At 60.4% G+C, this 46,310-nt stretch carries 40 protein-coding genes, 6 tRNA genes, 1 rRNA gene and 1 riboswitch (1 of these 48 cut by a window edge); of the genes, 20 read left to right on the top strand and 27 right to left on the bottom strand.

What is annotated here, in order from left to right; translation table 11 throughout:
• Positions 1 to 178: 178 nt before the first annotated feature.
• Positions 179 to 293, top strand: a 5S ribosomal RNA gene (gene rrf, locus AB5Y84_RS18495).
• 609 nt (positions 294 to 902) lie between these two features.
• On the opposite strand, the gene AB5Y84_RS18490 is transcribed toward rrf, so the two are convergent.
• A tRNA-Ser gene (locus tag AB5Y84_RS18490) sits at positions 903 to 990 on the bottom strand.
• A 197-nt stretch (positions 991 to 1,187) separates the two neighbouring features.
• Between AB5Y84_RS18490 and AB5Y84_RS18485 the strand changes: the two genes are divergently transcribed.
• Both AB5Y84_RS18485 and AB5Y84_RS18480 read left to right on the top strand, forming a co-directional pair.
• Positions 1,188 to 1,937: a DsbA family protein gene (locus AB5Y84_RS18485; protein WP_368177536.1), complete on the top strand. Its 750-nt coding sequence runs from the start codon at positions 1,188 to 1,190 to the stop codon at positions 1,935 to 1,937.
• Positions 1,938 to 2,233: 296 nt separating this feature from the next.
• Complete coding sequence (locus tag AB5Y84_RS18480; protein ID WP_064338862.1) at positions 2,234 to 3,136, top strand: sulfite exporter TauE/SafE family protein; 903 nt, start codon at positions 2,234 to 2,236, stop codon at positions 3,134 to 3,136.
• On the opposite strand, the gene AB5Y84_RS18475 is transcribed toward AB5Y84_RS18480, so the two are convergent.
• Together AB5Y84_RS18475 and hemL are read right to left on the bottom strand one after the other, a co-directional pair.
• Positions 3,051 to 3,866 (bottom strand): hypothetical protein, encoded by an 816-nt coding sequence (locus AB5Y84_RS18475; protein WP_236376594.1) that lies wholly within the window; start codon positions 3,864 to 3,866, stop codon positions 3,051 to 3,053. The two genes, AB5Y84_RS18480 and AB5Y84_RS18475, sit on opposite strands and share 86 nt — an antisense overlap.
• 218 nt (positions 3,867 to 4,084) lie before the next feature.
• Entirely contained in the window at positions 4,085 to 5,371 is a 1,287-nt protein-coding gene (hemL, locus tag AB5Y84_RS18470) for a glutamate-1-semialdehyde 2,1-aminomutase (protein ID WP_368177535.1), read from the bottom strand.
• Positions 5,372 to 5,615: 244 nt separating this feature from the next.
• Between hemL and clcA the strand changes: the two genes are divergently transcribed.
• The 3 genes from clcA (at position 5,616) to erpA (ending at position 8,229) form a co-directional block, all read left to right on the top strand.
• A complete protein-coding gene (gene clcA, locus AB5Y84_RS18465; RefSeq protein WP_033136489.1) occupies positions 5,616 to 7,004 on the top strand; it encodes a H(+)/Cl(-) exchange transporter ClcA in 1,389 nt (462 codons plus the stop codon).
• A 91-nt stretch (positions 7,005 to 7,095) separates the two neighbouring features.
• Complete coding sequence (locus AB5Y84_RS18460; RefSeq protein WP_368177534.1) at positions 7,096 to 7,791, top strand: DUF6776 family protein; 696 nt, start codon at positions 7,096 to 7,098, stop codon at positions 7,789 to 7,791.
• Between the two features lie 87 nt (positions 7,792 to 7,878).
• Entirely contained in the window at positions 7,879 to 8,229 is a 351-nt protein-coding gene (erpA, locus tag AB5Y84_RS18455; protein ID WP_005340225.1) for an iron-sulfur cluster insertion protein ErpA, read from the top strand.
• 137 nt (positions 8,230 to 8,366) lie between these two features.
• Here erpA and nhaC read toward each other — a convergent pair whose 3' ends face one another.
• Positions 8,367 to 9,776: a Na+/H+ antiporter NhaC gene (gene nhaC, locus AB5Y84_RS18450; protein ID WP_005357819.1), complete on the bottom strand. Its 1,410-nt coding sequence runs from the start codon at positions 9,774 to 9,776 to the stop codon at positions 8,367 to 8,369.
• A gap of 301 nt (positions 9,777 to 10,077) precedes the next feature.
• Between nhaC and AB5Y84_RS18445 the strand changes: the two genes are divergently transcribed.
• A complete protein-coding gene (locus tag AB5Y84_RS18445) occupies positions 10,078 to 10,287 on the top strand; it encodes a hypothetical protein (RefSeq protein WP_005343034.1) in 210 nt (69 codons plus the stop codon).
• Here the strand turns inward: AB5Y84_RS18445 and AB5Y84_RS18440 are convergent.
• From AB5Y84_RS18440 to rsmC, 9 genes are all read right to left on the bottom strand, one after another.
• The gene (locus AB5Y84_RS18440; RefSeq protein ID WP_005343036.1) at positions 10,282 to 10,554 is read right to left on the bottom strand and encodes a late competence development ComFB family protein; all 273 of its coding nucleotides are present in this window, start codon (positions 10,552 to 10,554) and stop codon (positions 10,282 to 10,284) included. The genes AB5Y84_RS18445 and AB5Y84_RS18440 overlap by 6 nt on opposite strands.
• A 109-nt stretch (positions 10,555 to 10,663) precedes the next feature.
• Positions 10,664 to 10,749 (bottom strand) — tRNA-Leu (locus AB5Y84_RS18435).
• Between the two features lie 71 nt (positions 10,750 to 10,820).
• Positions 10,821 to 10,906 (bottom strand) — tRNA-Leu (locus AB5Y84_RS18430).
• Positions 10,907 to 10,952: 46 nt separating this feature from the next.
• A tRNA-Leu gene (locus AB5Y84_RS18425) sits at positions 10,953 to 11,038 on the bottom strand.
• Positions 11,039 to 11,082: 44 nt separating this feature from the next.
• Positions 11,083 to 11,168, bottom strand: a tRNA-Leu gene (locus AB5Y84_RS18420).
• A gap of 53 nt (positions 11,169 to 11,221) precedes the next feature.
• Positions 11,222 to 11,307: transfer RNA gene (locus tag AB5Y84_RS18415), tRNA-Leu, on the bottom strand.
• A 128-nt stretch (positions 11,308 to 11,435) separates the two neighbouring features.
• A complete protein-coding gene (glgA, locus tag AB5Y84_RS18410; RefSeq protein ID WP_368177533.1) occupies positions 11,436 to 12,896 on the bottom strand; it encodes a glycogen synthase GlgA in 1,461 nt (486 codons plus the stop codon).
• Positions 12,886 to 14,103, bottom strand: a complete 1,218-nt coding sequence (gene glgC / locus AB5Y84_RS18405) for a glucose-1-phosphate adenylyltransferase (protein WP_005340236.1) — start codon at positions 14,101 to 14,103, stop codon at positions 12,886 to 12,888. Before glgC ends, glgA begins: the two co-directional genes overlap by 11 nt.
• A gap of 151 nt (positions 14,104 to 14,254) precedes the next feature.
• The gene (gene rsmC / locus AB5Y84_RS18400; RefSeq protein ID WP_368177532.1) at positions 14,255 to 15,283 is read right to left on the bottom strand and encodes a 16S rRNA (guanine(1207)-N(2))-methyltransferase RsmC; all 1,029 of its coding nucleotides are present in this window, start codon (positions 15,281 to 15,283) and stop codon (positions 14,255 to 14,257) included.
• A gap of 280 nt (positions 15,284 to 15,563) precedes the next feature.
• Here rsmC and dapA point away from each other — a divergent pair, with 280 nt between their 5' ends.
• Positions 15,564 to 16,436: a 4-hydroxy-tetrahydrodipicolinate synthase gene (gene dapA / locus AB5Y84_RS18395; RefSeq protein WP_043820620.1), complete on the top strand. Its 873-nt coding sequence runs from the start codon at positions 15,564 to 15,566 to the stop codon at positions 16,434 to 16,436.
• Between the two features lie 80 nt (positions 16,437 to 16,516).
• On the opposite strand, the gene AB5Y84_RS18390 is transcribed toward dapA, so the two are convergent.
• A complete protein-coding gene (locus AB5Y84_RS18390; protein WP_368177531.1) occupies positions 16,517 to 17,485 on the bottom strand; it encodes an inorganic triphosphatase in 969 nt (322 codons plus the stop codon).
• 169 nt (positions 17,486 to 17,654) lie between these two features.
• Here AB5Y84_RS18390 and AB5Y84_RS18385 point away from each other — a divergent pair, with 169 nt between their 5' ends.
• Positions 17,655 to 18,335, top strand: a complete 681-nt coding sequence (locus tag AB5Y84_RS18385; RefSeq protein ID WP_005340244.1) for a TIGR00153 family protein — start codon at positions 17,655 to 17,657, stop codon at positions 18,333 to 18,335.
• A 25-nt stretch (positions 18,336 to 18,360) separates the two neighbouring features.
• Positions 18,361 to 19,626 carry an inorganic phosphate transporter gene (locus tag AB5Y84_RS18380; protein WP_005343043.1) on the top strand — a complete coding sequence of 422 codons (1,266 nt, stop codon included), beginning with the start codon at positions 18,361 to 18,363 and terminating at the stop codon, positions 19,624 to 19,626.
• A gap of 91 nt (positions 19,627 to 19,717) precedes the next feature.
• Here the strand turns inward: AB5Y84_RS18380 and AB5Y84_RS18375 are convergent, their stop codons facing one another.
• Both AB5Y84_RS18375 and metB read right to left on the bottom strand, forming a co-directional pair.
• Positions 19,718 to 22,174, bottom strand: a complete 2,457-nt coding sequence (locus AB5Y84_RS18375) for a bifunctional aspartate kinase/homoserine dehydrogenase II (RefSeq protein ID WP_199428089.1) — start codon at positions 22,172 to 22,174, stop codon at positions 19,718 to 19,720.
• Entirely contained in the window at positions 22,174 to 23,346 is a 1,173-nt protein-coding gene (gene metB, locus AB5Y84_RS18370; protein WP_368177530.1) for a cystathionine gamma-synthase, read from the bottom strand. The genes AB5Y84_RS18375 and metB overlap by 1 nt, the downstream gene beginning before the upstream one ends.
• A gap of 205 nt (positions 23,347 to 23,551) precedes the next feature.
• Here metB and metJ point away from each other — a divergent pair, with 205 nt between their 5' ends.
• The 3 genes from metJ to AB5Y84_RS18355 all read left to right on the top strand — a co-directional run bounded on the left by metJ (position 23,552) and on the right by AB5Y84_RS18355 (position 25,062).
• Positions 23,552 to 23,875 carry a met regulon transcriptional regulator MetJ gene (gene metJ, locus AB5Y84_RS18365; protein ID WP_005340251.1) on the top strand — a complete coding sequence of 108 codons (324 nt, stop codon included), beginning with the start codon at positions 23,552 to 23,554 and terminating at the stop codon, positions 23,873 to 23,875.
• A gap of 41 nt (positions 23,876 to 23,916) precedes the next feature.
• Positions 23,917 to 24,651 carry an AraC family transcriptional regulator gene (locus AB5Y84_RS18360; protein ID WP_042053270.1) on the top strand — a complete coding sequence of 245 codons (735 nt, stop codon included), beginning with the start codon at positions 23,917 to 23,919 and terminating at the stop codon, positions 24,649 to 24,651.
• Positions 24,652 to 24,723: 72 nt separating this feature from the next.
• Positions 24,724 to 25,062, top strand: coding sequence for a tRNA-binding protein (locus AB5Y84_RS18355; protein ID WP_005343050.1), 339 nt, complete (start codon positions 24,724 to 24,726; stop codon positions 25,060 to 25,062).
• Positions 25,063 to 25,132: 70 nt separating this feature from the next.
• On the opposite strand, the gene AB5Y84_RS18350 is transcribed toward AB5Y84_RS18355, so the two are convergent.
• The 3 genes from AB5Y84_RS18350 to nudE all read right to left on the bottom strand — a co-directional run bounded on the left by AB5Y84_RS18350 (position 25,133) and on the right by nudE (position 28,300).
• Entirely contained in the window at positions 25,133 to 26,404 is a 1,272-nt protein-coding gene (locus AB5Y84_RS18350) for an aromatic amino acid transport family protein (protein ID WP_071913476.1), read from the bottom strand.
• Positions 26,405 to 26,841: 437 nt separating this feature from the next.
• Complete coding sequence (gene cysQ, locus AB5Y84_RS18345; protein WP_005357849.1) at positions 26,842 to 27,654, bottom strand: 3'(2'),5'-bisphosphate nucleotidase CysQ; 813 nt, start codon at positions 27,652 to 27,654, stop codon at positions 26,842 to 26,844.
• Between the two features lie 37 nt (positions 27,655 to 27,691).
• Positions 27,692 to 28,300, bottom strand: coding sequence for an ADP compounds hydrolase NudE (gene nudE, locus AB5Y84_RS18340; protein WP_168176965.1), 609 nt, complete (start codon positions 28,298 to 28,300; stop codon positions 27,692 to 27,694).
• A gap of 144 nt (positions 28,301 to 28,444) precedes the next feature.
• Here nudE and yrfG point away from each other — a divergent pair, with 144 nt between their 5' ends.
• On the top strand, positions 28,445 to 29,125 hold the full coding sequence (gene yrfG, locus AB5Y84_RS18335) for a GMP/IMP nucleotidase (RefSeq protein WP_368177529.1): 681 nt from the start codon (positions 28,445 to 28,447) through the stop codon (positions 29,123 to 29,125).
• A gap of 68 nt (positions 29,126 to 29,193) precedes the next feature.
• Here the strand turns inward: yrfG and AB5Y84_RS18330 are convergent, their stop codons facing one another.
• From AB5Y84_RS18330 to AB5Y84_RS18305, 6 genes are all read right to left on the bottom strand, one after another.
• Positions 29,194 to 29,406 carry a hypothetical protein gene (locus tag AB5Y84_RS18330; RefSeq protein WP_005340264.1) on the bottom strand — a complete coding sequence of 71 codons (213 nt, stop codon included), beginning with the start codon at positions 29,404 to 29,406 and terminating at the stop codon, positions 29,194 to 29,196.
• Positions 29,407 to 29,570: 164 nt separating this feature from the next.
• Entirely contained in the window at positions 29,571 to 29,909 is a 339-nt protein-coding gene (locus AB5Y84_RS18325; RefSeq protein WP_368177528.1) for a DUF1294 domain-containing protein, read from the bottom strand.
• Positions 29,906 to 30,496, bottom strand: a complete 591-nt coding sequence (locus AB5Y84_RS18320) for a sugar O-acetyltransferase (RefSeq protein WP_368177527.1) — start codon at positions 30,494 to 30,496, stop codon at positions 29,906 to 29,908. Before AB5Y84_RS18320 ends, AB5Y84_RS18325 begins: the two co-directional genes overlap by 4 nt.
• An 86-nt stretch (positions 30,497 to 30,582) precedes the next feature.
• The gene (locus tag AB5Y84_RS18315; protein WP_368177526.1) at positions 30,583 to 31,845 is read right to left on the bottom strand and encodes an MgtC/SapB family protein; all 1,263 of its coding nucleotides are present in this window, start codon (positions 31,843 to 31,845) and stop codon (positions 30,583 to 30,585) included.
• Positions 31,846 to 32,127: 282 nt separating this feature from the next.
• Positions 32,128 to 33,549 carry an N-acetylglucosamine-binding protein GbpA gene (gene gbpA / locus AB5Y84_RS18310; protein WP_368177525.1) on the bottom strand — a complete coding sequence of 474 codons (1,422 nt, stop codon included), beginning with the start codon at positions 33,547 to 33,549 and terminating at the stop codon, positions 32,128 to 32,130.
• Positions 33,550 to 33,614: 65 nt separating this feature from the next.
• Positions 33,615 to 33,700, bottom strand: a riboswitch (cyclic di-GMP riboswitch).
• Positions 33,701 to 33,965: 265 nt separating this feature from the next.
• Positions 33,966 to 35,648, bottom strand: coding sequence for a methyl-accepting chemotaxis protein (locus tag AB5Y84_RS18305; RefSeq protein ID WP_368177524.1), 1,683 nt, complete (start codon positions 35,646 to 35,648; stop codon positions 33,966 to 33,968).
• 276 nt (positions 35,649 to 35,924) lie between these two features.
• Here AB5Y84_RS18305 and AB5Y84_RS18300 point away from each other — a divergent pair, with 276 nt between their 5' ends.
• The 5 genes from AB5Y84_RS18300 (at position 35,925) to AB5Y84_RS18280 (ending at position 44,229) form a co-directional block, all read left to right on the top strand.
• Entirely contained in the window at positions 35,925 to 37,769 is a 1,845-nt protein-coding gene (locus AB5Y84_RS18300; protein WP_368177523.1) for a M3 family metallopeptidase, read from the top strand.
• A gap of 569 nt (positions 37,770 to 38,338) precedes the next feature.
• Entirely contained in the window at positions 38,339 to 40,723 is a 2,385-nt protein-coding gene (gene pgaA / locus AB5Y84_RS18295; protein WP_368177522.1) for a poly-beta-1,6 N-acetyl-D-glucosamine export porin PgaA, read from the top strand.
• A complete protein-coding gene (pgaB, locus tag AB5Y84_RS18290; RefSeq protein ID WP_368177521.1) occupies positions 40,723 to 42,681 on the top strand; it encodes a poly-beta-1,6-N-acetyl-D-glucosamine N-deacetylase PgaB in 1,959 nt (652 codons plus the stop codon). Before pgaA ends, pgaB begins: the two co-directional genes overlap by 1 nt.
• A complete protein-coding gene (gene pgaC / locus AB5Y84_RS18285; RefSeq protein WP_368177520.1) occupies positions 42,678 to 43,928 on the top strand; it encodes a poly-beta-1,6-N-acetyl-D-glucosamine synthase in 1,251 nt (416 codons plus the stop codon). Before pgaB ends, pgaC begins: the two co-directional genes overlap by 4 nt.
• On the top strand, positions 43,915 to 44,229 hold the full coding sequence (locus AB5Y84_RS18280; RefSeq protein WP_204448547.1) for a hypothetical protein: 315 nt from the start codon (positions 43,915 to 43,917) through the stop codon (positions 44,227 to 44,229). Before pgaC ends, AB5Y84_RS18280 begins: the two co-directional genes overlap by 14 nt.
• A 145-nt stretch (positions 44,230 to 44,374) precedes the next feature.
• Here AB5Y84_RS18280 and AB5Y84_RS18275 read toward each other — a convergent pair whose 3' ends face one another.
• Positions 44,375 to 44,608: a hypothetical protein gene (locus AB5Y84_RS18275; protein WP_368177519.1), complete on the bottom strand. Its 234-nt coding sequence runs from the start codon at positions 44,606 to 44,608 to the stop codon at positions 44,375 to 44,377.
• 308 nt (positions 44,609 to 44,916) lie between these two features.
• Here AB5Y84_RS18275 and AB5Y84_RS18270 point away from each other — a divergent pair, with 308 nt between their 5' ends.
• Complete coding sequence (locus AB5Y84_RS18270; RefSeq protein ID WP_368177518.1) at positions 44,917 to 46,215, top strand: ferric reductase-like transmembrane domain-containing protein; 1,299 nt, start codon at positions 44,917 to 44,919, stop codon at positions 46,213 to 46,215.
• A 15-nt stretch (positions 46,216 to 46,230) separates the two neighbouring features.
• Here the strand turns inward: AB5Y84_RS18270 and AB5Y84_RS18265 are convergent, their stop codons facing one another.
• A protein-coding gene (locus tag AB5Y84_RS18265; protein WP_368177517.1) for a S41 family peptidase crosses the window boundary here: on the bottom strand, positions 46,231 to 46,310 show its 3' end. Its footprint extends 3,088 nt past the window's final position; only the last 80 of its 3,168 coding nucleotides appear in the window; its start codon lies beyond the right edge, outside the window; it ends in the stop codon at positions 46,231 to 46,233.

Raw genomic sequence — 46,310 nt, 5'->3', positions numbered from 1 at the left:
TAAGCGCAGTGATGTGTTGAGCTAACCCATACTAATTACCCGTGAGGCTTAACCATACAACACCCAAGAAGTGTTCTAAGGCTTGTAGCAAATACCAAGCGAACTACTAACTAATTCAGTGATAGCGAAGCCAACAGGCAAATCGTTATTCACGTCAGCTTTCTAGATTAAGAATTTGCCTGGCGGCCATAGCGCCGTGGAACCACCTGATCCCATGCCGAACTCAGAAGTGAAACGCGGTAGCGCCGATGGTAGTGTGGCATTCGCCATGCGAGAGTAGGACACTGCCAGGCACCCAATACAAGAAACCCCGCTCATCGAGCGGGGTTTTTTATTGGCTGCAATTCAGTAAGTCGCCTGATAATTGACCCATCTTATCTCTTCTCCTCTGTTCTTATTGTTACTCGCCGCTGCTTTCTGGTTCCACAAATAGCCTGATGTTCCGCTTGGTACTCTTGAACCGCTGTCGCTCTGTATGGCGGCTCTGGCGTAGTCATGACCCACGAATCCTATGCTCGCCTGTACGCCACGATCTCTTGCTTGCGATCTTTCCTGGGCATCTGCGTCCTGTGTTAGCTGAAGTCTTTCTTTTTGAGCCCTCTGCTTGTCCAAGATTTTGTTAGTCGCCCACTGACGTTATGCCAGAGAGTGTGTTGGCTGTGCTAACACGCAGGTACAGGGGGCGCAGCGTTGGGTTTGGGGTAATAGGGAAATTGGAAGGGATACCCGCAGGAGCGCAGAGGTTCGATGTTGATAGGTGATCTTGTGGAAGCTGTTGAGCCCACAGGTGAGAAGATCAAGAAAGGTGTTGAAGAAGACTAATGTGTTGAGATCTATGAGGAGTGGCAAATCGCAGGCAAATAAAAAGCCCACGCAACATGGTTGCATGGGCTCGGTATGAATGGCGGAGGAGGTGGGATTTGAACCCACGGATGGTCGCCCATCGCCGGTTTTCAAGACCGGTGCATTCAGCCGCTCTGCCACCCCTCCGCAGCAGTGCGGCAAATATTACCATGCTGCTCCAGCTTGTAAATCCCCGTCCGGTTCGATTGCTGGTTAATTGCGCGAAACGACATGAAAAAGTGGCAATCAGGGCTCATCAAGCGCTTTTTTGGCCAGATAGCTTGACTTGAAAACAGACTCAACCACTATAGTGGCCTCTATCATATCCTCTGCAAGATAACGTTATGACTATTAAAAATGCCCTGTTTTGCACGCTGGCTGGTGTGACCCTGCTGGCGACGCCGGTACATGCAAGCGAGCTTACCAAAAGCGATGTCGAGCAAATCGTTCACGACTATCTGGTCAAGAACCCCGAAATCCTGGTCGAGATGTCCAATGCCCTGCGTGTCAAGCAGGAGAGCCAGCAGGCCGAGAGTGACAAGGCGCTGATCAAGGCTCACTCCAAGCAGCTTTATGCCAATCAGGATCCCGAGATGGGGAATCCGAAGGCATCTCTGACCATTGTGGAGTTTTTCGATTACAACTGCGGTTACTGCAAGCGGGCCCATCCGCTGGTCAAGCAGCTGATGTCGGAAGATAAAGACATCCGGTACATCTACAAGCAGTTCCCCATTCTGAGCGAGTCCTCCTACTTCGCAGCTCGTGCTGCGCTGGCGGTCCAGCTGGGTCAGCCTGACAAGTACCAGTCGTTCCACGAGAAGCTCTATAGCCATCAGGGCCCGCTCGCTGATGAAGCACAGGTCAAGCAGTTGGCAGTGGCGGCCGGTGTGGACTGGAGCAAGGTGGAAGCGAAGATCAAGGATGGCAGCATTGACCAGAACCTCGGTACCAACCGTGCGCTGGCTGAAGCGCTCGGTATCTCCGGTACCCCGGCCTTCATCATCGGTGATCAGATCCTGCGCGGTGCTCCCCGTGATCTGGCCAGCCTGAAGGGGTTTATCAAGGACGTGCGTGCCGGCAAGAGCATTCAATAAGCGGTTGTCATGGTCGAGGGCCCAGCGCCCCGGCCAGATACAGAAAGAGGGTCGGTATTACTACCGGCCCTCTTTTTTATTATGTCCTTTGGCACAAGTGGTCGTCGCGAAAGGACCATAACAACGTGCTCAGGACCCGGCCTGTTGGCCTCAGTAACAAGTATTAGCAGAGTCGTTCGGAGTCGATTGATAAATATTTCGCCTCGCAGAGGTGTGTCATGAGCATTGCTTAATTCCGGTCAAGATTTTTTCTGCTGCTTGCCTTAGAATCGCCGCCCGTTGCAGGAGAAACCCCTATGTTAGTTGATATTTTACGGCTGGTTTTTATAGCTGGAGGCCTCGTATTCATCTTTATGCTGGTGCAAGCCTGCTGGCGGAAGAAGCAGAGTGGATCCTTTGAGGCGACACCCTTCTGGCCGGTGGCGTTGATCGGTGGGGTTGCCAACTTCCTCGATACCCTGGGGGTGGGCAGCTTTGCGGTAAAGACCGCCTGCTACAAGCAGTTCAAGCTGATCGATGATCGGGTACTGCCGGGTACCCTCAATGGGCAGTGCGTGCTGCCGACCGTGACTCAGTCGCTGATCTTCGTCGGTGCAGTCGCAGTGGAGCCGCTGACGCTGATCAGCATGATGATGGCCGCCGCAGCGGGCGCGGCCTGGGGCGCTCGTCATGTGGCCTCGTTTGATCGGCAGACCATCCGGTTGGTGATGGCCATTTCCTTACTGGTCGTTGCAGGGCTTATCTTTGCCGGTCTGCTGGGGCTTTTCCCTGTAGGCGGCGATGCGATGGGGCTCAGCGGCTACAAGCTGGCGATCGCCCTGCTTGGCAATTTCATCTTCGGGGTGCTGATGAATGTCGGTATCGGCCTGTTTGCTCCCTGCATGACGCTGGTTTATCTGCTGGGGATGAACCCGCTGGCGGCGTTTCCCATCATGATGGGCTCCACCGCCGTGCTTAGCGTCTTCTCCGCAGGCACCTTTATCCGCAAAGGGGCGTTTGATGCCAAGGCGGTGCTGGCGGTAGCCATCTTCGGTCCCATCGGTGTGGTGCTGGCCGCCATGCTGGTCAAATCCATGGATATGGAGATGCTGAAGTGGCTGGTTGCCTTTATCGTCATCTATACCTCCTGGACCATGTACGCCTCCTGGCGGGCGGCGCGTCGCTCCCCTGTGCAGCTGACGGTGGAGAGCGCAGGCTAGCCTGTACCAGTGCCGCTTCGGCCTTGGCTCCCAGAAAGACATAGAGGCCAAGCGCCAGCAGCAAACCCACCGCACACCCCATCACTCCGACCGCTGGCCAGAGCAGCTCGCTCTGGCCGAGCGAGCCTTTGAACAGCAGCAACAGCCCCTCGATGGAGACCGCGATCAGAATGGCGGCGATAAAGCGGGTGATGGTGCGGCGAATGGCGCTGTGGCGGAAGATATCCTTATGCAGCAGTACCTCCTCTTCCAGAATGGTCTTGCCCAAATCGAACACCGCCAGTGCCAGCGTCAGGAAGATGATGGCGCTAAAGGCGCCGAGCTGGTTCTGCTGCTCGCCGCACAATAGCTGGTAAAGCTGCTCCAGCCCGTGCCAGATGAGCGTCGCGACGATCAAAAACAGCGCCATGCTGAGCACCACATAGATCGCCTTGAACCAGGGCATGGCGCGGCGGCGCTCCCTGTCCCCCATCAACCAGCCAATCAGCTGATTCAGACAGACGGTGATCTCTCGTCCTTGCCCCTGGACGATAAGGTGCAGCCGGTTATGGGCGGCCGGTGCCGCAGGCTGGATGCACATCGGCCCCTGATAGTGGTCAATGCTGACCACAAAGGGATACCCCTTGAGCGAAACAAGGGGGGCGCTGAGCAGCCCCTGCAGTAGCGGGGTCAACTCCTCCTGATACTCCTGATAGCGCCGCAGCACATCGATGGGGCTCATCTCTGCCATATGGACCTCGGTGACGTGGGCTCTTGTGGTGAATGTGCAAATAGTGGGCCTGCTTTATGACAGGGATGGCAGGGCAAGTTGCACCAGAGGATGACAAAACGACGGATGATGAGGGGGGAATGCACCATAACTGGGCGTATCGAAGAGCTGTGTGGTGATGAAGGTACTGCGATAGAAAAGGGCCCGTGACGGGCCCTTCTGCGACAACCTGCGGCGATTTAGCCAGCCAGCTTGGCGAAGCTGCGCTCGGCGGCAGCCAGGGTATGTTCGATCTCCTTGTCGCCGTGAGCCAGTGACAGGAAGCCCGCCTCGTAGGCGCTCGGCGCCAGATAGACGCCCTCTTCCAGCATCAGATGATAGAAGCGCTTGAAGCGTTCCATGTCGCAGCGAGTGACCTGCTCGTAGCGGGTGATTTCGGGCTCGTCGGTGAAGAAGAAGCCGAACATGCCGCCCACATAGTTGATGGCGAGCGGGATGCCGTGCTTGGCTGCGGCCGCTTTCAGTCCCTCGGCAACACGAGCCGTCTTGGCGCTCAGCTGCTCATAGAGACCCGGCTCCAGCAGCAGATCCAGCATGGTCAGACCGGCCGCCATGGCCACCGGGTTGCCGGAGAGAGTACCCGCCTGATAGACAGGGCCGGTCGGTGCAATGTATTGCATCACCTTCTTCTTGCCGCCGAAGGCGCCCACAGGCATGCCGGCACCGATGATCTTGCCGAGGGTGGTGAGGTCGGGCTCGATGTTGTAGTGGCCCTGGGCACCGCGCAGGGAGACGCGGAAGCCGGTCATCACCTCGTCCAGGATCAGCAGGGCACCGAACTCGTCACAGATGGCGCGCAGCCCTTCCAGGAAGCCGGGGACCGGTGGGATGCAGTTCATGTTGCCTGCGACCGGCTCGACGATGATACAGGCGATCTCGCTGCCGTACTGGGTGAAGGCTTCACGCACCGAATCCAGATCGTTGAAGACGCAGGTCAGGGTGTGTTTGGCGAAATCGGCTGGAACGCCCGGGCTGTTGGGTTGACCCAGGGTCAGGGCGCCGGAACCGGCCTTGACCAGCAGGGAGTCGGCGTGGCCGTGGTAGCAGCCCTCGAATTTGACGATCTTGTCGCGGCCGGTGTAGCCGCGGGCCAGACGGATGGCGCTCATGGTGGCTTCGGTGCCGGAGTTGACCATCCGAACCTGCTCCATGGAGGGGACGATCTGGCGCACTTTCTCGGCCATCAACACTTCGATCTCGGTCGGCGTACCGTAGCTCAGCCCTTTCTCAACGGCCTTGATGACGGCGGCTTTGATGGCGGGGTGGTTGTGACCCAGCAGCATGGGGCCCCAGGAGCCGATGTAATCCACGTAGGCCTGACCATCCACATCATAGAGATAGGCGCCATCGGCGTGATCGATGAAGCGGGGCGTGCCGCCGACCCCATTGAAGGCGCGGACCGGTGAGTTGACGCCACCCGGAATGGTCTGGCGGGCCTGTTCAAACAGCTGATCTGATTTTGACATGGATCATCCTTAATGGGATTTTGGTCGTCACACAAGGGATTGCAGCCGATTGAGACTCGGCAGGCCGGAGCATCAGGAGTATGCTTTGCGCTCTCGCCACCCGGACTCTCGGTCTGCTCCCGTGACAAAAATTTAACGGGCCGACTATAGCAGAAAGCCCCAGCCCTGGGCAGCCGACCAACGCGCCGGGTGATCCTGATCTCAGCTAGCTGACGATATGGTTTTTCCAAGTTGGTGTAACAAGATGGCGCAACAAGCTCTCTCCTCTGAAGCCGATACCTCTTCGCGGGGGCCGCTTTCCCGTATTATCCGGCAAGACAAGATGCCCTTGCTGGTTCTGCTGCTGGCGGCGCTGGTCGGTACACTGGCCGGGCTGGTGTGCGGTCTGTTCGAATCGGGTGTCCACTGGCTGGCAGAACAACGCATCGCCTTGCTGGCCGACCGTCCCTGGTGGCAGCTCGGTCTGCTTGGCTTTGGCTTCAGCGCCTTGCTGGGATTTGTCGGTTACTTCCTCACTCATACCTTTGCCCCGGAAGCGGGTGGTTCTGGCATTCCCGAGATCGAGGGGGCGATGGACGATCTGCGCCCGGTGCGGTGGTGGCGAGTGTTGCCGGTCAAGTTCTTCGGCGGCATCTGCACCCTGAGCTCCGGTATGGTGCTGGGGCGGGAGGGGCCTTCGGTACAGATCGGCGGCAACCTCGGCAAGATGGTGGCGGATATCTTCCGGCTGCCCAAGGAGCATGGCCATGCCCTGCTGGCCGCCGGTGCGGCGGGCGGTCTGGCGGCAGCCTTCAATGCGCCGCTGGCGGGCATCCTGTTTGTGATGGAGGAGATGCGACCGCAGTTTCGCTACTCCTTTCTGGCCATCAAGGCGGTGGGGATCTCCGCCATCATGGCGACCTTGATGTTGCAGAACATGAAAGGGCAGGGGGCGGTGATCACCTTGCCTCACTACGATGCGCCAGCCCTCAAGGCGCTCTGGCTGTTCCTTTTTATGGGAGCCACCTTCGGGGTGCTCGGTTTTGTCTTCAACAAGTTGGTGCTGGCCTGTCAGGATGGCTATCTGGCGTTGCACCAGAACAAGCGCCACCGTTTTGTGGCCATCGGCATGCTGGTCGCCGGAACGTTTGGCGTGCTGTCGCTGTTTGCTCCCGCGGTGACGGGGGGCGGCACCGAGCTTATTCCCCATCTGATGGGGGATGAGTATGCGATGGCGACCCTGTTCCTCATCTTTTCGGTGCGGCTGGTCGCGACCCTCATCTGCTTCTGCTCCGGTGCCCCGGGCGGGGTGTTTGCGCCGACCCTGGCGTTGGGCACCCTGTTTGGCGTTGTGTTTGGCCATCTGTTTCATGCGGCGTTTCCCGAGCTTGGCATCGAGCCCGGCGCCTTTGCCATCGCCGGAATGGGGGCGCTGTTTGCTGCCACCGTGCGTGCCCCCATCACCGGTATCGTGCTGGTCACCGAGATGACCGACAACTATCAGCTGATTTTGCCGATGATGATCACCACGGTCGGTGCGACTCTGGTTGCCCAGTGGCTGGGTGGCCGGCCCATCTATTCCCAGATCCTGGAGCGAACTTTACGGCTCGCCGCGCGTCAAAAGCGGGGTGATGGCAGCGCCACGGCCAGTTAATTTTTCCCTTTATCGCCTTTGGCCCCGGTCAGGGCGGTATAGTGAAGGGAGAGGCGCTGCCGTAAATGGCGTGATAACGGGATGAGGGGCTATGTCCAATCTATTGAAGTTATTGGTCGTGTTAGCCGTTGGCGGGCTCATCGGTTACTTTGTCGGGAACCGTCAGGAGCTGGCCCAGAGCAGTCTGTTGGTGGTACAGCAGGAGACGCTGGATCATCAGGGCAAGGCCATCGGCCAGCTCAAGACCGAATTGGGGGTGAAAGATACCCAGCTGGCGACCCAGAAAGCGGCCTTCGAGCAGTTGCAGACCACCCTGAAGAGTCAGGAGGCGCAGGTGCAGGAGCTCAAGCGCCAGCTGGCCTTTTTCGAGCGGATCATGCGCCCCACCGGCGAACAGGTGGGGGTGGTGATCGATAACCTGACCTTGCAGGAGACCAGCATTCCCGGTCGCTACCACTATCGTCTCGCCCTGACCCAGCCCGCCAAAAAGCGGGAGCTGTTTCGTGGTCAGGTGCAGATCCGGGTCGAGGGGAGTCTGGCTGACAAGCCGAAGACGCTAACCGGCCGCGATCTCGGGATGAAGGTGAGCGGGTGGCGCTATGCCCTGCGTTATTTTCAGCTGCTGGAAGGGAATTGGCAGTTGCCGGAAGGCTTTGTGCCGGATCGGATCCGTGTCACCATCAACAAGGATGGCAGGCAACCGGCGCAAGAGCTGCTGGTTGAGTGGGGCGAGGTGATCAAGCCGCTGGTCGCCGCGCCGCCTGCTCCGGTTCCCGCGGCCGGTTAAACGTGGTGAATACTTGAACTGAATGGTCGGGTATTGGATAATTTCGCGGTTTCCATGTTTGTGGATCTAATGGTTGTGAGGTCAGTAATGAGTGCAGTAGCAGAAGCCCCGCTGCCCATCCAGATGACGGATGCGGCGGCCAACAAGGTGAAGAACCTGATCACCGAGGAAGAGAATCCCGAGCTGAAGCTGCGGGTATACATCACGGGTGGGGGCTGCTCCGGTTTCCAGTATGGCTTTACCTTTGATGAGAAGATCAACGACGGGGACACCGTAGTCGAGAAGAATGGCGTCACCATGGTGATCGATCCCATGAGCCTGCAATATCTGGTAGGTGGCAGCGTGGATTACACCGAGGGCCTGGAGGGTTCACGCTTTACCGTGACCAACCCCAATGCCACCACGACCTGTGGCTGTGGCTCCAGCTTCTCCATCTGATCGGCGTATCGGTCTGATGAAACGGCTCTCGGCAACGAGGGCTGTTTTTGTTTGTGGGCTCTGGGATGACGGTAAAACAGCATCCCCCCTGAAACAACAAAGGCGCCTTGGTGGCGCCTTTGTTGTTTCAGGATGGCTTAGCGGGAGCTTGCCGCCGCGACCAGCGGGATCCGGTTCACCGCCTTGCCCATGTAGGCGAGGGTGATGGTCACAATGATACAGGTGAAGCTCAGCCACATGTAAGGCAGGTAGTCGAGGGTTGCCACCCCCAGCACTCCGGCCATGAAGATGCCGTTGTCGCTCCAGGGCACCATGCCGCAGGTGAGGGTGCCGCCAAACTCGGCGTTGCGAGAGAGGTTCTTGCGCGCCAGTCCCAGTCGGTCGTAGTTCTTGGCCATGATCTTGGGAGTCAGGATCAGCGACACATACATGGCCGAGCCAAACACGTTAGCCAGAAACGCAGTGCCGATGGTGTGGCTGGTCAGGCTGCCGACGCTATTGATGCGCTTCTCGAAGGCGCTGGCAATCACTTCCAGAATGCCGACCTTCTCCAGCAGACCGCCAAACCCGAGACCGAAGATGATGACCGCGACCGAGCCCAGCATGGACTCCATGCCGCCGCGACCGAGAATGTTGTCGATAAAGTCGATGCCGGAGGTGATGGCAAACGGACTATAAGCCGAGTGCATTGCCTTGACCGGATCCATGCCCTGGAAGGCGATGGCCCAGATCAGGCCCAGCAGGGCGCCGAAGCTGATCACCGGGAAGGCGGGCTTGCGATTGGCCAACAGGCCCAGTACCAGCACCACCGGCACTATGGCCAGTGGGGTAATGTTGAACTGGTTGTCGAGAGCCTCCATCACCAGATTGACCTGCTCCAGGCTGACATTGCCCGAATACTGCATGCCCACTACGGTGAATAGCACGGCAGTGATGACATAGGAGAGCAGGCTGATGGGCAGCATCCCCTTGATATGTTCCACCACGTCGACGTTGGACATGGTGGACGCCAGCACTACTGAGTCGGAGAGCGGAGAGAGCTTGTCACCGAAGTAGACGCCGGAGAGCACGGCACCAGCTACCAGCGGCGCAGGCACGCCGAGGCTGTGGCCGATCCCCATCATGGCGATACCGGCGGTGGCGGCAGAGCCCCAGGAGGTGCCGGTGGCCAGCGAGGTCAGGGAGCAGATGATCAGGGTTGCCAGCAGGAAGATGGACGGATGGATCACCTTGAGGCCGAAATAGATGATGCTGGGAACAATGCCGCCGGCAATCCAGGTGCCGACCAGGGCACCGACGGAGACCAGGATCAGGATGGCCCCCATCCCCTTGGCAACGCCGTCAACGGCTGCCTGTTCCAGAGATTTGTAATCGTGGCCGAGTTTGATGCCAAGCCCCATGATGACGAACCAGGCGATGAACAGCGCCAGCTGGATCGGCAGATCGAGCACGCTGGTGAACGAGAATGCCAGGGCCAGGAAAATGGCCAGACAGGCAAACACCTGTGCCATGCCCGGTAGTCGGATGTGGTTTTGTTGGTTTTGCATAGATACTTCCTAAACTCTTGCTCGCCAAGGTCACTCCCTCTCGTCCTGTGGATACATCGATCCCGAGGAGGCAACCCAAAAAGAGGCCGCAATCTACCACAAACCCGGCGGGTTAAAGCCCCATCAAATTGGCAAAAATGCACATTTGATTGAAAAAATCACAAATTAGTTGATCTCATAACCCGTTTTTGAGCGGCCTGTTGACACTAAGGGTCACATACGAAGCTTACCCGTGACGCTACTTGCATCCCCAGTAGATGAAGATGATAATTATTATCAATTGTTGGTTGGGGAGAAAACAATGCGCTGGATATTGCGGGGGATGATGTTGCTGGTGGCGGTGGCCGTACTCGCATGGGGTCAGGATAAAGAGTACGGCACCTGGAGTGTAGGTTTTCTGCTGGCTGCCTGGGTGATGCTGGAGCCCGGATTGCGGCCCGCCTTGATCTTGCTGCCAGTGGCCGGGTTGACCGGTATCGTCACCCTGCTCTGGCAGCAGCCCTGGTTATGAGCTTTTGACGGGAGCCTGCTTGATCTTCTGCTGTGCCACCTTGAGCGATTCGACCACCAGTTTCTCCATTTCGGTGCGCTTGGCGTCGGTCAGGAAGTAGATCATGTCGACATTGTGGCGAATATAGTGGGCGGGGAGCTGGTTGAGGGTGAGGCAGCAGAGGTCGGCCATCTGATCGCTGTTGAGCTTTTGCTGCAGCCCCTGTTTCTCAATCTCCTTGAGCACCAGATGTTCGTAAAAGTTGTGAATGTCGGTATCCAGTATCATATGCGTTCCTTGGCATGACGATGAGCGGGGAGTCGTCAAAAGCATAGCCATAACAAGGAGTAAAAACAAAAGGCCCATCACTTTCGTGATGGGCCTTTTGCGTAATGAATGGTGCGAAGAGAGGGACTCGAACCCTCACATCCGTGGGACACTAACACCTGAAGCTAGCGCGTCTACCAATTCCGCCACCTTCGCACACTGATTTTCTCCAGCTGGTTTTTAAATGCGGTTGGAGCGCATTGCTCTGTGTTTACATGTCAGAATCATGGTGCGAAGAGAGGGACTCGAACCCTCACACCCGGGGGGCACTAACACCTGAAGCTAGCGCGTCTACCAATTCCGCCACCTTCGCACATTCGGGTTTCCAGTCTGGATTTACATGCTGTCTGGATAAAGCATGGTGCGAAGAGAGGGACTCGAACCCTCACATCCGTGGGACACTAACACCTGAAGCTAGCGCGTCTACCAATTCCGCCACCTTCGCACATTGTGTTACCAGTTTTGATTTACATGCTGTCTGGAGAAGCATGGTGCGAAGAGAGGGACTCGAACCCTCACACCCGGGGGGCACTAACACCTGAAGCTAGCGCGTCTACCAATTCCGCCACCTTCGCACATTCGGGTTTTCTAGTTGGATTTACATGCTGCTGAATCAGCATGGCAGTATTGGTGCGAAGAGAGGGACTCGAACCCTCACATCCGTGGGACACTAACACCTGAAGCTAGCGCGTCTACCAATTCCGCCACCTTCGCATCACTGCGGAGGGGGATTCTATAGAGTTTTGGGGGAGCGTCAACAGCCAAAGGGGACTTTTTTCGCTGTTGACGCTCAAAGTGGCGCCAAGGGTACAAAACTTCAGCAATTAGCTGACGTTTGGCATTCAGTAACGGCCCAATGCGCTCTGATACATCCGTTCATACTGGGTGACCGAGTCAGGCCAGTTGAAGCGGGTGCTCATGGCATTGCGCTGCACCTTGGCAAAACGCTCTTTGTCCTGCAGGAAATAGAGCAGGCTGCGGCGCATGGTATCGAGCAGGATGGCGGCAGTCGGATCGTTGAAGCAGAAGCCGGTGGCATGCTCGGGATCCGCATCCCAATCCACCACGGTATCTTTCAGACCACCCACGGCCCGCACCAGTGGCAGGGTGCCATAGGCGAGACTGTACATCTGGTTGAGGCCGCAAGGCTCGAACAGCGAGGGCATCAGGAAGAAGTCGGCACCGGCTTCGACCAGATGGGCCAGCCGATCGTCATAGGTGTTGATGAAGGCGAGCTTGCCCGGATAATCCCGGGCCATGGTTTGTAGTTGCGTGGCGAGCGCAGGATCGCCAGAGCCGACGATCACCACTTGTACCTGATGGTGGAGGAATTTCTCCAGCGCAGGGAGCAGCAGGGGAACGCCCTTCTGCTCGGTCAGGCGGCAAACCATGCCGTAGATGGGCAAGCCTGCCACGGCCAGCCCCGCCTCCTGCTGCAGGCTCTCTTTGCAGATCTGTTTGCCAGCCATGTTGTCGATGCTGTAGGTCGCAGGCAGGAATTCGTCGAACTCCGGATCCCAGTCCTTGTAGTCGCAGCCGTTGAGGATGCCGCAGAGATCCGCCGCCCGCTGCTGGAAGATATGCGCCATGCCGTGGGCGCCGAGGTGAGTCAGTAGCTCCTGGGCATAGTTGGGGCTGACTGCGTTGATCTTGTCGGCGTAGAGCACCCCGCATTTGAGCAGATTGACGTGGCCGTAGTCGTAGTTGATGCGGCGTTCGTAGTCGGCGATCTCGGGCATGGCCCAGAACTGCTCGCGGCCAAACACACCCTGAAACGCCGCATTGTGAATGCTAATTATGCTGCGGGTCTGCTGGAAGAAGGGGTTGTGGGCGTGACGGGTTTTCAGCAGCAGTGGCAGCAGGCCGGTGTGCCAGTCATTGCAGTGGGCGATATCAGGGGCAAAGCCGAGCTGCTCGCAGGCATGGAGGGCCGCGGCCGAGAAGAAGGCAAAGCGCTCGCCATTATCCGGATAGGCCTGGTTGTTCTCGGCGTAGAGCTGGGGACGATCGAAATATTGCGGGCAGTCGAGCAGATAGACGCAGACGCCATCCAGCTCCATCTGGTATATACGATAACCGATATCAGGCAGCCCGGGGTGGGTTGGCAACCAGCGTGACGCCACCAGTCTGGCCTCATCCCGTCGCTTTATCGTCTTGTAGAAGGGGAGCATGATCCTGACGTCATGCCCCTTCTGGGCCAGGTACATCGGCAGGGCTCTGGCGACATCGGCCAGGCCCCCGGTCTTGACCAGCCCCTCAACTTCCGAGGCAACAAACAGGATTTTCAGTGGGTTAATAGCCAACTCTTGCTCCCTTAGGTACCACCACGATACCGCCTTCGGATACGGTAAATCGCTCTCTATCGTGGTCCAGATTTTCACCGATAACGGTGCCGGGCGCAATTTCAACGTTTTTATCAATGATCGCGCGCCGGATGGAGCAGCCTTCACCAATCTTCACATCCCCCAGCAGCACGGACTCACTGATATGGCTGCACGCGCCGATATTGCAGCGGAAACCGAGGATGGATCGCTGGATCTGGCTGCCCTGAATGAAGCAACCGGCGGAGATCAGGGAGTTGGCGATCTTCACCTTGCACTCGTCGCTGTCGATGAAGGTAGCAGGCGGCAGCGCCGGATAGTGGGTGTGCAGGGGCCACTTGCGGTTATAGAGGGAGAAGGGGGGATTGTCGGCCACCAGGTCCATATGCGCTTGCCAATAAGAGTCGAGGGTGCCCACATCCCGCCAGTAGACGTGCGGTTTCTCGCCGGGGATGACGTTGGTGCTGTAGTCATAGACATAGACGGGGGCACGCGGGTAGAGGCTCGGGATCACATCCTTGCCAAAGTCGTGGCTGGAGTTCTCCTCGGCGGCATCCCGCTTCAACTCGCGGCAGAGGGCATCGGTCTCGAAGATGTAGTTTCCCATGGAGACCAGCGCCTGGGTCGGATCGCCGGGAATGTGCTTGGGCTGCTTTGGTTTTTCCTGAAAGCCGATCATCCGCCCTTCGGTATCCACCTCGATCACCCCGAAGGCGCTCGCTTCTTCGATGGGCATGCGAAGTGCCGCGACCGTCATGGCGGCGTTCTTCTGCTTGTGGAAGGTGACCATCTGGCTCACATCCATCTTGTAGATGTGGTCGGAGCCGAAGATGCAGACGTGATCCGGTTCGGCTCGCTCGATAAAACCGAGGTTCTGGTAGATGGCATCGGCGGTGCCGTCATACCAGCGTTTGCCCATTCGCATCTGGGCCGGGATGGGATCGATAAAACGGTCGGTGATGCCGACGATATTCCACCCCTTCTTCATGTGCAGGTAGAGGGACTGTGATTTGAATTGGGTCAGTACATAGATGCGCAGAAAGTCGGCGTTGACGAAGTTGTTGAGGACAAAGTCGATTAGCCGGTAGCTGCCACCGAAGGGGACGGAAGGCTTGCTGCGGGTGGTGGTCAGAGGCTGCAGGCGAGTACCTTCGCCACCAGCCAGGATCATGGTCAAAATGCCTGCCATCGTATTTCTCTCCCTGAATGAACAACATGAAAAGGTTTTCAATGTTCGGTATAAAAACACCCCTAAAGGGGTGGTTTTTATCGTGTGCTTAATACCTTATCAGATGCCGGATGGCGCTCTCTAGCTGTTTTATTGTGCTGCTTACACTTATTTACATTTTGCTCAGATAGACCTTGAATTTGGCATCACTGCTGATCACTTCAGTCCGTTTGAAGTGTGTCTCCAGTATAGGCTGATAGCGCAAGAAGGCGTTGGCAACAATGGTCAGCGAACCATTTGGCAGCAAAAATTCCGGCGCCTTGGCTAGGAACTGCTCGGTTGCCGCATAGAAGGTTTTGAGACCCGCATGGAATGGCGGGTTGGAGACGATGTGCTGGAAACGGGTGGAGACATCCGAATAGACATCGGAAGCTGTGACCTTGCCCTGCAGACCGTTGATCGCCAGGGTGCGGCGGCTCGATTCGAGCGCCAGTGCGCTGATATCCACCATGTTGACCCGCAGATCCGGATTGCGCTTGGCCAGCACAGACCCAATTACCCCGGCGCCGCAGCCAAAATCGAGCAATTCGCCCGTCATCGGTGGCACTGCAGCCAGCAGCATCTGGGTGCCGAGATCCAGCTCGGCGGCGCTGAAGACGCCGGGCAGCGCCAGCACGGTCAGTTCGGTATCACCGGCCTTGCACTGATAGCGGCCAAACCAGCTATCCAGATTGAAAGGTTCAACCGGTTGGCTCAGCTCACCGTGATAGAGCGAGCAGCGGCGCGCCGAATCGCGCTTTATCGGCTTTTCGCCATAGGGGGCCAGTAGCTTGTCGGCGCCATTGATGCCGCCGCGGTTTTCACCGGCGAGGAACAGATCGGCACCCGCTTCCAGCAAGGGGGTCATCATGGCCAGCAGATATTGTGCCTCGGCCTTGGCCTTGGGCATCAGCAGCAACAGGGCATCGAAGCGCGGGGCTCCACCGAGCTGGTGGTCGAACAGGATAGCCTCGCCGAGGGCGGCCTGCTGGCTGCGGTAGTAGCAGTAATCGGTGGTAAAGACGGTCAGGGTCTGGGCCAGGCTCGCCAGCTGGCGGGGATAGTCATCCTCCAGCGCGCCACAGACAAGTAGCCGCTTGCCGACAAAGAGGGCTTGGTTTCGTTCCAGCATCTGGCTGACGGCACTGATAGGGCTGCTCATCGGGTCTCTCCACGCAATTTTGGGCGGCCATTATACATAGCCCCTTTCGCCTTGACATTTATGCCGTGTTCCCGAAATATGCCCAGACACCATTTTTTGACCAGAGATGACGAAATGCGGTTCAACGGGTTGAAACGAAAGCACAAAAAAAGCCTGAAATTCGGGCCTGCCGACGTTCGCGCGTAACCTCTCATCCCTGAGAAGCTTCAAACCCCGGTTGCGCACATCGTACCGGGGTTTTTTATTGCCATATGCGCGTCATTTAGGAGAAGGAGATCCCATGTTTCAAGGTTCAATCGTTGCGTTGATCACCCCGTTTCGACAGGGAAAGCTGGATGAAGAGGCGCTGCTGCGTCTGGTGGAGTGGCATATCGAACAGGGTACTCACGGCATTGTGCCGGTAGGCACCACGGGCGAAAGTCCGACCCTGACCCACGACGAGCACTGCCGGGTGGTGGAGCTGGTGGTCAAACAGGTTGCAGGTCGCATTCCGGTGATTGCCGGGGCCGGTTCCAACAACCCGGTCGAAGCCATCGAGTACACCCTCCATGCAGAGCGGGTGGGCGCCGATGCCACCCTGCATGTGGCCGGTTACTACAACCGTCCCAATCAGGAGGGGCTCTACCACCACTTCAAGGCTGTCCACGACGCCACTGCCAAGCCGATCATCGTCTACAACATCCCGCCGCGCGCCATTGTCGATGTGCAGCCCGCGACCCTGGCCCGTCTGGCCGAACTGCCGCGCATTGCCGGGGTGAAAGACGCGACTGGCGATCTGGCGCGCCCCTGGACCGAGCGCCAGCTGATCAAAAAGCCTTTCGCCTGGCTATCCGGTGAAGATGCCACGGCTGTGGCCTACAACATCGGCGGTGGTCAGGGCTGTATCTCTGTGACCGCCAACGTGGCGCCCAAGCTGGTGGCCGAGGTGCAGAACCTCACGCTGGCGGGCAAGTGGCAAGAAGCGCGTGAGCTGCAAGACAAGCTCATTCCGCTCCATCAGGCGATGTTTGCCGAGCCGAGCCCGGCTGGTGCCAAATATGCCGCTTCCCTGCTCGGTTTCTGTAGCGAGGAGTGCCGCCTGCCGGTGATGCCGCTGTCGGAAGCGACCCGCGAGCGCATTCGCAGCGCCATGCAGCAGCTCAACCTGCTGTAATGCAAAACGGGTGAGCCAAGGCTCACCCGTTTTGTTTTCGGCTTTTGTTTCTGGCCTTTGTATTTACGACATCGCCCTACTCAGATTGCGTGATGCAGCCAGGCGGCGATGGCCAGCTGCAACTCGACATATGCCGGATAGAGGAAGAGATCGGCCAGTTCGGCAGGCCACTCGTTTTGCTCGTCCGATTGGGCTTGCAGATGGGCGTGCAGGCTGGTCAGTGCTGGCAGCCAAGGTGCGGGTTGTGGCAGCGCGGCCGCAGTGCGGGCGACCAGATCGATCCCCTGGCACAGGGCCGCGAGTGCCTGCTGTTGAACGCATTCATCCTGCAAATGCTCCAGCCAGAGCTGCTCGTGATGCTGCCAGTGACGCAGCCCCTCGCTGATCCCTGTCATGCTTTCAATATCTTCACTCGCGACCAGTGCCTGCAGGGCCAGCGGTTTGCCGAGCCCGGCCAGTCGATAGCCGCGCTGGGCCTTGGATTGGGCGCCAAGGCGCAGCCCGCCGATCCTGGCAAGGCGCCGGGCCAGTGCAAACAGCGCCGCGGTAGCGCCTGATTTGAGCTCCAGTTCCAGCTCGTTGATGGTGGTGCTGCCTTTACTGCCGACTATCTCTCCCTGATCCCAGGCCAGCTCAATCTCGGCCCCCTCGAAGACGATCAGCCAGTGGCGGCGCAGGAAGTCGGTGCGAAACTGGGCGACCAGCTGCTGCTGAATGTGGTCACGCTCGGTCAGGGTCGGCCAAATTTCATCGGGAAAGGTCGAGAGGGTCGGCAGATCGCCGCTGACAGGGGCGTTGTACTCGGGTCTGGCATGCAGGCCGCCCACCACCTGGCCACGGCATTTGATGGTCTGCTCGGCGAAGGCATCGCAGCGGCGAATACGCAGCCCCATATCCAGTTGGCGCAGAGCCAGGGTCGGCGTATCGAAATAGACGTTGCCGAGCTGCTGTTGTGATGATTCTTTAATCTCAAGAGAATTCAGCAGGTTGGATAACTCGGGTTGAATGTCGCGGGCGACAAAAAACTTTATCTCGATCTCAGTTTGCATAGTCATTCCGGGCTGGCAGGCAACTTTGGGGGGCAGGATTCGGGTCGCGGGGATATAATGCCCGCGAGACGACTAGATTAATTCGCGGTTTAATTGAGGGCGCAGTTCGGTTACCATGCGCGCCTCATAAAATCGTATCGAGTGTTTTTTCACCGACACAGGTTTGGCCATGCCAGTAAATACTATTTTGGGGCTTTTTGCCAAGTCCCCCATCAAGCCGCTGCAGAAGCATATCGTCAAGGTTCACCAGTGCTCCCAGCAGTTGGTTCCCTTCTTTGACGCAGTTGCCGAAGACCGTTGGGAAGATGCCGAGAAGATCCGGCAGCAGATCGCCCAGCTGGAAAAAGAGGCAGATACCCTCAAGCGTGAAATCCGTCTGAAACTGCCTCGCGGCCTGTTCCTGCCGGTTGCACGCACCGACCTGCTGGAGCTGTTGACCCAGCAAGACAAGATTGCCAACCGTGCCAAGGATATCTCCGGCCGCATGCTTGGTCGTCGCATGGAGTTCCCCGCCGAAATGCGGACGGATTTCATGGCTTACCTCAAACGTTGTATTGATGCGACCGCTCAGGCCGAGAAAGCGATCGGGGAGCTCGACGAGCTGCTCGAGACCGGCTTCAAAGGACGGGAAGTGGAAATGGTTGCCGAGATGATCCACCAGCTGGATCTGATCGAGGACGATACAGACACCATGCAGATCGGACTGCGCCAACAGCTGCAAGCGGTTGAGCACAATTACAATCCGATCGATGTGATGTTCCTTTACAAGATCCTCGAATGGGTAGGTGACCTGGCAGATCAGGCCGAGCGTGTAGGCGCCCGTCTGGAACTGATGCTGGCTCGTTCGTAATCGACTGACTGGGTAAACACTATTAATGGACATTATCGCGAATTACGGCACCACTCTGGTGCTCGTGGCGGCCTTGTTCGGCTTTTTGATGGCTTGGGGCATTGGCGCGAATGACGTAGCCAACGCCATGGGAACATCGGTCGGCACCAAATCCCTGACCATTCGTCAGGCGATCATCATTGCCATGATCTTCGAATTTGCCGGCGCCTATCTGGCCGGTGGCGAAGTAACGGCCACCATCCGTAACGGCATCATCGACAGCAATGCGTTTGTCGATAGTCCGGACTTGCTGGTGCTCGGCATGATCGCCTCCCTGCTGGCGGCAGGCGCCTGGTTGATCCTCGCCTCCTACTTCGGCTGGCCCGTCTCTACCACTCACTCCATCATCGGCGCCATCGTCGGTTTTGCGGTGGTGAGCATTGGCCCGGAAGCGGTGCAGTGGAGCAAGTTTGGTGGCATCGTCGGCTCCTGGGTCATCACCCCGGCCATCTCAGGTGTCATCGCCTACTTCATGTTCATCAGCGTGCAGAAGCTTATCTTCAACACCGATGATCCCCTGAACAACGCCAAGCGCTATGTGCCGTTCTACATGTTCCTGACTGCACTGGTGATCTGTCTGGTGACCATCAAGAAGGGGCTGACCCACGTCGGTCTGCACCTGAGCGATGGCGAGGGCATTCTGCTCTCCATCGCCATCTCCATCGCAGTGGCGTTTGCCGGCTGGATCTACATTCGCGGCCAGAAGTACAACCCGCAGGATGACAGCAAGATGCACTTCGCCAACGTGGAGAAGGTGTTCGGCATCCTGATGGTGATCACTGCCTGTGCCATGGCCTTTGCCCACGGCTCTAACGACGTGGCCAACGCCATCGGCCCGCTCTCTGCAGTGGCCTCTATCGTGGCTTCCGGTGGTGAGATTTCCAGTCAGGCAGCCATTGCCTGGTGGATCCTGCCCCTTGGCGGTATCGGTATCGTGATCGGTCTGGCGACCATGGGCGAGAAGGTGATGGCGACGGTCGGTACCGGCATCACTCACCTGACCCCGAGCCGTGGTTTTGCTGCCCAGCTGGCGACTGCCGCGACCGTAGTGATTGCCTCCGGTACCGGTCTGCCCATCTCCACCACCCAGACCTTGGTCGGTGCTGTGATGGGTGTCGGTCTGGCGCGCGGCATTGCGGCGCTGAACCTGGGGGTACTGCGCAACATCGTGGTCTCCTGGATCATCACCCTGCCTGCCGGTGCCATTCTGGCTATCGCCATCTTCTACGTGCTGCAAGCCTGCTTCTCCTAATCGAAGCGGCATTCAGCAAAAAGCCCGAGTCATCGACTCGGGCTTTTTTATTGTGCGCGGGAGAGAGGTGCTGCTCCCTTTGCAATCTGCCTTAGAGGCTGGCGCAGATCTGCCACAGATCGTACTGGATAGCGGCGGCGGTCACTTCCCGACCCGCCCCCGGCCCCTGGATCACCAGCGGGTTGGTGCGATAGCTGTCGCTCTCGATGGCGAAGATGTTGTCGCACGGCAAGAGGTTGGCAAACGGGTGGTGGGGCTCCAGCGCCTCCAGTCCGACCCGCGCCTTGCCGTCATGCTCGAAGCGGGCCACGTAGCGCAGCACCTTGCCGAGGCGCTTGGCCCCTTCAAAGGCGGTCTGGATCGGGCCATCCAGCTCTTTCAGTCTGTCCATGAACTGATCGGCGGTCACCTTGCGCAGCGTAACGGGCACCAGATTCTCCAGCTCGATATCGGCGGAGTCGAGCTCGAAGCCTGCTTCCCGCGCCAGAATAAGCAGCTTGCGCCGCACATCCTGACCGGAGAGATCTTCGCGGGGATCCGGTTCGGTCAGACCGTGCTGCCACGCCTCGTCCACCAGCTCGGAGAAGGGGCGGGTGCCGTCATACTGCTGGAACAGCCAGGAGAGGGTGCCGGAGAAGATGCCGGAGACCCCCTGAATGCGGTCGCCGCTCTGGCGCAGCATCTGGATGCTGGACTGGATTGGCAGCCCTGCGCCCACGGTTGCGTTGTAGCGCCACTGCACCTGATGGTCACGGCAGGTTTGCTTGATGCGCTGGTAGAACTCGCTGTCGGCAGCACCGGCAAACTTGTTGGCGGCGATGATGTGAATGCCAAGCTGGGCGAAGTCGGGGTAGTAGCGGCTCACCGTTTCGCTGGCGGTCATGTCCAGCGCAACCAGCGCATCGAAGCCGTGCTGTTCAAGCTGGGAGAGCAACTCCGGCCAGATCAGCGGCTTGGGATTGAAGTTGTCCTGTACCTTGAGGGGGTTGAGCCCCTCTTCATCCAGCAGGCCCCCTTCCGAGCTGAACACCCCGTAGAGGGTGAGCGCCAGATTGAGCTCATGTTCGAGCCGTGCTTTTTCGCGGGCATAGAGGCTCAGCCAGTGGCCGCCGATATTGCCCTTGCCGAACACCACCAGTCCGACCCGGGTCGGGCGGCTGAAGAGGGCGCTGTGCAGGGCGATGAGCAGCGGCTCCAGCACTACCTGACGCAGCACGGCCACCAGACTCAGGCCATCTCGGGCCACCTGGACGAACTCCAGCGGTTGATCTGCCAGCAGCTGATAGAAGCGATGACACTGTTCTGCGTTGTCGGTGACACCGGCGCCGACCAGCGCTACCAGACTGTACCCCTCTTTCTGAATGAGGCCGGTGAAGCTCCCTTGCAGCTGGAAGTCGCGCAGCAGCTCGAAGGCGCCCTGTGCTACCTCAAGGGTGTAGGCGAGACGCAGGATCCGGCGATCCGGCTGGCGCTGCAGGGTGAGCGGGTTGAGACGGTGGCGGGCCAGATGGGCCTCGATGGTGGCCACCGTCTGTTCATAGTTGGTCTGCGGCAGCACTTTCAGCTCGATGAGGGCGATCTGATCCACCGAGGAGACGATGCGGGCTCCACCGGAGCGGGGGGCGCGGCGCAGGATGTGGGTGCAGCCCTCGTCCGGGTTGTAGCTGCAGCGCAGGGTGAGGCGCTGGCGGCTGTCGGCCACCGGTTGCAGGGTGCGCGAGTGCAAGACCGACGAGCCGAGGCGGGCCAGCTCGTTGGCTTCGGCGAGGCTCAGGCGCTCCAGCAGGCGTGCCTCCTTCACCCGGCGCGGGTCGGCGCTGTAGACACCGGCCACGTCGCTCCAGATGGTGGTGGATTCGCCGTCCGCCAGCAGCGCCAACAGGCTGGCGCTGTAGTCAGATCCGTTGCGACCGAGCAGCAGGGAGCGCCCCTCCATGTCGGCGGCGATAAAGCCGGTTACCACGATGCGACCGGCATGCTCCGCCAGTCGCGCCTTGAGCAGTTCGCTGGAGAGGGCGGTATCCACCTTGACCAGAGCGCCATCCTCGGCGCGCAGGAAGCTGCGGGCATCGAGCCAGATAGCCTTGTCGCCGCGACTGGTAAGCAGGGCAGCCAGCAGGCGCGCCGACCACACTTCGCCAAAGGCGAGCAGGCCGTTGCGGGCGAAGCGGTCAAACTGTCCCTCCAGCGTTTTGGCGATCAGCTGCATGTCGTCGGCCAGCTGCTTGCTCAGGTCGAGCTGCAGTTCACCCTCCAGCAAGCCGTCGATCAGGCTCTGCTGATAGGCCTGAAGGGCAGAGATGGCTTCACCGGCGGCTTCGTCCCCCGCTTCGGCCAGCTCCACCAGCTGGATCAGCCGGTTGGTGGTCTTGCCAGCGGCGGAGACCACGATCAGTTCATCCCCGCCCACCTGTTGTTCAACGATACTGGCGACCCGGCGATAACAGACCGGATCCGCCAGACTGCTGCCACCAAACTTGTGGACGTGACGCCGCTTCAATCCTGCTTCTGCTGCCACCGCGATCTCTCCTTGTTGCTGCTGTTCCATTACTTCGCTACCTGTTCTGCCTGCTGCGCCTGTTCAAAAGCCTGAGCCAGATCGGCCACCAGGTCTTCACCGTGTTCAATACCGACCGACAACCGCAGCAGTTGGGCGCTGATGCCTGCTGCCTGCTGCGCCGCCGGGGTCATGGCTCTGTGGGTCATGCTGGCCGGATGGGCCACCAGACTCTCCACCCCGCCGAGGGACTCGGCCACCGAGAAGAGGGTGAGGGCCGCGAGGAAGGCGCGAATGCCTGCCTCGCTGCAATCGAGTTCAAAACTTAGCATGGCGCCGAAGCCGGACTGTTGACGGCGCGCAATATCGTGGCCCGGATGGCTCGGCAGGCTGGGGTGATAGATGCGTTTCACCAGTGGCTGCTGTTGCAGGAAGGTGAGGATGCGATCGGTATTCTCCTGATGGGTGCGCAATCTGGGGGCCAGAGTGCGCAGGCCGCGCAGGGTGAGGTAGGAATCGAACGCCCCGGAGGTGAGCCCCAGACAGTTGGCCCACCACACCAGCGACTCGGCCAGTGCTGCCTCCTTGGCAATCGCCACTCCGCCCACCACGTCGGAGTGACCGTTGATGTACTTGGTGGTGGAGTGCACTACCACGTCGGCACCAAGTGCGAGCGGCTGTTGCAGCAGGGGGGAGAGGAAGGTGTTGTCCACCACCACCTGTGCACCCACCTCGTGGGCGGCGCTGGCAATGGCGCTGATATCCACCACCCGCAGCAGCGGGTTGGAGGGGGTCTCGACCCATACCAGCGCAGGCTTTTGCGCCAGTGCGGCGGCCAGTGCGGCCTCGTCACCCTGATCGACAAACTGCACCCGGTAGTGGCCCTTGGCCGCCAGATACTCAAACAGACGCCAGGTGCCGCCGTAGCAGTCGTGGGGGGCGAGCAGCAGATCCCCCGCCTTGAGCAGTGCTGTGGTGACCAGATGGACGGCCCCCATGCCGGTGCCGGTAACCACGGCGCCTGCGCCCCCTTCCAGCGCCGCCAGCGCGTCCGCCAGATTGGTGCGGGTCGGATTGCCGGAGCGGGCATAATCGTATTGACGGGGCTCGCCAAAGTCGGCAAAGGTGTAGTTGCTGGAGAGGTAGATGGGGGGCACCACGGCACCGTGCTGTGTGTCTGTCTCAATCCCGGTGCGAACCGCCAGGGTGGCCTTGTGGGTCATATCACTCTCCTTGATGTCTTTTCACACGCCGGCATCTTGCTGCCACGCGCCATCCCGCCATTGCGGGCTCATGGTCAACCACACTACGCCAGCTTAAAAAAGCCGTCAACACTTCCAGACGTCTAAATGGCTTTGCTGTTGGATTGCCATTAATTTCCTTAAGGGTTAAAATCCGCGCTCACGGCTAAATGAGAACAGGTGAGTCATGGGAACAGAGTGGAACGGCGACTACGTCAGCCCCTACGCGGAACACGGTAAGAAGAGCGAACAGGTCAAGAAGATTACCGTCTCGATCCCGCTCAAGGTGTTGAAAGTGTTGACCGATGAGCGCACCCGCCGTCAGGTGAACAACCTGCGTCATGCGACCAACAGCGAGCTGCTCTGTGAAGCCTTCCTGCACGCTTTCACCGGCCAGCCGCTCCCTTGCGACGAAGACTTGCGCAAGGATCAACCGGACAGTGTCCCGGCCGAAGCGCGCGCCATCATGGAAGCGCTGGGCAAAGAGATCGAAGATTTCGACAAGGAATAACCCCCAATGACGCGGCCCTGGCCGCGTCATTGCTATCTGCCATGTCCCGCTTCAGCCTGCGCCACTATCACCACCACTTCTGCAGCCATAGCCACGACTTTGCCCAGCTGGTGATCCCCCTCGACGGCCCCCTCGAGATCGAGGTGCAGGGCCGGGGGCGCAGGCTTGCCCCCGGTTCTGCCTGCATCATCGCTCCCGGCGAGCGGCACGACTACGCCGCCGATCCCGCGCTTTCGTTTCTGGTGCAGGAGAGCGACTGGCTACCCGGCGATCTGGCGGCTCACCCCTTTATCGAGCTGGATGAGCCCCAGCGCCACTACCTCGCTTTTCTGCACCGCATGGTGGCCGAAGGGCGGCAGGTGGCGGGCATGGCGCAGGTGTGGCTCTCCCTGCTGGCGGAAGGGCAGGGGATGCAGAGCACTGCCACCCCGCGTCTTGCCGCTCGCATCCTCAAGGTGCAGCGCCATATCGATGCCAATCTCGCCGCCCCGCTGACCAATCAGCAACTCGCCGCCATCGCCTGCCTTGGCCAGAGCCAGTTCAAGCTCGCCTTTCGCCAACAACTGGGGGTAAGCGTCTCCCACTACATTCGCAGCCGGCGCATGGCACTGGCGCGAACCCTGCTTGCCGGTACGCAACTGCCCGTTGGGGAGATTGCCAGCCGCTGCGGCTACCAGAATCAGGGGGCCTTCGGCGAGCGCTTCCTGGCCGAGACCGGGCTCACTCCGTCCCTCTGGCGCCAGCAAAACGGCCACCTGCCGCAACGAAACGGCTGATCGCCGAAGACAGCCTTCTCTCTTTGGGCCATGCTGCGGGTCATGCAAGGTGCACGATAAACAGGAGCCGAAATGGAGACGATTAGCTGGCAGGATTTCGAGATGGTGGAGCTGAGGGTGGGTACCCTGGTGCGGGTCGAGCCGTTCCCCGAGGCGCGCAAACCGGCCTACAAGGTGTGGGCGGATTTTGGCCCTGAACTGGGGATTCGCAAGAGCAGCGCCCAGATCACCGCACTCTACCAGCCAGAGCAGCTGGTGGGCCGCCAGATCATCGCCGTAGTCAACTTCCCGACCAAGCAGATCGGCCCGTTTCAGTCGGAGTTTCTGCTGACCGGTTTCTATCGGCCGGATGGCGCTGTAGTGATGGCTATCCCCGAGCAAGCGGTGGAGAACGGCGCCAGGCTGGGCTGAGCTCACACCCGAACAGAGAGAAGAGAGGCGACCCAAGGTCGCCTCTCTTTTTGTTTTCTGCTGCGAGTCGTTACTTCAACAGGCTGAAGATCAGCGCCGATACCGCCAGCGAACCGGTCAGCAGGATAAAGCCGTTGGTCCAGCCGTGACGGAAGCGGGCCAGCGCCTCCACCTTGTAGATTGCAATCACCGGCATGATAAACAGGATCATGGCGATGACCGGGCCGGAGAGGGTCTCCATCAGCCCCAGAATGCCCGGGTTGATGACGGCGGCCCCCCAGATAGAGAAGAACATCAGGGCGATACCGACTTTGTCCGCCTTGGCCAGCGGCAGGCCGGTAGGCTTGGCGATCAGGCTTTTCAGGCTTTCACGGGCACCGAGGAAGTGGCCAAGGAAGGAGGAGCTGATGGCGATAAAGGCGATGAGCGGTCCCAGAGTCACGATCACCGGGTTATCGGTGATGTTGGCGAGATAGGAGAGCACAGAGACGTTCTGGGCCTTGGCTTCGGCCAGTTGGGCTGGCGAGAGGCTCAGCACGCAGGAGAAGACGAAGAACAGCACAAAGCCCACCAGCATCACTGTGGTGTTGCGCAGGATCAGGCCGCTCTTGGCTTCTGCCTGCTCGCCATATTCACGACGCTGCACGTTGGCAAAGCCGGAGATGGCGGCGGCGTGGCTGAAGGCGAACACGGTGACCGGCAGCGCCAGCCAGACGGTGTTGAGGAAGCTGACTCCTTCAAACGCGGTCACTTCCGGCCATTGCCACTGAGGGATCAGGTAGCAGGAGAGGGCTGCCAGAATGGCCGCCAGCGGATAGACCATAAAGGCGAAGGCGCGCAGCATCGCTTTCTCACCCGCCAGCATCACGGCGATCATGGCGAATACCAGCACGCCGGAGAGCATCACCCGATCCGGGGTTGCCATGCCGAGCTGGTTGACCATAAAGCTCTCCACCGTGTTGGTCAGACCGACCCCGTAGATGAGCAGGATCGGGAAGATGGAGAGGAAGTAGAGCGCCGAGATGAGGCGACCGGCCATCTTGCCGAAGTGCTCCTCCGCCACTTCGGTGAAGTCGGCGTGGGGACGTGAAGAGGAGAGCACGAAGCGCGCCAGCCCGCGGTGGGCGAGGAAGGTCATGGGGCCTGCCAGTACTGCGACGATGACGAGGGGCCAGATCCCGCCCAGACCCAGATTGATAGGCAGGAACAGGATACCGGCGCCAACGGCGGTGCCAAACAGGCTGATGACCCAGTGGGTGTCGTGACGGCGCCAGCGGGTGGTGCTGGCCGTGGTGGAGCAGGAACCGGATAGCTCCTTGGTAGCCTCTACAGATAAACTCATTACTAATTCACTTTTTGTTAGTGTTTTAATCTGAGTTTATTGTGGTTTATCGGGATTTAATTCTCAAAAAGCGAGACTGAAACATATCACTACCATTGCGGGGTTTAGCCAGCGAGATTGGGAATGGAATCTGGGTCGCAGAATGCAACAAAACTGATATTGGCTATTTTTGTGAAATATAAAACCAAAATTCGATCGGCTATCATTTTTTTATTTTGACTAATCAGGTGTTTTCAGAATTACGTGAAAAATCGCACCATTTCTCGCCGACCGATTGTGATGTTTCACTATCATTTTGCCGCTTTGCCAGCGTATCACGCTGTTCAAGAGTGCTTTGACCAGCGGATCACACCGGCCATCACTCGGGGAAACTTCCCTGACAAAGCAGGCGGCCATCGGGCCGCCTGCTTGTCTGGTGTGATGATATCGCTACTCGTCTAGTGGGCCAGAATGTTGCCCCAGGCGAGATCCGGATCCCCCATCACGATAAAGTCAGGGTTCTCCAGCGACTCGGTTTCGTTGTAACTGAGCGGCTGCAACGCCAGGCTGAGGATGCGGCCACCGGCTGCTTCGACGATGCACTGGGCGGCGGCGGTATCCCATTCGCCGGTGGGGCCGAGTCGCACGTAGCAATCGGCCGCCCCTTCCGCCACCAGACAGGATTTGAGGGAGCTGGAGCCAAGCGGGATCAGCTCGTAGTTGATGGCCGGGTTGAGACGGCGGGTGAGGTTTTCCAGCTTCTGGCGGCGGCTGATAGCAACCACCAGCGAGTCGGGCTGGTCATGTTCGTGATGCATGGCGCTGATGGGCAGTACCTCGCCATTCACCTCCTTGAAGGCGCCGTAGCCGCGCACCGCCCAGTAGAGCACGTTGGACTCGGGAGCATAGATGACCCCGAGCACCGGCACATTGTCCCGCACCAGCGCGATCAGGGTGGCGAAGTCGCCGCTGCCCGCAATGAACTCACCGGTACCGTCGAGAGGATCCACCAGCCAGTACTGTCGCCAGTTGGATCGCTGGCTGAAGGGGATGTCGGCTGCCTCTTCGGTCAGCACCGGCACATGGGGGGTGAGCGCCGACAGCGCCTGTTTGAGGTAGGCATCGGCAGCAAGATCGGCACTGGTGACCGGAGTGGCATCCTCCTTCAGCTGACGCTCGAACTGACCGCCATGATAGATGTCGTGAAGGATCCTTCCAGCTTCGCGGGCAATCTCCTTGACCCCCGGCACCCAGGCCAACAACTCCTGCATCTCGTTATCCTCTGTCTGTTAACTGCCCGTCTGCGGGCTACTCTGCTTGCTCCGCCAGCCACTTCTGGGCCAAGAGCAGGGCACTGATGCTGCGCGACTCGGTGAAGTCGGGGCGCGCCAGCAATTCGTCGATCCGGTTGAGGGGCCAGGGGATCACTTCCAGCGGTTCGGGCTCGTCGCCGATCCGCTGCTCGGGGAAGAGGTCCCGCGCCAGCAGGATGTCCATCCGGCTGGAGAAGTAACCGGGCGCCAGCGACACCTGTTTGAGCAGGGTGAGGCTGTTGGCGCCAAAGCCCGCCTCTTCCATCAGCTCCCGGTTGCCAGCCTCGAAGGCATCTTCGCCCGGGTCGATCAGCCCTTTAGGGAAGCCCAGCTCGTAGGAGTGGGTGCCCGCGGCATATTCGCGCACCAGCAGCAGGGTGTGGGCATCGAACAGCGGCACCACCATGACTGCACCCCGGTTGCCGCCGCGCATCCGCTCGTAGACCCGCTCTTCGCCATTGGAGAACTTGAGGTGGAGGGACTCCACTCTGAACAGCCGGCTCTCGGCCACGATATCGGCTTTGAGGATCTCCGGCTTGCTCTTGGGGTGATCCAGTTGGTCGGCTGAGATGTGCTCGGGTCTGCTCTTGTGGGGGTCGCTCATCGGACGCTGGCTGCTCGTTAAAAAATCGTGCTTCAAGAGTAAACGACTCTCACACCGAACACCACGGGCTAAGGATGGCAAAGGGGGAGGAAAAATCCGTTATACTGCCGCCCCGTTTTCCGAGATCCGCGATCAAGAGGCCCGATGCCACACTCCCGCTCCATCACCTTGCCCTGGCACCAGATAGATACCGTCTTGCTCGATATGGATGGCACCCTGATCGATCTGCATTTTGACAACCACCTCTGGCAGCAGCTGGTGCCGGAGCGTTACGCCGAGCGGCTCGGTCTGCCGCTGGATGAAGCCAAAGCGCAGATCGACGTCCACTATCACGCCGTCAACGGCACCCTCAACTGGTACTGCGTGGATTACTGGAGCGAGACCCTGGGGCTCGACATCCGTGCCCTCAAGCAGGAGCTGCTGGCGAAGATCCAGTGGCGTCCCCACGCCATCCCCTTTCTGGCCGAGCTGCGCGCCGCGGGCAAGCAGCTGGTGCTTTTCACCAATGCCCACCCCGCCAGTCTGTCGGTGAAGGATGCGCAGCTGGGACTAAGCAACCATCTGGATCTGATGGTGAGTACCCACGAGCTGGGCTGGTCGAAGGAGAGCCAGCACTGCTGGCAGGCACTGGCCGAGCGGCTGGCGTTCGATCCAGCCCGCACCCTGTTTGTGGATGACAGCGAGCGGATCCTGCGGGCCGCCGCCGACTATGGCATCGGCTATCAGCTGGCGATCCAGAATCCGGATAGCTGCAAGCCGGAGCAGAGCATCACCGCTTTTCCGGCGATCCGCGACTATGCCGAGTTGCTGCCGCTGGCAATCTGAGTCTGCTGAAACGAGAGAGGGCTGCATCGTGCAGCCCTCTCTGTATCTGAAACCTGGCGGTGAAAAAATCACAACTCCCGAAACGGGCGCCGCTTCTCCTCTTCGATGACTATCGCCTCCAGATTGGCGATCCGCTCCTGCAGTTCTCTGATGATCATATCCTGCTTGCCGAGGCGGTCGGTGATGCGGGCATCCCCCATCTGATAGCGAGCCCGCTTGCCGAGATATCCGAACAATACGCTGATAAATACGATCAGGACTATGCCTGTCCACATGGTCATGTCACGACTCCTTGTCGTCTATAAACGGCGAAAACGCTGATGGGATCCGTTCTGTTTTCTCATAGCCGCCAATTGGTCGCAATGGGTCCCGTTTCGCCTTTGTGATGCAGTTGGCTATTGCTGCCAGAGCGGGCGGCCAAGCCACCACCTTGTTACCCGGGTGGCTATTGCTGCCAGAGAGGGCGGCCAAGCCAGAGTCCCCACAGGGTGAGGTGCAGCAGCACGATAAACCAGAAGACCAGCCGGTAGCTGCGCTTCTGGGTCTTGTGGCGCAGCCACTGGCGGGCAACTAGCGCCCCCGGCCAGCCGCCACACAGCTCCAGCAGATGGAGCCTCGATTCGGGCATGCGCCACTCTCCCCGCACTGCCTGCCGCTTGTCCCAGGCGTAGGCGGCCACCGTGAGCAGGCTCATGGAGAGCAACACGGCCAGCGGCCACCACTGCTGGCTGTCGAGGCCGAGCCAGAGGGTCCAGCCCAGTGGCAGCAGCGCCAGCGCCATCACTGGGCCAGCTCCCAGCAGCGCTCCTCATCCTGCTTGAGAGTGCGGATCACCTTGGCCGGATTGCCCACCGCCACCGAGTCGGCCGGGATGTCGCGGGTCACCACGGCGCCTGCGCCAATGATGGAGCGCGGCCCTATGGTGACGCCGGGGCAGATGATGGCGCCGCCACCGATCCAGCAGTCGTCACCGATCCGCACCGGCTTGTTGTAGGCGGTCCAGTTGCGTCGTTCCAGATAGTTCATGGTGTGGGTGGCGGTGTAGATCTGCACGTTGGGGGCCAGCAGCACATGGCTGCCGATGTGCACTTCGCCCACGTCGAGAATGGTGACGTTGAAGTTGAAGAAGGTCTTCTCGCCGATATGAATGTTGCGGCCAAACTCGCAGGTGAACGGCGTGCTGATCCAGCAGGAGTCGGGGCAGTGGCCAAACAGTTCGCGGCAGATCTGCTGGCGCCGAGTGCCATCGCCCGCCGATGAACTATTGAGCCGGGCCAGCAGCGCCTGACCGCGGATCCGGTCGTTGGCTATCTCCTCGCTTTGGCTGTCCAGTGCCCCGCCAGCCAGTACCTTGTCCCAGTCGCTCGCCATCGCTACCTCCTCATGCTGCAAGAGCAGGCAGTATACGTGACTGTCAGGGGCGCCGTCAGTCTGTCACTTGTTGCAGGTGATCCCGGTCAACCTGCAGGCCAGATAAGGGGCTGGATCAGCAGGGCCGAGACGAAGTAGGGGAGCAGCACCCGCAGTCCCAGCCGGCGGCCGCCTATCCCCAGGGCCAGCAGCCCCTTCACCAGCGAGTTGACCAGTCCGGCCAGCAGGATGCCGCGAGCGGCGACCTCTAGTGCCAGCTCCTTGTGGGAGAGCTGGGAGAGCGACAAGGTGATGGCGTCCACATCGGTGATCCCCGACACCAGCGACAGCAGATAGACCCCCGAGTTGCCTACCTTGTCTTGCAGCAGGGTGGCCATAAAGCCGATCAACGCCAGCAGCAGGCCGAACTTGATGGCGGTGGCCAGATCGAGCGGGTTGCTGGTTTCCGGCTGTACCGGGCCGTCAGTCAGCTCCTCGCGCTGGCGCCAGAACCAGAAGGCAAAGCCGTAGACAGTGGTGGCCAGCAGCAACAGGGGGGCGACGAGGCGCATCGCCAGCTCGCTGTGAATGAGCAGCACCAGCACCAGCAGCCGCAGCCACATGGTGGCCCCTGCCAGCAGGATGCCGGTGGCCAGTAGCCGCTCCAGCCCTCCTTGTTCCTTGTTGAGGCGGGCAAACTGCAGGGTGAGGGCGGTGGAGGAGGCCAATCCCGCCAGTATGCTGGTGAGCACCAGTCCGGCGCGAGTGCCGAGTAACCGCACCGCGAAGTGGCCACAAAACGAGATGCCGGCGATCACCACCACCATCAGCCAGGTCTTGAAGGGGTTGAAGGCATCGAGGGGGCCCATCTCCTCGTTGGGCAGTACCGGCAGCAGTACCAGCGAGATGAGCAAAAAGCGCAGGGTGGCGTGGAATTCGGTTTCGCTGAGAAACAGCATCCCCTGCTGGATCTTGCCCTTGAGCCCCATCAGCAGGGCGGCCAGCACGGCGCAGGCCACCGCCTCGCTCGGGCTCAGCAGCACCGACATCAGCCCCAGCAGATAGGTGAGCAGCATGGCCACCGAGCTGGTGAGACCGAACTCCCCTTGCCAGCGCTGGGCCAGCCAGACCGAGAGGCCGCAACCGATCACCACCGCCAGCAGGCCGAGCAGCGGCAGCCAGGGGCCCAGGGTCGGCAGCAGCAAGCCGCAGACCCCGCCGAGCAGGCCGATAAGGCCGTAGGTACGCATCCCGGCGATGCGCTGGTTATCCCCCAGCTGGCGCACCTGCCAGCCCCGCTCCAGTCCGATAATCAGGCCGATGGCCAGCGAGACCAGGGCTCCGTTGACCGGTTCTGCATTGATCCACATGGCGGCTTCCTTTCGCATCGTTGCAGCCTGATCCCATGATGGCACAGCGAGCAAGGGGGCAGAGGGGCATGGCTCACAGAGTCTGCGTCCGGCTCCCGATGCGAGTGGCCGATATGAGTAATAGAGATGGATCGCGAGCACTGCGCAAGAGTCGTACAGGCTATCGGGGAGGAGTCATGGGCTGCTAGCCCGTCATCGACGTCCCGTTTGAATGGCAAGAGAAGACAAGAAAGGGAGCCAATGGCTCCCCGTTTTATTGATGGCGTCATGACCCGCTGAGGATCACTTCAGCTCAATCCAGGCTTCTTGCCAGTGGGACCCGACACCCGGCTCGAACTGGGTGGCGGTGGTGGCCCACTGCACGCAGTAGCCGCTGTAGGGGAAGGGCTTGCACTGATAGACCTTGCCATTCTTCGGCTGCTGCACCTTGGTTCCGGCGGTGTAGGACTTGATGTTGTTCGGGAAGACGAAGTCATATTCGCCGCTGCTCTGCTCCTTGAACATCAGATCCATGGTCTGCTGGATGGTCTCGCCGCCCGCTTTCGGGGTGGCCTTGATCACCAGCTGGTGGTGACCTGCCTTGAGCCCTTCCAGCGCCATGGTGAAGGTGTGGCTGCTGTCCTTGATGTCGGCACTGCTTTCACCCTTGGCCACGCCGCCGTGGTCATAGAGGGTGTTGGATACTGTCAGATCGCCCTGTGCGGTGACGGTGAAATCGAGGGTTGCCTTGCCGTTGTCCAGCACATAGTCGCTGGCCAGACCGCTGACGCTGATACTGTCCACCACCGGCGGTTGCTGCTGTTGCAGGTCAATCTCGACCCGCTTCAGTTTGCTGTCTCGATGCAGATAGACGGGGTTCATACCGTAGACCGGATTGAACTGGCCATCGGCTCCTTGCTGACCGGCGCGGATCAGGCTCTGCTCGGCGTTGATCTTGCTGGCGAGGGCATGGGCCCAGTTGTTCTTCTGGCCCTGTTCGGCAGTGGTGATGGTCAGCACGGTTTGCAGATCGGGGCGCTCGCCGTTGGCATCGAATACCCGGGTCATCGCCTTGTCGCCTGCCGCGAGGTCGATGGAGGGGTAGATGGTGCCGGACTGGCTCCACTCCAGCGGCGGCTGACTACCATCTTTGAACTTGGCATCGATGATGTTGTAGAAGCTGTTGCTGGTGTCGCCCACTTCCCACACGCCGAGGATCAACTGATAACCGGTGCGCTCCGGCAGGATGCAGTTGTGGGTTACCTGCTTGGGCGGCTGCACCATGTTGCCGTCGATGACGCAGAAGGGGGTCAGGTCGAACGAGGCGCGGGTGAGCGGCTGGTTGGGGTTCCAGTCCTGCTTGGTGAGGTAGTAGCGCCAGTTGCGGGTGACGTGGTTTGCGGTGAAGGTCCAGCTGATGGCGAAGGGGCCGGGCTGTACTTCACGTTTGGTCCAGCGGTCGCTGGTCTGGATGTTCAGCTCGCTCCAGCGCGGGCTGCCCGCCGAGGCGATTTGACCATCCTGCGGGCCGCTCTGCGGGAAGCCGGAAGGGCCCTCCACGCTCTGGGGTTCCCACTGCACGCCGCCACACTGGCTGTTGCCGCCGGTTTTGCACAGATAGTTGCGGCTCTCTGGCTGGCTGATGTAGCCATGAGCCAGGGCGCTGCCGCTGGCCAGCAGAGCCAGCACCGCTGCGATGTGATTGAGTTGGATTTTTGCTGCCATACATTCCTCTGTTCGACAGATGTGGGCAGTCAGTTGGCCGGGGAGTTCCCCGATGCACACTTGCGTGTGGCAACCCCGCTATCCTGGACAAAACGTCTGTAGACCGGAGGCTTTGCGTCCCGACCTTTCGGTCAGTTTGCCAAATGACTAGATGGTTAGTGATGGGCCAAATATTCGGCCATCAACATTGTGTACTCCATTGATTAATTATTTGAAGTTAAATGTTTAAATGCACCGTTCAACGGCACATTGCTCATTCTAACTGACTGTTTTTAAATTGTTCTCTTATCTGTGAATGGCGTCGAATGCCGTTGAATATGCCAATAAGATGCATGCTCGCCGCGTGTTTTGCGGCGTAAAAAAACCTGCCAGCTGAGCTGGCAGGCCGGGTGACAAGGCGACACATATTGACGCCATCAATGGCGGGCATGCTGCTCGCCGGAGGGGGGAGACAGGGGCGCCATCATCGGCGCCGCGGCGGACTCCTTACCCAGTTTGAACACCGCAAGCCGCTCATCCAGGCTGCGGGAGAGACCGGCCAGCAACTCGCTCTCCTGCGCCAGTTGCGAGGCGGACTGGGACATCTCCAGCGCCGAGTCGTTGATGCCGCTGACGTTGCGGTTCATATCCTCGGCCACCATGCTCTGCTGCTCGGCGGCGGTCGCGATCTGGGTCGCCATGTCGCTTACATGCTGGATGTGGTTGACGATCAGGGTGAGATCCTGCCCCGCCTGCTGGGACTGGTTGACGCTGCTCTCTGCCAGTTTGCGGCTGGTATCCATGGCGTTGGCGGCGGTGACGGCCCGTTGCTGCAGCTGGGCAATGGTGCTCTGGATCTCTTCGGTGGATTGGCGAGTGCGGCTGGCCAGCTGGCGCACCTCGTCGGCCACCACGGCAAAGCCGCGGCCCTGCTCGCCGGCGCGGGCTGCTTCGATGGCGGCGTTGAGGGCCAGCAGGTTGGTCTGCTCCGAAATGGCGCTGATGACGGCGGTCACTTCGCTGATCTGCATCACTCCCTCTTTGAGCTGGTTGACCTGCTGGGTGGCCTGCTCCACCTCGGTGGCCAGCGCCTTGATGCCGTGCACGCTGGCGTGAACGTCGCGGTTGCCGAGCCCGGCTTCACCGGTCGCTTCCTGGGTATCCCGCGCGGTATTTTCGGCGTGTCCGGCCACATCGGAGATGGTGGCGCTCATCTCGTTCATGGCGGTCGCGAGCTGGGCCAGCTGATCCCGCTGGCTGGTCACCGCCTGATTGGTCTGCTCGGCAGAGGCGGCGATGCGCAGGGCGGCATCCGCCACGTTGCGGGCCCCCTGACTGGCTTCCAGCAGGGCGTGACGGATGGCATCGAGACTCTGGTTGGTACAGTGGGCGACCACTCCCAGCTCATCCTTGCCCTGTACCGGGATGCTCACCACCAGATCCCCCTTGGCGACCCGTTGCATGGCGTTGTTGATCTGGCTGAGGGGGGAGACGATGGAGTGGGTGATGCGCCAGCCCAGCAGCCCCATCAGCAGGATCACGATGGCGGTGGCGGTCCCCATCTTCATGTACTGGGCCCAGATGGTCTGCTGAATATCTTGCAGCAGCATGCCGGAACCGAGGATCCAGCCCCAGGGCTGATAGCCGGATACCATGGAGAGCTTGTCGGCGGTTTCACCCGATGGGCCGACCCACACATATTGCAGAGTGCCCTGTTTGCCCCCTTTGGCGATATCCACCATCTGATACCAGAACTGCCCGGCGGTAGCGGCGCCCCCTTCGCCCATCTTCTGGCCGACCAGTTCGGGGCGGATGGGGTGAACCACCATGGTGCGGTTCTCGTCGATGACGAACAGGTAGTTGTTGCCATCAAAACGGGTGTTGGTCAGCAGCTTGCGCGCCTCCTGCTGAGCCTGCTCTGCTGGCAGGGTGCTGGCCAGAAACTGGATCTGGCTCATGGCCTGCTCCAGTACCGCATTGAGCCGCGCCTCTCGCTCGCTCATCAGATTGCGCTGGAGCGCGTTGGCCGAGATAAGCAGCAGCGAGACAAAACCGACAAACGCCAGTGCGAGCAGCAAGATCAATTTGCGGCTCACGGTGATATCACCGAGCTTGAACATGACTAAACCCTCATTTCCCTGTTGATTTTATGTGGCTCTGTACTGCGGCAGCCAGTTTGTAAAAGTTAACAACTCATTTACTTTCAGTCTCTTGCTGAGCTTTCTCAAATGAGCGTTTTAACATCAGTATAGTCAGCAGACAGCAACCCCCACTTTTTGGTAGCGTGTTGATGCGCATCCCCGCGCAATTTTTGCCAAAGAGTGTGAATGGTTTGGCATTTCTTCAAAAAAAGGAGTGGGCCCCGCTGCGGGTGACCCCATAACAAGAGGGAATTTATGAGTTCCATTGCCAGGAATTACTTCAACCAGCTCAACGCCGACTACCTGCAGGTGCACAGGCGCAAAGAAGATCTCTTCTGGTCCACCTATATGGGTACCAGCGATGATCAGGCCGGTTTCACCACGGCCGAGCAGGCCTACAAGGCCTTTTGTGCCAATCCGGCCCGTCTGCCCGAATTGCGGGAGATGCTGGTGCAGGCCGACGAGGATGATCTCAAGCGCGGTCTGCAAGGCTGGATCGCCTTCTTCGAGTGCAATGTGATTGAAGATCCCGCTGCGGCCGCCCTGATGGATGAGCTGGTAGCTGCCGAGGCGGCGCTGTTCGCCCGCCGCAAGGGGCTGAAACTGACCCTGCTGGATGAGCAGGGCCAGCAGGTCGCAGGCAGCCTGCCTGCCGCCAGTACCTCCCTTGCCGCCAGCCCGAACGAGGCGGTGCGTCAGAGCGCACTCGCCATGTTCCGCACCTTGGAGCAGTGGGTGGTCGGCAACGGTTTTCTCGAGGTGGTGGCGATCCGCAACCGCTTTGCCCGCGCCATGGGCTATCGCGACTACTTCGACTATAAGGTGCGCAAGAACGAGCAGATGAGCCCGGAGCAGCTGTTCGCCATCCTCGACGACTTTATTGCCCGCACCGACGCTCGGTTGCAGCAGAGCCTGGCCGAGCTGAAGGCCGCCAAGGGCGAGGCGGCCCTGCTGCCTCACAACCTGCGTTACAGCGTGAGCGGCGACGTGACCCGTCAGCTCGATCCTTACGTGCCCTTCTCGCGGGCGCTGCGAGATTGGGTCGAGAGCTTCCGTCGGCTCGGCATCCAGTATCGCGGGGCGACCCTGACCCTGGATTTGCTGACACGGGAGGGGAAGTATGAGAACGGCTTCTGCCACGGCCCGGTTCCGAGCTTCTTCCAGCAAGGGGATTGGGTGCCTGCGGTGGTCAATTTCACCAGCCTGGCCGATCCGGCGCAGGTGGGCAGCGGCTGGAGTGGCCTCAACACCCTGTTCCACGAGGGGGGGCACGCCGCGCATTTTGCCAATGTCACCGGCAACGCCCCCTGCTTCTCCCAGGAGTTCCCGCCAACTTCCATGGCTTATGCCGAGACCCAGTCGATGTTCTGCGACAGCCTGCTGGACGATGCCGACTGGCTCAAACGTTACGCTAGAAATGCGGCAGGAGAGGCTGTTCCCGACGCCCTCATCAAGGAGATGATCGAAGCGCGTCAGCCGTTTCGCGCTTTTAACGAACGCCAGATCGCGCTGGTGGCCTACTTCGAGCGGGATCTCTACGCCATGGGTGAGGCCGAGCGCCCCCCCGAGGCTGTGCTGGCACTGGCCCGCAAGTGGGAGCGCAAGATCCTCGGGGTCGAGAGCCCGCGCCCGTTGCTGGCCATTCCGCACCTCCTTAATCAGGAGTCGGCCTGCGCCTATCACGGCTACCTGCTGGCGCTGATGGCGGTGGAGCAGACTCGCGCTTATTTCCTCAAGCGTGATGGCTACCTTACCGACAACCCGCGCATCGGGCCGGATCTGGCTGCCCACTACTGGGGGCCGGGCAACGGCATGACTCACGATGAGACATTGCGCAGCCTGACCGGTGAAGGCTTCAGTGCCGTGCCGCTGGCCGAGGCGTGCAACCTGAGCGCCGCCGAAGCGTGGCAACAGGCGCAAGCCTGCATGGCCGCCACGCAGCAGCGCCCCGCGGCGGGTGAGGGAAGCCCGCTCGACGCCCATATCCGGGTGGTACACGGCGCCGAGCTTATCGCCGACAACAGCGAGTCGGAAACCCGCATGCTGGCCGATTTCGAGGCGTGGATCCTGAGCCACAGCGCACGAGCCTCTGTTGCGTAAGCTGGAATGCTCCCGGTTTTTGAGCCGGGGGCACTCTTGGCGTGGTTCTGATGTCTGTTCGCGACTATGGCTGGTGCAGTTGTAGAAATGTTGGCGACACAGACTGTCGCATAATGCTTTTGGTATGCGGATTTCAGATTAAATATGTATTCATATGAATAGGCTCGTGCAGAGCAGGTCATAAGCTCATGGAACCTTATCGCCTCGGGTTTTTGTTTATTTTGTTAATAGTGTTTTCTGTAGTTATCTTTGTGCATAAAGATTGTTCTATTCACCCGCTTGAGAACCATTCCCATCTGCCTGTGTTGACTAAATTGTCCACAGCTGCAGAATCGCCCTCCTTGCCACCCCCGATGTGAATCGGGTTCGGAAAGCCTCAGATCTCCGCCCGGAGATGGCTGGGCCGCACATAGGAAAGGTGCTGGCCCACTGCCCGCCTTTCACCCTCGAAATCAGCACACAAGTCAGGAAGCCCTCTTGCTCGTCAGGCAGGAGCGGACGGGTGTGTATATCCGCATGGCCGTGCAGGGACGATACGACCAGCGTTTGTTATGGGTGGTATGTTGCGAATGAATCGCATCTTTTTGATGTTGGCGCTGCTGCCCCTGCTGGTGTGCGCCAGTGAGGTGGACAGAGTGCGTGAAGCCTGGGTGATCAAGGCCCGGGCGGGAGAGCTGGATGCGGCAGCGCACGGGCTGGATGCGCTCTATCGACAAAGTGGTGATGGCAAGGTGCTCGATGACCTGATTGCCGTGCAGCTGTGGCGGGGTGATCGCAAGGGGGCGCAGGCCGCCTGTGAGCCGTGCGAGCTCAGCCCCATCAGCAACAGTACGCTGGAAGGGGTGGCCCGTGCCGCCCGCGACGAGAAGCGCTATTCCGAGGCGATCAGCTATTACCGCATCCTGCAGGGACGCGATCCTGCCAACCGCAATGGCTGGCTCGGACTGTTTCTCACCGCCAGTGATCAGGGCAACCGCGAGCTGGCCCGCCACGCTGCGGGTGAATATGAGGCCAACTTTGGCCGCGATCAGGCGATCCTCGAAGCCCGCATCTATGCCGCCCGCCAAGGTGAAGATCCCATGGGTGAGCTGCTGGCCCGTCAGCAGTGGCTGGAGCTGGAGCCGGATAATCCCGAGCAGGTGTTGGCGCTCTATCGGGTAGCGGTGAGCCTGGGGGCAGGCCCTGCGGCTGCAGACCTGATGGGCCGTTACCCCAAGCTGTTCAAACCGGTCGACCGGCTCTGGCTCGACTACTACCAGGCGGTCAATCTGCTGCGGATCTCGGCCCAGACCGAGGATCCGGCGCTGGCCCGCCGCTCCCTTACCCGCACGCTGGCGCTGCAAGAGCGGATCCTGGCCCGCGCCCCCCACGATCATGTGCTCTATATCAGTGCCCGTCGCGATGTAGTGGTGACGCTGGTAGCCCTTGGCGATTTTGCCCGGGCCGAACGGGAGTCCGCTACGCTGCAGGCCGAAGGGCCGCTACCCGACTATGTGCTGGAGGCGCGCGCCGATGCACTGGCCGGGCTGGGGCGGGTGGATGAGGCCTCCGTGATATACCAGCAGCTGGCGACCCCGGCACGGGCCAAAGACAAGCGCCTGCTGGAGAAGCGCTTCTACGCCTATTCGGATGGCGAGCGCTATGGTGCGGCACAGGGTCTGCTGGCCGGTTGGCAGGAGCCACCGACTCGCTGGGATTTCACCGGCAACATGCGGATGGCCAATGACGACTACGAGAAGGTATTGCAGCTGAAAACCTTGCTGCAGGCCTGGCGTGGTGAGGCGGGTGCGGCAGAGCAGCAGCTGGAAGGGTGGCTGAAGAGTGCGCCTGCCAATCCCTGGCTCTGGCTGCAACTGGGGGATATTCGCCGCTGGCGGGGTCATCCCGACGGGGCCGAGCAGGCGTATCGGCAGGCCGTGCGCTGGCTGCCAGCAGGACGCACCGTGCTGGCCGAGCCGGGTCGCCTCAACGCCCGGCTCGACAAGGGGGACTGGCAGGGCACGCCGCAGGCCGTGCGCACCCTTGGCAACCTGACCCGGGATCGTCAGGAGTTGCAGCAGCGGCTGACTCTGGAGCAGGCGCCACAATTTGTTACCGACCTGACCCATGGCCGCAACGAAGGGGGCTCGGTGCAGGCCAGCCGTGACTGGAGTTACGACAGCCGCCTCTACAGCGCTCGCACTGATGGCGGTGATCGGCTGTTTGTCCGTCGTCAGGGCAGCTTTGGCGAGTTCGACCAGCAGCCCGAGCGCGCCGCCTATACCGGGCTGGGGGCCGAGATCTTTTTCTACCCGCTGCAACTGACGTTGGAGGGGGGCTCGGGCAGCGAGCTCAACCACAAAGGCTATCTCTGGAGTCGCCTCGATTGGCGGCTGGATGATCACTGGACATTGGGTGCAGCCATCAATCTCAACAGTGCCGACACCCCGCTGCGGGCATTGGCGCGCGGCAACTACGCCGATCAATACCAGCTCGATCTGGGCTGGCGTCAGGATGAGACCCGCGAGGGGGCACTGCGACTGGAGCAGATGGATATCAGCGATGGCAACCGGCGGCTGACGGCCTCCGGCTGGCTGCGTCAGGATCTCTGGCGCCGGGATCGCTGGTGGTTCGATACCACCTTGCGTGGTGCCACCTCCCGCAACGAGGCGGTGGAGGTCGACTACTTCAACCCCCTGCAGGATCGCAATCTGGAGTTGGAGCTGGCGGGGCGCTATCGACTGCCGCTGGACGGGCGTCGCTCTTTGCTGCAGAGCCTGACCATGAGTGGCAATCACTACTGGCAGCAGGGCTATGGCGGCGATCAGGGGTGGCAGCTCAGCTATCGCCATGACTGGATCCTCTCTCCCGCTCTCAGCCTGGGCTATGGCCTGGGCCGCCGTCAGGCCATCTATGACGGCAACCCCGAGTTCGGAAATTTCATCTTCGCCAATCTGCAATGGAGTTTCATGTGATGAAACGCTGGCTTGCTCCTTTCGTTTTGCTGCTTGCACTGCTGCCTTCGCTGACGCAGGCGGCCCGGCAACCCGATGACTACGTGGTGCTCTGCTACCACGATATCGTCGATCTGAAATTGACCCCCAACCTCAAGCTCTATCCCCAGACCATCCGGCGCGACACCCTGATCCGCCACTTCAACTGGATCAAACAGCAGGGCTATCACCCGGTCAGCTTCCAGCAGATCCTGGATGCCAAAGCGGGCAAGGCACCGCTGCCGGAGAAGGCGATCCTGCTCAGCTTCGATGACGGCTACGAGAGCTTCTACCGGCTGGTCTATCCGCTGCTCAAGCTCTACAACTATCCGGCGGTTTTTGCGCTGGTGGGCAGCTGGCTGGATGTGACTGATGACAAGATGGTCCCCTACGGCAATGACAAACTGCCGCGCAGCTACTTCGTCGGCTGGCCGCAGATCCGCGAGATGCAGGACTCCGGACTGGTGGAGCTGGCCTCCCACACTTTCACCTCCCACTACGGGTTGCTTGCCAACCCGCAGGGCAACGTGCAGCCGGCGGTGACCACCGCAGGCTGGAGCCAGAATGGCTATGAGAGCATGGCCGACTATCGGGCCCGGATAAAAGCGGACTTCGACGCATCGGCCAGCCAGCTCAGGGAGCAGACCGGTCGGGCACCACGGATCCTGGTCTGGCCCTACGGCGCCTTCAACCAGACTGCGCTGGATCTGGCCCGTGCGGCGGGGATGCCCTACACCTTCACCCTGGCGGAAGGGCTCAACAAGCTGAGTGACTCGGGCAGCACGGTGCGCCGCTATCTGCTGGAGGAGGACACCAGCCTCGAAACCCTGGACGAGATCATGGGGGGCAATACCTGGGAGCGGCAGGTGGAGCGGTTGGTGCACGTGGATCTGGACTATGTCTACGACAAGGATCCGCAGCAGATGAACAAGAACATCGACATGCTGCTGGACCGGATCAAGGGTTACGGCATCACCACCGTCTATCTGCAGGCCTATGCCGATGACAACGGCGACGGGGTAGCGGAGGCGCTCTATTTCCCCAACCGCCATATGCCGGTCAAGGCGGATCTCTTCAACCGGGTGTCCTGGCAGCTCAAGACCCGGGCCGGGGTCAAGGTGTTCGCCTGGATGCCGGTGATGGCCTACGACATGGGGCCGAACCATGCCTATGTCACCGACAGCCGTACCGGTGCTCCGGCCAAGGGGCAGTATCTGCGCCTTTCGCCCTGGGATCCTGCCAGCCGTCAGCTGCTGCTGGATATCTACGAGGATCTCGGTTTTTACACCAAGTTCGATGGCCTGCTGTTCCATGACGATGCGTTCCTCAGCGATTACGAGGGGCCGATGCCGCTGGCTCGCACCCCGGATGCACTGCAGGCGCAGGGGGAGCAGAAGACCGATCTGCTGATCGATTTCACCATGGCGCTGCGCGATGCCGCTGCCCGTTACCGTCAGGGGGGATCCGACGGCCTCAAGACTGCCCGCAACATCTATGCGGCGCTGGTGACCGAGCCGCAATCCCAACAGTGGTTTGCCCAGAGCATGGCGGCGTTTGCCAAGGCCTATGACTACACCGCCGTGATGGCGATGCCCTATATGGAGCAGGCAGAAAACCCCGATGAGTGGCTGGCCAGGCTGGCGGAGGATTCACTGGCACAGGTGCCGGCCAATCGGCTGGTGTTCGAGCTGCAGAGCCGCAACTGGCGCACCGACCAGCCCATCCCCGATGCCGAGCTGGTGCGCTGGATGGAGATCATCCAGCGCAAGGGGGTGACCAACTTTGGCTACTACCCGGATGATTTTCACAACAACCAGCCGGATCCGGCCGTGCTCAAGCCGGTCTTCTCGGTGCAGACCCAGCCTCAGCCGACCCAGCGGCCGGTGACGCCGGTCGCAGTCAGTGCAGCTAAAGCTACCCCAGGGGAGGCGATGCGGTGAAGGAGCTTCTGGAAGGGATAGCCATCTTTACGTTGGCCTATCCCAGTCTGATGGCCATGGTGTGGGTCTGTGGCGGTCTCTATTACTACTTCCAGTGGGAGCGGCGGGATATCGCGCTGGCCAAGCGGGGGCTGGAGCTCCCCTATTACCCCAGGGTGACCCTGATGGTGCCTTGCTACAACGAGGGGGCCAATGTCGAGGAGACCATCGGCCACCTGCTGCGCCAGCGCTATCCCGATTTTGAGGTGCTGGCCATCAACGATGGCAGCAAGGACGACACAGGTGCGCGGCTGGATCTGCTGGCGCAGCAGGATCCGCGCCTGACCGTGCTCCACCAGCACAATCAGGGCAAGGCGATGGCGCTCAACAACGGGTTGACCGTGGCCAGCGGGGAGATCCTGGTCGGCATCGACGGGGATGCGGTGCTCGACTATGACGCGGTGCGCTGGATGGTGAAGCACTTCATCGAGAGCCCGAGGGTCGGGGCGGTCACCGGCAATCCGCGGGTACGCACCCGCTCCACCATCATCGGCAAGATCCAGACCGGCGAGTTTAGCTCCATCATCGGCCTCATCAAGCGGGCCCAGCGGATCTACGGTACCGTCTTCACCGTCTCCGGGGTGGTGGTGGCCTTTCGCAAGTTGGCGGTCGAGGCGGTTGGCGGCTGGAGCAATGACATGGTGACCGAGGACATCGACATCAGCTGGAAGCTGCAGCTGGCCGGCTGGCTCATCCACTATCAGCCCCAGGCGCTCTGCTGGGTGCTGATGCCGGAGACGGTACGCGGTCTCTACAAGCAGCGGTTGCGCTGGGCACAGGGGGGCGCCGAGGTGTTTCTGCGCTACGGGTTGCAGGCGATGCGCTGGCGCAACCGCCGCTTCTGGTTGCTGCTGCTGGAGTATCTCTCCAGCGTGGCCTGGTGCTACAGCATGTTGCTGCTGGCACTGATCTGGCTGATTGAGCCTGACGTGAGGGGACTGGCGGTGGGTCATCTGTTCCAGTGGACCGGGGTGATGATGACCGCGATTTGTCTGGTGCAGTTCGGGGTCAGCATCTTTATCGACAACCACTACGACAAGAGCATGGCCCGCAGCTTTATATGGTGCGTCTGGTATCCGCTCATCTACTGGCTGCTCAATCTGGTGACCGTGGTGGTGGCGGTGCCCAAGGCGATCCTGCGTCGTCGTGGCCAGCTGGCGGTGTGGGAGAGTCCTGACAGGGGGGAGTCGTTCCGTGACAAAACATAAGCTGGCGAAGGAGATGATCATCAGCAACGGTGCCCGGCGCAGCTGGAAGTATCGGCTGCGGGATCTGCTGATCCTGCTGGTGACCTGGGTCGGCTGGATTTTTCTGGCCCTGCAACCCTGGCTCAACTATCTGGAGGCGGAGGAGGATGAGAGCTTTATCGGCTCGCTGGATGCCATCGAAGTGGGACAACTGTTTCTTGCCCTGCTGTTCGGCATCTTCCTGCTGATCCACTCCTGGGCAAAATACAACAGGCTGCTGCACCGGTTGGTGGGCAAGCGAACGGCCTCAAAAGCGCCGTAATCATGAGGGGCCGGTCGGCCCCTCACTTTTTATCACCGATCAAGCACTGCGAAGCGGGCGGGGTACCCGGAGCGTTTTTTCCGGGCCGGTTTGCCATCGTGATGTCGCCGACACTCCCAAAACCAGTCGTTTTGCCCCCCCTTTTTCATTCATCAATAACTTTATTTCCGCAATGCTCGCAGATGGCATGTCGTTCAAAGCGATCCATGTTGGCCAGAAAGGGGCCGGCGGCCCAGCCGGTAATGAAGTCTTTGATAAATGCTGTGCGTTTTTGCTCCGGTTTCGGCTGTTTGCCAAAGGATTTGTCGACCAGCACCACGACATGGTTGGTCTCGCGCTGACAACTCGGGCAGACGCGTTGTTCAGTGGATGAAAGCAAGGGGGATCTCCTTGTGCAGAAGAGTGGGCAGCAGGTTTTCCGCCGCAGATATGTAACATCCCCATTTGATTCCTTTTGCTGGCGGATCGTCAATCACAGCGGAGGCGAATTGTGCGCCATCACCTATGAAGAGGGGCGAGCCAACAAGGGTGATCACGAGGGGCCAGTCGGCCCCTCTTTTGTTTCCGTTTGTCACACATTGCCACACAAGCTTCCCCCTCTGGCAAAGTCTTGTGACCGGACGGGTGTGTAATGGTGCCATCAGCAGGGAGATGAGGCCCTGCCGCGATGGAACCAGGGAGCATGTTATGACGAGTAAACGGGTGTGGTGGCTGTTGCCACTGCTGGCGGTCGGGGTCTGGTGGCTCGGGTATGCGGGGGATGCCAACGGGGTGTGGCCCTGGCGCCACGAGATGTTGCTGCTGACGGGCCTGCTGGGGATGGCCTATATGGCCATTTCGCTGCTGCTGGCGTTGCGTCTGCCGCAGCTGGAGGTGTGGTGTGGCGGTCTGGACCGGATGTTGCGATTGCACCGCCAGACGGCCATCGGCGGCGCATTGGCACTGACTGTTCACTGGTTGCTGGTGGAGGCGCCCAAGTGGGCGGTCTCGGCGGGTTGGCTGAGCCGTCCCGCCCGGCGTGGGGCCAGCGCGGCCGCAGCTGGTGCAGGAGCAGGTAATGGCATCTCGCTCCATGCCCTTGGCAATACCCTGGGGGAGTGGAGTTTCTATCTGCTGATCGCGCTGGTGGTGGTGAGCTTGCTGGCGCTGGTGAGTTATGGCCGCTTTCGGCTGATCCATCGGTTGGCGCCGCTCATCTATCTGGCGGGTTGGGGCCACGGGCTCTGCCTGCTGCCTCAGGTGGGGGCCATGACGCCGGTTGGGGTAGCGATCTGGTTGATCGGCGGGATCGGTGCTATCGGGGCCCTCTACTCTCTGTTGGGACAAGTGGGAGCACGGGATCGCCATCCGGGCCGGATCATTGCGGTGCGGACGCTGGCGGATCACACCTGCGAGCTGACCATGCAGCTGGAGCAGCCGCTCGCCCATTACCGCCCGGGTCAGTTTGCCTTCTTCGAGTTTGACGCCAAGGAGGGGCCGCATCCCTTTACCCTGGTGCGGGTGTCGGCGGATCGGCGCCAGCTGGTGATCGCGGTGCGGGCGCTCGGGGATCATACTCGTCAGCTGGTGGCAGAGGCGCGCGCCGGGGATGGGGTGGTGGTGACCGGCCCCTATGGCGCCTTTGTCGCCCCGCAAGGGGGAGGTAGAGCCCTTTGGCTGGGGGCTGGGATCGGTATCACGCCGTTTGTGGCCTGGTTGGAGGGGCTGGCGGCCCGTGGGGAGCGCGGCGAGGAGATCACCCTGATCCAGTGTGCGCCGGATCTGGCAGGCGCCGTCTACCACCGGCGGTTGGCCGAGCTCTGTCATCGCACCGGCGTGCGCTATCAGCTGCATCTGGACAAGGCGGCCGGGCGACTGGATCTTGCCCGCATTGCGCAGGATGCCCCCGAGCAGGTGTGGTTTTGCGGGCCGGAGGGGATGGCAGATGCCCTGACCCGGCTGTTGCCGGACGGGCATCTGCATCGCGAGCTGTTTCGCTTTCGTTGAGCTCGATGGGGGCCGTTATTTGGCGCTGGCTGACAACTGCTTGAGGGCGGCTTGTACTGCCGCCTCCAGTTGCGGGTCGCGCCCAGCCACCATGT

It is taken from the genome of Aeromonas sp. s11, from assembly GCF_040907945.1.
Lineage (GTDB): Bacteria > Pseudomonadota > Gammaproteobacteria > Enterobacterales > Aeromonadaceae > Aeromonas > Aeromonas veronii.
This window is presented reverse-complemented; position numbering and strand designations above follow the sequence as displayed.

Bases quoted from the DNA above. Each gene is read 5' to 3' on its own strand.
- AB5Y84_RS18380 (WP_005343043.1), top strand. From the start codon at position 18,361: ATGGACATTATCGCGAATTACGGCACCACTCTGGTGCTCGTGGCGGCC.
- metJ (WP_005340251.1), top strand. From the start codon at position 23,552: ATGGGAACAGAGTGGAACGGCGACTACGTCAGCCCCTACGCGGAACAC.
- gbpA (WP_368177525.1), bottom strand. From the start codon at position 33,549: ATGGCAGCAAAAATCCAACTCAATCACATCGCAGCGGTGCTGGCTCTG.
- AB5Y84_RS18320 (WP_368177527.1), bottom strand. From the start codon at position 30,496: ATGGCGAGCGACTGGGACAAGGTACTGGCTGGCGGGGCACTGGACAGC.
- AB5Y84_RS18390 (WP_368177531.1), bottom strand. From the start codon at position 17,485: ATGCAAACTGAGATCGAGATAAAGTTTTTTGTCGCCCGCGACATTCAA.
- AB5Y84_RS18270 (WP_368177518.1), top strand. From the start codon at position 44,917: ATGACGAGTAAACGGGTGTGGTGGCTGTTGCCACTGCTGGCGGTCGGG.
- dapA (WP_043820620.1), top strand. From the start codon at position 15,564: ATGTTTCAAGGTTCAATCGTTGCGTTGATCACCCCGTTTCGACAGGGA.
- AB5Y84_RS18350 (WP_071913476.1), bottom strand. From the start codon at position 26,404: ATGAGTTTATCTGTAGAGGCTACCAAGGAGCTATCCGGTTCCTGCTCC.
- nudE (WP_168176965.1), bottom strand. From the start codon at position 28,300: ATGAGCGACCCCCACAAGAGCAGACCCGAGCACATCTCAGCCGACCAA.
- AB5Y84_RS18300 (WP_368177523.1), top strand. From the start codon at position 35,925: ATGAGTTCCATTGCCAGGAATTACTTCAACCAGCTCAACGCCGACTAC.
- AB5Y84_RS18440 (WP_005343036.1), bottom strand. From the start codon at position 10,554: ATGATACTGGATACCGACATTCACAACTTTTACGAACATCTGGTGCTC.
- AB5Y84_RS18330 (WP_005340264.1), bottom strand. From the start codon at position 29,406: ATGACCATGTGGACAGGCATAGTCCTGATCGTATTTATCAGCGTATTG.
- erpA (WP_005340225.1), top strand. From the start codon at position 7,879: ATGAGTGCAGTAGCAGAAGCCCCGCTGCCCATCCAGATGACGGATGCG.
- hemL (WP_368177535.1), bottom strand. From the start codon at position 5,371: ATGTCAAAATCAGATCAGCTGTTTGAACAGGCCCGCCAGACCATTCCG.
- AB5Y84_RS18305 (WP_368177524.1), bottom strand. From the start codon at position 35,648: ATGTTCAAGCTCGGTGATATCACCGTGAGCCGCAAATTGATCTTGCTG.
- AB5Y84_RS18385 (WP_005340244.1), top strand. From the start codon at position 17,655: ATGCCAGTAAATACTATTTTGGGGCTTTTTGCCAAGTCCCCCATCAAG.
- pgaA (WP_368177522.1), top strand. From the start codon at position 38,339: ATGAATCGCATCTTTTTGATGTTGGCGCTGCTGCCCCTGCTGGTGTGC.
- AB5Y84_RS18460 (WP_368177534.1), top strand. From the start codon at position 7,096: ATGTCCAATCTATTGAAGTTATTGGTCGTGTTAGCCGTTGGCGGGCTC.
- AB5Y84_RS18375 (WP_199428089.1), bottom strand. From the start codon at position 22,174: ATGGAACAGCAGCAACAAGGAGAGATCGCGGTGGCAGCAGAAGCAGGA.
- AB5Y84_RS18485 (WP_368177536.1), top strand. From the start codon at position 1,188: ATGACTATTAAAAATGCCCTGTTTTGCACGCTGGCTGGTGTGACCCTG.
- metB (WP_368177530.1), bottom strand. From the start codon at position 23,346: ATGACCCACAAGGCCACCCTGGCGGTTCGCACCGGGATTGAGACAGAC.
- AB5Y84_RS18445 (WP_005343034.1), top strand. From the start codon at position 10,078: ATGCGCTGGATATTGCGGGGGATGATGTTGCTGGTGGCGGTGGCCGTA.
- yrfG (WP_368177529.1), top strand. From the start codon at position 28,445: ATGCCACACTCCCGCTCCATCACCTTGCCCTGGCACCAGATAGATACC.
- AB5Y84_RS18315 (WP_368177526.1), bottom strand. From the start codon at position 31,845: ATGTGGATCAATGCAGAACCGGTCAACGGAGCCCTGGTCTCGCTGGCC.
- pgaB (WP_368177521.1), top strand. From the start codon at position 40,723: ATGAAACGCTGGCTTGCTCCTTTCGTTTTGCTGCTTGCACTGCTGCCT.
- clcA (WP_033136489.1), top strand. From the start codon at position 5,616: ATGGCGCAACAAGCTCTCTCCTCTGAAGCCGATACCTCTTCGCGGGGG.
- AB5Y84_RS18360 (WP_042053270.1), top strand. From the start codon at position 23,917: ATGTCCCGCTTCAGCCTGCGCCACTATCACCACCACTTCTGCAGCCAT.
- rsmC (WP_368177532.1), bottom strand. From the start codon at position 15,283: ATGAGCAGCCCTATCAGTGCCGTCAGCCAGATGCTGGAACGAAACCAA.
- AB5Y84_RS18480 (WP_064338862.1), top strand. From the start codon at position 2,234: ATGTTAGTTGATATTTTACGGCTGGTTTTTATAGCTGGAGGCCTCGTA.
- cysQ (WP_005357849.1), bottom strand. From the start codon at position 27,654: ATGCAGGAGTTGTTGGCCTGGGTGCCGGGGGTCAAGGAGATTGCCCGC.
- nhaC (WP_005357819.1), bottom strand. From the start codon at position 9,776: ATGCAAAACCAACAAAACCACATCCGACTACCGGGCATGGCACAGGTG.
- AB5Y84_RS18355 (WP_005343050.1), top strand. From the start codon at position 24,724: ATGGAGACGATTAGCTGGCAGGATTTCGAGATGGTGGAGCTGAGGGTG.
- AB5Y84_RS18475 (WP_236376594.1), bottom strand. From the start codon at position 3,866: ATGGCAGAGATGAGCCCCATCGATGTGCTGCGGCGCTATCAGGAGTAT.
- glgC (WP_005340236.1), bottom strand. From the start codon at position 14,103: ATGGCAGGCATTTTGACCATGATCCTGGCTGGTGGCGAAGGTACTCGC.